Annotated in this window: 42 protein-coding genes and 1 riboswitch; of the genes, 15 read left to right on the top strand and 27 right to left on the bottom strand. The window is 72.4% G+C overall.

Translation table 11 applies throughout. The features are described from left to right. The 6 genes from IE225_RS29970 to IE225_RS29945 form a co-directional block, all read left to right on the top strand. A partial coding sequence (locus IE225_RS29970; RefSeq protein WP_506004989.1) for an ATP-binding protein occupies positions 1 to 129 on the top strand: 129 nt, incomplete at its 5' end. Positions 130 to 371: 242 nt separating this feature from the next. Further along, positions 372 to 1,031 (top strand): LuxR C-terminal-related transcriptional regulator, encoded by a 660-nt coding sequence (locus tag IE225_RS29965; protein WP_308432568.1) that lies wholly within the window; start codon positions 372 to 374, stop codon positions 1,029 to 1,031. Positions 1,032 to 1,251: 220 nt separating this feature from the next. After that, a complete protein-coding gene (locus IE225_RS29960) occupies positions 1,252 to 3,183 on the top strand; it encodes a 2-oxoacid:acceptor oxidoreductase subunit alpha (RefSeq protein WP_190060793.1) in 1,932 nt (643 codons plus the stop codon). Further along, positions 3,176 to 4,261 (top strand): 2-oxoacid:ferredoxin oxidoreductase subunit beta, encoded by a 1,086-nt coding sequence (locus IE225_RS29955; protein ID WP_190060792.1) that lies wholly within the window; start codon positions 3,176 to 3,178, stop codon positions 4,259 to 4,261. Before IE225_RS29960 ends, IE225_RS29955 begins: the two co-directional genes overlap by 8 nt. Positions 4,262 to 4,551: 290 nt before the next feature. Further along, positions 4,552 to 5,517: an EamA family transporter RarD gene (gene rarD / locus IE225_RS29950; RefSeq protein ID WP_190060791.1), complete on the top strand. Its 966-nt coding sequence runs from the start codon at positions 4,552 to 4,554 to the stop codon at positions 5,515 to 5,517. A gap of 163 nt (positions 5,518 to 5,680) precedes the next feature. Then, on the top strand, positions 5,681 to 6,163 hold the full coding sequence (locus IE225_RS29945; RefSeq protein WP_190060790.1) for a VOC family protein: 483 nt from the start codon (positions 5,681 to 5,683) through the stop codon (positions 6,161 to 6,163). Between the two features lie 114 nt (positions 6,164 to 6,277). Here IE225_RS29945 and IE225_RS29940 read toward each other — a convergent pair whose 3' ends face one another. Continuing rightward, positions 6,278 to 7,813: a tetratricopeptide repeat protein gene (locus IE225_RS29940; RefSeq protein WP_190060789.1), complete on the bottom strand. Its 1,536-nt coding sequence runs from the start codon at positions 7,811 to 7,813 to the stop codon at positions 6,278 to 6,280. Between the two features lie 215 nt (positions 7,814 to 8,028). On the opposite strand from IE225_RS29940, the gene IE225_RS29935 reads away from it, so the two are divergent. Both IE225_RS29935 and IE225_RS29930 read left to right on the top strand, forming a co-directional pair. Continuing rightward, entirely contained in the window at positions 8,029 to 8,565 is a 537-nt protein-coding gene (locus IE225_RS29935) for a DUF6668 family protein (RefSeq protein ID WP_190060788.1), read from the top strand. A 99-nt stretch (positions 8,566 to 8,664) separates the two neighbouring features. After that, complete coding sequence (locus IE225_RS29930; protein ID WP_190060787.1) at positions 8,665 to 9,255, top strand: flavodoxin family protein; 591 nt, start codon at positions 8,665 to 8,667, stop codon at positions 9,253 to 9,255. Positions 9,256 to 9,388: 133 nt separating this feature from the next. Here the strand turns inward: IE225_RS29930 and IE225_RS29925 are convergent, their stop codons facing one another. The 4 genes from IE225_RS29925 to IE225_RS29910 form a co-directional block, all read right to left on the bottom strand. Continuing rightward, positions 9,389 to 10,291: an ABC transporter permease gene (locus IE225_RS29925; protein WP_190060786.1), complete on the bottom strand. Its 903-nt coding sequence runs from the start codon at positions 10,289 to 10,291 to the stop codon at positions 9,389 to 9,391. Further along, the gene (locus tag IE225_RS29920; protein ID WP_373303289.1) at positions 10,278 to 11,438 is read right to left on the bottom strand and encodes an ABC transporter ATP-binding protein; all 1,161 of its coding nucleotides are present in this window, start codon (positions 11,436 to 11,438) and stop codon (positions 10,278 to 10,280) included. Before IE225_RS29920 ends, IE225_RS29925 begins: the two co-directional genes overlap by 14 nt. Before the next feature lie 55 nt (positions 11,439 to 11,493). Further along, a complete protein-coding gene (locus tag IE225_RS29915) occupies positions 11,494 to 12,735 on the bottom strand; it encodes a LolA family protein (RefSeq protein ID WP_190060784.1) in 1,242 nt (413 codons plus the stop codon). Between the two features lie 415 nt (positions 12,736 to 13,150). Continuing rightward, positions 13,151 to 14,161 (bottom strand): polyprenyl synthetase family protein, encoded by a 1,011-nt coding sequence (locus tag IE225_RS29910; protein WP_190060783.1) that lies wholly within the window; start codon positions 14,159 to 14,161, stop codon positions 13,151 to 13,153. Between the two features lie 535 nt (positions 14,162 to 14,696). Further along, a riboswitch (cyclic di-AMP (ydaO/yuaA leader) is annotated at positions 14,697 to 14,905 on the top strand. Between the two features lie 4 nt (positions 14,906 to 14,909). On the opposite strand from IE225_RS29910, the gene IE225_RS29905 reads away from it, so the two are divergent. Next, complete coding sequence (locus IE225_RS29905; RefSeq protein WP_190060782.1) at positions 14,910 to 15,401, top strand: transglycosylase SLT domain-containing protein; 492 nt, start codon at positions 14,910 to 14,912, stop codon at positions 15,399 to 15,401. A gap of 163 nt (positions 15,402 to 15,564) precedes the next feature. On the opposite strand, the gene IE225_RS29900 is transcribed toward IE225_RS29905, so the two are convergent. The 3 genes from IE225_RS29900 to IE225_RS29890 form a co-directional block, all read right to left on the bottom strand. Continuing rightward, positions 15,565 to 16,371, bottom strand: a complete 807-nt coding sequence (locus IE225_RS29900) for an HAD family hydrolase (protein ID WP_190060781.1) — start codon at positions 16,369 to 16,371, stop codon at positions 15,565 to 15,567. Between the two features lie 432 nt (positions 16,372 to 16,803). Beyond that, positions 16,804 to 18,006: an FAD-dependent oxidoreductase gene (locus IE225_RS29895; RefSeq protein ID WP_190060780.1), complete on the bottom strand. Its 1,203-nt coding sequence runs from the start codon at positions 18,004 to 18,006 to the stop codon at positions 16,804 to 16,806. 47 nt (positions 18,007 to 18,053) lie between these two features. After that, positions 18,054 to 19,364 carry a carboxylate--amine ligase gene (locus IE225_RS29890; protein ID WP_229880164.1) on the bottom strand — a complete coding sequence of 437 codons (1,311 nt, stop codon included), beginning with the start codon at positions 19,362 to 19,364 and terminating at the stop codon, positions 18,054 to 18,056. Between the two features lie 422 nt (positions 19,365 to 19,786). Here IE225_RS29890 and fahA point away from each other — a divergent pair, with 422 nt between their 5' ends. Both fahA and IE225_RS29880 read left to right on the top strand, forming a co-directional pair. Further along, entirely contained in the window at positions 19,787 to 21,004 is a 1,218-nt protein-coding gene (fahA, locus tag IE225_RS29885; protein ID WP_190060779.1) for a fumarylacetoacetase, read from the top strand. A gap of 394 nt (positions 21,005 to 21,398) precedes the next feature. Continuing rightward, positions 21,399 to 22,334 carry a M56 family metallopeptidase gene (locus IE225_RS29880; RefSeq protein WP_190060778.1) on the top strand — a complete coding sequence of 312 codons (936 nt, stop codon included), beginning with the start codon at positions 21,399 to 21,401 and terminating at the stop codon, positions 22,332 to 22,334. Positions 22,335 to 22,448: 114 nt separating this feature from the next. On the opposite strand, the gene recQ is transcribed toward IE225_RS29880, so the two are convergent. From recQ to IE225_RS29800, 16 genes are all read right to left on the bottom strand, one after another. Next, the gene (recQ, locus tag IE225_RS29875) at positions 22,449 to 24,605 is read right to left on the bottom strand and encodes a DNA helicase RecQ (protein ID WP_229880165.1); all 2,157 of its coding nucleotides are present in this window, start codon (positions 24,603 to 24,605) and stop codon (positions 22,449 to 22,451) included. A gap of 222 nt (positions 24,606 to 24,827) precedes the next feature. After that, on the bottom strand, positions 24,828 to 25,286 hold the full coding sequence (locus tag IE225_RS29870; RefSeq protein WP_229880163.1) for a DUF4231 domain-containing protein: 459 nt from the start codon (positions 25,284 to 25,286) through the stop codon (positions 24,828 to 24,830). Between the two features lie 350 nt (positions 25,287 to 25,636). Then, positions 25,637 to 27,286, bottom strand: a complete 1,650-nt coding sequence (gene nuoN / locus IE225_RS29865) for an NADH-quinone oxidoreductase subunit NuoN (protein WP_190060775.1) — start codon at positions 27,284 to 27,286, stop codon at positions 25,637 to 25,639. Beyond that, positions 27,283 to 28,854 (bottom strand): NADH-quinone oxidoreductase subunit M, encoded by a 1,572-nt coding sequence (locus IE225_RS29860; RefSeq protein ID WP_190060774.1) that lies wholly within the window; start codon positions 28,852 to 28,854, stop codon positions 27,283 to 27,285. Before IE225_RS29860 ends, nuoN begins: the two co-directional genes overlap by 4 nt. Positions 28,855 to 28,859: 5 nt before the next feature. Beyond that, positions 28,860 to 30,806 (bottom strand): NADH-quinone oxidoreductase subunit L, encoded by a 1,947-nt coding sequence (gene nuoL, locus IE225_RS29855; RefSeq protein WP_190060773.1) that lies wholly within the window; start codon positions 30,804 to 30,806, stop codon positions 28,860 to 28,862. A 15-nt stretch (positions 30,807 to 30,821) separates the two neighbouring features. After that, complete coding sequence (gene nuoK / locus IE225_RS29850; RefSeq protein WP_190060772.1) at positions 30,822 to 31,121, bottom strand: NADH-quinone oxidoreductase subunit NuoK; 300 nt, start codon at positions 31,119 to 31,121, stop codon at positions 30,822 to 30,824. Next, positions 31,118 to 31,993, bottom strand: a complete 876-nt coding sequence (locus IE225_RS29845; protein WP_190060771.1) for an NADH-quinone oxidoreductase subunit J — start codon at positions 31,991 to 31,993, stop codon at positions 31,118 to 31,120. The genes nuoK and IE225_RS29845 overlap by 4 nt, the downstream gene beginning before the upstream one ends. Beyond that, positions 31,990 to 32,640: an NADH-quinone oxidoreductase subunit NuoI gene (gene nuoI, locus IE225_RS29840; protein ID WP_190060770.1), complete on the bottom strand. Its 651-nt coding sequence runs from the start codon at positions 32,638 to 32,640 to the stop codon at positions 31,990 to 31,992. Before nuoI ends, IE225_RS29845 begins: the two co-directional genes overlap by 4 nt. Then, positions 32,633 to 34,042, bottom strand: coding sequence for an NADH-quinone oxidoreductase subunit NuoH (gene nuoH, locus IE225_RS29835; RefSeq protein ID WP_190060769.1), 1,410 nt, complete (start codon positions 34,040 to 34,042; stop codon positions 32,633 to 32,635). The genes nuoI and nuoH overlap by 8 nt, the downstream gene beginning before the upstream one ends. Further along, on the bottom strand, positions 34,039 to 36,543 hold the full coding sequence (locus IE225_RS29830; RefSeq protein WP_190060768.1) for an NADH-quinone oxidoreductase subunit G: 2,505 nt from the start codon (positions 36,541 to 36,543) through the stop codon (positions 34,039 to 34,041). Before IE225_RS29830 ends, nuoH begins: the two co-directional genes overlap by 4 nt. Then, complete coding sequence (nuoF, locus tag IE225_RS29825; RefSeq protein ID WP_373303288.1) at positions 36,540 to 37,886, bottom strand: NADH-quinone oxidoreductase subunit NuoF; 1,347 nt, start codon at positions 37,884 to 37,886, stop codon at positions 36,540 to 36,542. Before nuoF ends, IE225_RS29830 begins: the two co-directional genes overlap by 4 nt. Further along, the gene (nuoE, locus tag IE225_RS29820) at positions 37,886 to 38,758 is read right to left on the bottom strand and encodes an NADH-quinone oxidoreductase subunit NuoE (protein WP_190060766.1); all 873 of its coding nucleotides are present in this window, start codon (positions 38,756 to 38,758) and stop codon (positions 37,886 to 37,888) included. Before nuoE ends, nuoF begins: the two co-directional genes overlap by 1 nt. Then, entirely contained in the window at positions 38,755 to 40,086 is a 1,332-nt protein-coding gene (locus IE225_RS29815; protein WP_190060765.1) for an NADH-quinone oxidoreductase subunit D, read from the bottom strand. Before IE225_RS29815 ends, nuoE begins: the two co-directional genes overlap by 4 nt. Next, positions 40,083 to 40,847: an NADH-quinone oxidoreductase subunit C gene (locus IE225_RS29810; protein ID WP_190060764.1), complete on the bottom strand. Its 765-nt coding sequence runs from the start codon at positions 40,845 to 40,847 to the stop codon at positions 40,083 to 40,085. The genes IE225_RS29815 and IE225_RS29810 overlap by 4 nt, the downstream gene beginning before the upstream one ends. Next, positions 40,844 to 41,398 carry a NuoB/complex I 20 kDa subunit family protein gene (locus IE225_RS29805; RefSeq protein WP_190060763.1) on the bottom strand — a complete coding sequence of 185 codons (555 nt, stop codon included), beginning with the start codon at positions 41,396 to 41,398 and terminating at the stop codon, positions 40,844 to 40,846. Before IE225_RS29805 ends, IE225_RS29810 begins: the two co-directional genes overlap by 4 nt. A 15-nt stretch (positions 41,399 to 41,413) precedes the next feature. Next, on the bottom strand, positions 41,414 to 41,773 hold the full coding sequence (locus IE225_RS29800) for an NADH-quinone oxidoreductase subunit A (protein WP_007383963.1): 360 nt from the start codon (positions 41,771 to 41,773) through the stop codon (positions 41,414 to 41,416). Positions 41,774 to 42,496: 723 nt separating this feature from the next. Between IE225_RS29800 and IE225_RS29795 the strand changes: the two genes are divergently transcribed. Next, positions 42,497 to 43,315 carry a C40 family peptidase gene (locus IE225_RS29795; protein ID WP_190060762.1) on the top strand — a complete coding sequence of 273 codons (819 nt, stop codon included), beginning with the start codon at positions 42,497 to 42,499 and terminating at the stop codon, positions 43,313 to 43,315. A 171-nt stretch (positions 43,316 to 43,486) separates the two neighbouring features. Here the strand turns inward: IE225_RS29795 and IE225_RS29790 are convergent, their stop codons facing one another. Next, positions 43,487 to 44,779: a geranylgeranyl reductase family protein gene (locus IE225_RS29790; protein WP_373303287.1), complete on the bottom strand. Its 1,293-nt coding sequence runs from the start codon at positions 44,777 to 44,779 to the stop codon at positions 43,487 to 43,489. Positions 44,780 to 44,968: 189 nt separating this feature from the next. Here IE225_RS29790 and IE225_RS29785 point away from each other — a divergent pair, with 189 nt between their 5' ends. After that, on the top strand, positions 44,969 to 45,496 hold the full coding sequence (locus IE225_RS29785) for a GNAT family N-acetyltransferase (protein WP_190060761.1): 528 nt from the start codon (positions 44,969 to 44,971) through the stop codon (positions 45,494 to 45,496). An 83-nt stretch (positions 45,497 to 45,579) separates the two neighbouring features. Continuing rightward, positions 45,580 to 45,921 (top strand): PASTA domain-containing protein, encoded by a 342-nt coding sequence (locus IE225_RS29780; RefSeq protein ID WP_190060760.1) that lies wholly within the window; start codon positions 45,580 to 45,582, stop codon positions 45,919 to 45,921. 198 nt (positions 45,922 to 46,119) lie between these two features. Here the strand turns inward: IE225_RS29780 and IE225_RS29775 are convergent, their stop codons facing one another. Next, positions 46,120 to 46,815, bottom strand: a complete 696-nt coding sequence (locus IE225_RS29775; RefSeq protein WP_190060759.1) for a demethylmenaquinone methyltransferase — start codon at positions 46,813 to 46,815, stop codon at positions 46,120 to 46,122. A 258-nt stretch (positions 46,816 to 47,073) separates the two neighbouring features. On the opposite strand from IE225_RS29775, the gene IE225_RS29770 reads away from it, so the two are divergent. After that, positions 47,074 to 48,099 (top strand): chitinase, encoded by a 1,026-nt coding sequence (locus IE225_RS29770; RefSeq protein ID WP_190060758.1) that lies wholly within the window; start codon positions 47,074 to 47,076, stop codon positions 48,097 to 48,099. 152 nt (positions 48,100 to 48,251) lie between these two features. Here IE225_RS29770 and IE225_RS29765 read toward each other — a convergent pair whose 3' ends face one another. Then, entirely contained in the window at positions 48,252 to 48,857 is a 606-nt protein-coding gene (locus IE225_RS29765) for an imidazolonepropionase-like domain-containing protein (protein ID WP_190060757.1), read from the bottom strand. Between the last annotated feature and the right edge of the window lie 81 nt (positions 48,858 to 48,938).

Below are 48,938 nucleotides of genomic sequence, written 5' to 3'. Positions count from 1 at the left end.
ACCGGCCTGCGCGGCCTCGCCGAACGCCTCGACGCCGTCGACGGCGTCCTGGTGGTGGACTCCCCGGCCGGCGGCCCGACCCGCGTGACGGCCGAGCTGCCCTGGCGGGAGCGGACGGCACGGGACTGACGACCGGCCCGCCGACGGTGCCGGCGCACGCCCCGCCGACAATGCCGGCGTACGGCCCGCCGGCCGTACCGCGGGGCCGTGCGCGCCCCCGTGAACTCCCCAGTATTCCCGGCGCCCTCCCCCCACCCCCCTCCGAATACTGGAATGCTGGACCTGTTGCGCAGGGCACAGCCGGGCGGCGGGTCCGGTGGACGGACGTACGGGGTGTGGGGGCCGGAAGCGTGGAGGACGTGAAGGACAGGGTGCGGGTGGTCATCGCCGAGGACTCGGTGCTGCTCCGGGAGGGCCTGACCCGGCTGTTGACCGACCGGGGGCACGAGGTGGTCGCCGGGGTCGGCGACGGGGACGCGCTGGTCGAGACGATCACCGAGCTGGCCGGCCGGGACGCGCTGCCGGACGTCGTGGTCGCCGACGTGCGCATGCCGCCGACGCACACCGACGAGGGGGTGCGGGCGGCGGTGCGGCTGCGCCGGGCCCACCCGGACCTGGGGGTGCTGGTGCTGTCGCAGTACGTGGAGGAGCGGTACGCCACCGAGCTGCTGGCCGGCTCCAGCCGCGGCGTGGGCTACCTGCTCAAGGACCGGGTCGCCGAGGTGCGGGAGTTCGTGGACGCGGTGGTGCGGGTGGCCGGGGGCGGGACGGCCCTGGACCCGGAGGTGGTCGCGCAGCTCCTCGGCCGCAGCCGCAAGCAGGACGTGCTGGCCGGTCTCACCCCCCGCGAGCGCGAGGTGCTCGCCCTGATGGCGGAGGGCCGCACGAACTCGGCGATCGCCCGGCAGCTCGTGGTCAGCGACGGCGCGGTGGAGAAGCACGTCAGCAACATCTTCCTCAAGCTCGGCCTGTCGCCGAGCGAAGGGGATCACCGGCGTGTTCTCGCGGTTCTGACCTACCTCAACTCCTGAACGCGTGACACTGGACCACGATCGCCGAGCCGGGCACCAGCGCGAGCCGAGGGGGGAGAGGCACCGTGAGGATGCAGCAGACACAGCCGTCCCACGTCTCACCGGCACGTCCACCATGCGAACGGCACAAGGAAGGCGACCCTTACCGACGTAGGGTTGAAGAAGGAAGGTCTGCGGGAGGGCCGACCTCACCCAGCCGCCTCGAAGGAGGTCCAGTTCAGTGACCAGCCAGGTCAGTAGCCCCACCGAGCAGACCGGCGGAGCCGCCGTCGGAGAGCAGCGCAGGGCGGCCGGAACGAAGGACGTGCGCCGCCTGGACCGGGTGGTCATCCGGTTCGCGGGGGACTCGGGTGACGGCATGCAGCTCACCGGTGACCGGTTCACCTCGGAGACGGCCTCCTTCGGCAACGACCTGTCGACGCTGCCGAACTTCCCCGCCGAGATCCGGGCCCCCGCAGGCACCCTGCCGGGCGTGTCGTCCTTCCAGCTCCACTTCGCCGACCACGACATCCTCACCCCGGGCGACCGGCCCAACGTGCTGGTGGCGATGAACCCGGCGGCGCTGAAGGCGAACCTCGGCGACCTGCCGCGGGGCGCGGAGATCATCGTCAACACGGACGAGTTCGGCAAGCGGGCGCTGCAGAAGGTCGGCTACGCCGCCAACCCGCTCGAGGACGGCTCGCTGGACGGCTACCGCGTCCACCCGGTGCCGCTGACCACGCTGACGGTGGAGGCGCTGAAGGACTTCGAGCTGACCCGCAAGGAGGCCGAGCGCAGCAAGAACATGTTCGCGCTGGGCCTGCTGAGCTGGATGTACCACCGGCCCACCGAGGGCACCGAGGCGTTCCTGCGCAAGAAGTTCGCGCGCAGACCGCAGATCGCCGAGGCGAACATCGCCGCCTTCCGGGCGGGCTGGAACTTCGGCGAGACCACGGAGGACTTCGCGGTCTCCTACGAGATCGCGCCGGCCGCGAAGGCGTTCCCGCCGGGCACCTACCGCAACATCTCCGGCAACCTGGCCCTGGCCTACGGCCTGATCGCCGCCTCCCACCAGGCGGACCTGCCGCTGTTCCTCGGCTCGTACCCGATCACCCCGGCCTCCGACATCCTGCACGAGCTGAGCCGGCACAAGAACTTCGGGGTGCGCACCTTCCAGGCGGAGGACGAGATCGCGGGCATCGGCGCCGCCCTGGGCGCCGCGTTCGGCGGCTCGCTGGCGGTGACCACGACCTCCGGGCCCGGCATCGCGCTGAAGAGCGAGACGATCGGCCTGGCGGTCTCCCTGGAGCTGCCGCTGCTGGTGGTGGACATCCAGCGCGGCGGCCCGTCGACCGGCCTGCCCACCAAGACCGAGCAGGCGGACCTGCTGCAGGCGATGTACGGCCGCAACGGCGAGGCACCGGTGCCGGTGGTCGCGCCGCGCACCCCGGCCGACTGCTTCGACGCCGCCCTGGAGGCGGCCCGGATCGCGCTGACCTACCGCACCCCGGTGATGCTGCTGTCCGACGGCTACCTGGCCAACGGCTCCGAGCCGTGGCGCATCCCGGACCTGGACGAGCTGCCGGACCTCAGGGTGCGGTTCGCGCAGGGCCCCAACCACACCCTGGACGACGGCACCGAGGTGTTCTGGCCCTACAAGCGCGACCCCGAGACCCTGGCCCGCCCGTGGGCGGTGCCGGGCACGCCGGGCCTGGAGCACCGCATCGGCGGCATCGAGAAGCAGGACGGCTCCGGCAATATCTCCTACGACCCCGAGAACCACGACTTCATGGTCCGCACCCGGCAGGCCAAGGTGGACGGCATCGAGGTGCCGGACGTGGAGGTCGACGACCCGAGCGGCGAGGCACGGCTGCTGGTGCTGGGCTGGGGGTCGACGTACGGGCCGATCACCGCGGCGGTGCGGCGGCTGCGGACGGCGGGCGAGCAGGTGGCCCAGGCCCACCTGCGCCACCTCAACCCGTTCCCGCGGAATCTCGGTGCCGTGCTGAAGCGTTACCCCAAGGTGGTGATCCCCGAGATGAACCTCGGCCAGCTCGCCACCCTGATCCGTGCCAAGTACCTGATCGACGCGCAGTCCCTCACCCAGGTGCGCGGGCTGCCGTTCAAGGCCGAGCAGCTCGCCACGGCCCTCAAGGAGGCCATCGATGCCTGAGACGACCACGGCCACGGAGGGCGCCGGGACCGTCGACGCGCTCTCCCTGGTGCCCAAGGCCGAGGCCAAGCAGTCCATGAAGGACTTCAAGTCCGACCAGGAGGTGCGCTGGTGCCCCGGCTGCGGCGACTACGCGATCCTGGCGGCCGTGCAGGGCTTCATGCCGGAGCTGGGCCTGGCGCGGGAGAACATCGTCTTCGTCTCCGGCATCGGCTGCTCCTCACGCTTCCCGTACTACATGAACACCTACGGGATGCACTCCATCCACGGCCGCGCCCCCGCCATCGCCACCGGCCTGGCGACCTCCCGGCGCGATTTGAGCGTGTGGGTGGTCACCGGTGACGGCGACGCGCTGTCGATCGGCGGCAACCACCTCATCCACGCCCTGCGCCGCAACGTCAACCTGAAGATCCTGCTGTTCAACAACCGGATCTACGGCCTGACCAAGGGCCAGTACAGCCCGACCTCCGAGATCGGCAAGATCACCAAGTCGACGCCGATGGGCTCGCTGGACGCGCCGTTCAACCCGGTCTCGCTGGCGCTGGGCGCGGAGGCGTCGTTCGTGGCCCGCACGATCGACTCCGACCGCAAGCACCTCACCGAGGTGCTGCGGGCCGCCGCCCGCCACCCGGGCACGGCGCTGATCGAGATCTACCAGAACTGCAACATCTTCAACGACGGCGCCTTCGACGTCCTGAAGGACAAGCAGCAGGCCGAGGAGGCCGTGATCCGCCTGGAGCACGGCCGGCCGATCCGCTTCGGCCGCGACGGCTCCCGCGGGGTGGTCCGGGATCCGCTGACCGGCGACCTGCGGGTCGTCACGGTCACGCCGGAGAACGAGGCCGACGTCCTGGTCCACGACGCCCACGCCGCCTCCCCGACCACGGCGTTCGCGCTCTCCCGCCTGGCCGACCCGGACACGCTGCACCACACCCCGATCGGCGTGTTCCGCTCGGTGGAGCGGCCGGTGTACGACACGCAGATGGCCGACCAGCTGGACACGGCGATCGAGCAGAAGGGCAAGGGCGACCTGGCCGCGCTCCTCGCGGGCGGCGACACCTGGACGGTCGTCGGCTGACACCGGCGCCGCGCGCCGCGCACTGCGCTACGAGGCCCGGGCCGACACGGTCCGGGCCTCGTCGTGTGTCCGGCGGGTCCCGGCGTGTGTCCGGCGGATCTCGTCGTATGTCCGGCGGGATCGCCGCCGCGCTCGTGGAGCAGGCGCTCGTGGAGTGAGCGCTCGTCGTGGAGTGAGCCCCCGTGGTCCCGCCTTCCGGTCTGTCATGACCGTATGGCGATACGGACATGACAGACCGGGGGTGGCGGCGCTACCGTCGTGCGACGAGCACGACGTGAGAGGGAGGGGCCGTGGCCGCGGACTCCAGGAGAGAGCAGCGCACCGGACTGCTGAACGGTTTCGCCGCCTATGGCATGTGGGGCCTGGTCCCCCTCTTCTGGCCGCTGCTCAAGCCCGCCGGCGCCGTGGAGATCCTCGCCCACCGGATGGTGTGGTCCCTCGTCCTGGTCTCCGCCGCGCTGCTCGTCGTACGGCGCTGGGCGTGGGCCGGCGAGCTGCTGCGCCGGCCGCGCCGGCTGGCCCTCGTGGCCGCCGCGGCCACGGTCATCACCGTCAACTGGGGCGTCTACATCTGGGCGGTGAACTCCGGGCACGTCGTCGAGGCCTCGCTCGGCTACTTCATCAACCCGCTCGTCACCATCGCGCTCGGCGTGCTGGTCCTGAAGGAGCGGCTGCGGCCCGTGCAGTGGGTCGCCGTCGGCGTCGGCGCCGCCGCGGTCGTCGTACTGACCGTCGGCTACGGCCGCCCGCCGTGGATCTCCCTCACCCTCGCCTTCTCCTTCGCCACCTACGGCCTGGTGAAGAAGAAGGTCGACCTCGGCGGCATCGAGTCGCTCGCCGCGGAGACCGCCATCCAGTTCCTGCCGGCCCTCGCCTACCTGCTGTGGCTCACCGCCCACGGCGACTCCAGCTTCACCGCCGAGGGCCCCGGACACGCGGCCCTGCTCGCCTCCACCGGCGTCGTCACCGCCCTGCCCCTGGTCTGCTTCGGCGCCGCCGCGATCCGCGTCCCGCTGTCCACGCTGGGCCTGCTGCAGTACCTCGCGCCCGTCTTCCAGTTCCTGCTCGGCGTGCTGTACTTCCACGAGGCCATGCCGCCGGAGCGCTGGGCCGGGTTCGCCCTGGTGTGGCTGGCCCTGACCGTGCTGACGGCCGACGCGTGGCGCTCGGCACGGCGCACCCGGGAACGCGCGGCGGCGCTGGCCGCGGAGGCGGCGCGGCGCGAGCCGGGGGCGGTCGAGCGGGTGGAGGCATAGGACCGCGTAGGACCGCGTAGGACCGCCGCGGGCGACGCGGGGCCCTCCCGCGGGCCGGTGCGCGGGCGGCCCGCAGGCGGTCCGCAGGCGATCCGCAGGCGATCCTTCCGCGGACCGCGGGCGGTGCGCGGCCGTTGTCAGTGGTGTCGGGCACAGTGGTCGCATGACGACGACACAGCACTCCGCGTCCCCGCACCCGCCGCTGCACTGGAAGCTCGTCATCGACGCCGCCGACCCGCACGCGCAGGCCGACTTCTGGGCCGCCGCGCTCGGCTACGCGGTCGAGGACAACAGCGCCCTCGTCGAGCAGCTCCTCCAACACGGCGCACTGCCCGCCGAGGCCGCCGTCGAGTTCCACGGCCGCCCCGCCTTCCGGGACCTGATCGCCGTGCGGCACCCGGACGACCCCTACGACGAGCACAGCGGCACCGGGCTCGGCCGGCGCCTGCTGTTCCAGCGCGTGCCGGAGGCGAAGTCCGGCAAGAACCGGCTCCACCTCGACCTGCACACCGGTGCCGGCCGGCGCGAGGAGGAGGTGGAGCGACTGAAGCGGCTCGGGGCGAGCGTGCTGCGGCACGTGCGGGAGCCCGCCGGGGAGTGGGTGGTGATGGCGGATCCGGAGGGCAACGAGTTCTGCGTGCAGTAGGGCGCGACGGAGCGCGGCGGCGGCCCGGACGGGCCGGGTCCGGGCGATCGGCCGGGTTCCGGGCTCAGGCGAGGGGCCGGGTTCCGGGTCCGGGCGATCGGCCGGGTTCCGGGTTCAGGCGGTGGGCCGGGGGCCCGCCGCGCGGGCGCGGGCGGCCAGGCGGTCCATGCGGGCGCGAGCGGAGTGCAGCTGCTCCACGTCCTCGGCCGCGGGCCCCTCCTCGGCGGCGAGGTCGGACCACAGGCCGATCAGGTCGTGGCCCAGCCGCAGCCCCTGCTCCGGGTCGCGCACCGCGCGCCAGGCGGTGGCCGCGCTCTGCACGTTGCCGTACGCCGCCTCGGCGTCCCCCGTGCCGCGGCGGGCCCGGGCGAGGTCGAGGGAGAGGCGGAAGGCCCGCACCGGGTCGCCCGCCAGGTAGGCCACGTACGCGGTGAGTTCGCCCAGCCGCAGCACCTCGGGGTGATCCGGGCCGAGCGCGCCGGACGCCTCCGCCAGGGTCCGCTCCGCAAGCTGCGCCGCCGTGTCGATCCCGCCCGTCTTCACGGCCTCGTTGATCCGCGCCACCGGTTCCGCGAAGGCCGCCGCGTCCTCGCCGGCCCCGGCCGGCGGCTCGTCCCCGAGCACGGCCTCGGCGACGGCGTCGAAACCGCGGGGCGGAGTGGGTTTGGGGTCGGGCTCGGGCGGGTCGGTGAACGCGGGCTCCGACGGCTCCGACGGCTCGGGGGCCGGCGCCGGGGCGGGAGGGGTGGGGAGCGGAAGGGGGGCGGGCGCGGAGGCGGGGGTGGGCGGGGTGTCCATGACGGGCGGGGGGCCGAAGGCTCCGGTGGGCGGGGCCACCGTGCCCGGTGCGTGGTCGCGGGGGGCCTCGGCGGGTGCGTCCGGTCCGGGGCCGGGCAGCGGGCGCAGGATGAACGTCGGCGTCTCGGCGGGCGGCTGCGGCAGGGTCCGCATGCGGAACGTCGGGGCGGCGTCCGGTGTAGGCGGGTGCCGCAGGACCTGCGTGGGCGTGTCGCCGACCGGCGGGCCGGACGGGCCAGACGGGCCGGACGGGTCGGACGGGTCGGCGCCTCCGGTCCGCGGCGGCTGAGCGGTCTCCGGCGCGGGGACGCCCGCCTCCGGCGTGGGAACGCCCGCTTCCGGAGCGGGGCCGACCGCCTCCGGCGCGCCCGCCTCGCCCGGCCGGCCCGGCGCCTCCGGCCGCCCCAGGGCCTCCGGCACGTCCGGAGACTCCGGCCCGCTCACCGTTTCCGACACGCCCGTCGTCTCCGGTCCGCCCGGCACGTCCGGACGGCCCGGCCCGTCCGGCAGGCCCGGCCGACCCGGCGCCTCCGGCGTGTTCAGCGGCACCGGTTCGCCGGTGAAGCCGCTGGAGCCGTCCTCGCGTACCTGGAGCGGGACGACGTAGCCGATGCGCTCGTCGCGCACGGTGGCCAGGACGGGGTGGCCGGTGGCGAGGGCGATGCGGTGGAGGTGGTTCAGGACGGCGTGCTGGACCTCTTCGCCGGGCGCCGCCACGACGGGCACGCCGCCGACCGACGCGGTGCCGGAGCCGTCCGCCGGCACCCGGACGTCGATCGGCGTGACCGCGGGTGCCGGCACGTGCGCGGCGCGCTCGCGGTCCCGCTTCCTGTCGCGGCTGAGTCGAGACATCGGTGCTTCCTCACTCCTTCCCGCCGCCGGTGCCCTGTTCTCCCGGCGGCGGGTGGCGGCCGTACCCGTACGATCGAGTGTCCCCGCCCCGCCGCCCCGGCCGGGTCACCGCGACGTCACAGCCTCGCACCAGGAGCCCGGGGCGCCGTTACGGAACCGGGCCGGTGTCGGAACCATCGTCGGGGACCGGCGCACGGCGAGGAAGGAGCACAGGCATGCGGACAGGTGTGCGACAGGGGCCGGAGATCTGGCTCCGCGGGCCGGTCGGCACCGGCGCACCGGTCGGCACCGACGCGCCGGCATCCGGGGGACCCGGCCACCCGCCGTCCGTGACCCGCCGCCGCTTCTCCTGGGTGGCCGCCCACGGCGGGGCCGGTGCCAGCACCCTCGCCGCGGTCTACGGCGGCCACGACTGCGGACGCGACTGGCCCGGCGCCGGCGCGCCGCCGTCGGTGCTGCTCGTGGCCCGCACCCATGCCGCGGGCCTGGCCGCGGCGCTGCGCGCCCTGGAGGCGTTCCGGCGGGGTGACGCGCCGGCGGGGCTGGACCTGGACGCCGTGGTGCTGGTGGCGGACGCGCCGGGACGGCTGCCGCGGCCGCTCGCCCAGCAGGTGAAGCGGATCGAGGCGGTGATCGACGTCTACCGCGTGCCCTGGGTCGCGGCCTGGCGCCTGGGTGACCTGACCGGCCCGCCGCCCCGGGAGACGGAGGCGCTGGCGCGGCTGACGGGAGCGTCGGTGCGGGGCCGCTGAGGCGGGCGGCGGGCACCGGGCCGGTGTGGGGATTTTCCATGCGCGCGCATATGATGCATGTGCACGCAGAAGTCGTACGCCCACCGTCAGGGGGACCGAATGACCCGCCGTTTCCTGTTCCTGCTGGGCAGCAGCCGCAGCGGAGGCAACACCGAGCTGCTCGCCCGCAGGGCCGCCGAGCAGCTCCCCGCGGATGTGGAGCAGCGCTGGATCAGCCTCGCCGAGCACCCGCTGCCGGACTTCGTGGACCTGCGGCACGACGGCGACCACGTCCGGCCCACCGAGGGCAACGCGGCACTGCTGCTCGACGCCACGCTCGCGGCGACGGACATCGTGCTGGCGACGCCGCTGTACTGGTACTCGGTGTCCGCCCACACCAAGCGCTACCTCGACCACTGGTCGGCCTGGCTGCGCACCCCGGGCCTGGACTTCAAGGCGACCCTGGCCGGGCGCACCCTGTGGGGCGTCACCGCCCTCGCGCACACCGAGACCGTGGTCGCCGACCCGCTGATCGGCACCCTCAACAACTCGGCCGCCTACCTGGGCATGCGTTTCGGCGGCGTCCTGCTCGGCAACGGCAGCGGGCCCGGTGACGTCCTGAACGACGAGGCGGCGCTCGCCCGCGCGAAGACGTTCTTCGCCCGAGAGGCGCCCCTGGCCCGCTTCCCGTACGAGACGGCGGCCGCGTGACCGCCGTGCGGGCCGGGTCGGCCGGGCGGTGGCGGCCCGCCCGGCCGATCCGGTCCGCACGGCCGATCCGGTCCGCACGGCCGATCCGGTCCATATCGCCGGACGGTGAAGGTCCTTCAGGCGACGCTGCCCCTCAGGCGGTGATGTCCTTCGTCGTGAACCGGGCCCAGGCCGCCGAGCCGAACACCGCCGCGTACAACGCCTGCAGGCCGAGGTTCCTCAGCAGGTCGTCCCAGTAGACGGGGTCGCGCATCAGGTCGGCGAAGGACAGCCAGTAGTGCGGGAAGAAGTACGGCCGCACGGCGTGCAGCTGGGGGATCTGGTCGAGGATCTGCACGGTGATGACCAGGCCCACCGTGGTCGCCATGGCGGCGATGCCGCTGTTGGTCAGGGTCGACACGAACAGCCCGAGGGCCGCGACGCCGATCAGGGACGCGGCGACGACGAGCGCGATCAGCAGCGCGCGGCCGAGGCCGTCGGCGAAGGTGATGCGCGTGCCGGAGATGGTCGTCAGGTCGCCCAGCGGGAAGAGCAGGGCGCCCACGGCCAGCGCGGAGACGGCCACGACGAGGGTGGCGACCAGGCAGAAGGCCAGCGTGGTGGCGTACTTGGTGAGCAGCAGGCGGGTGCGGCCGGCCGGGGCGACCAGCAGGTAGCGCAGCGTGCCGGCGTTCGCCTCCCCGGCGACCGCGTCGCCCGCGACGACGCCGACCGCCATGGGCAGGAAGAACGGCAGGGTCGCGGCCAGCGCCGTGAACACCAGGAACAGGCCATTGTTGGTGACCTGCGCGATGAACGCCGGGCCGCCCTCTCCGCCGCCCCCGCCGCCGGCCGGGGAGCCGTCGCGCGTCTCGACGCGCACGGCCACCCCGACCAGGACGGGCACGGCGGCCAGCACCCCGAGCAGCGCGAGCGTGCGCCAGCGCCGGAACGTGGTGGTCAGTTCGTTGCGCAGCAGACCGAACGTCCACCGGCGGCGCGGCGGCCGCACGGCCGGCCCGGTGTGCGGCACGGCGGCCGGCTCAGCCCGCGACATCGAAACCCTCCCCCGTCAGCGCCACGAACGCCTCCTCCAGCGAGGCGCGTTCCACCCCGAAGCCGCGCACCCGCACCCCGGCCGCGACCAGCGCGGCGTTGAGGTCGGCCAGGTCGCGTCGGTCCGGCTCCGGCGGCTCGCCGGTCACCCGGTCCCCGGTGACGACGACGTCCCCGACGCCCTGCTCCTTCAGCACCCGGGCCGCCTCCCCCGCGTCCGGGGTGGTCACCACGAGCCGTCCCCGCAGGCCGGCCGCGAGGTCGGCGACCGGGCCCTGCGTGATGAGCCGGCCGCGCGCCATCACGGCCGCGTGCGTGCACACCTGCTCGATCTCGTCCAGGAGGTGGGAGGAGAGGAAGACGGTGGTGCCGTCGCGGGCCAGTTCCCGGACCAGGGCGCGGATCTCCCGCATGCCCTGCGGGTCCAGTCCGTTGGTCGGCTCGTCCAGGACGAGCAGTCGGCGCGGCCGCAGCAGCGCCGCCGCCAGACCCAGCCGCTGCTTCATGCCCAGCGAGTAGGCCCTGGCCTTCTTGCCCGCGGCGGCCGTGAGCCCGACCCGGTCCAGGGCGGCGGCGACGCGGGCGCGCCGGGTGCGCGGGTCGGCGGTCGGGTCGGCGGCGTCGTAGCGCATCAGGTTGTCGCGTCCGCTGAGGAAGCCGTACAGCGCGGGTCCCTCGATGAGCGCGCCCACCTCGGGCAGGACGGTGCGGGCGGCGCGCGGCATGGGCCGGCCGAGGACGCGGGCGGTGCCCGAGGTCGGCTCGATCAGACCCATCAGCATGCGGATGGTGGTGGTCTTGCCGGAGCCGTTGGGGCCGAGGAAGCCGAAGACGCTGCCCGCCGGGACGGTCAGGTCGAGGCCGTCCACGGCGAGCTGTCCGCCGCGGTAGCGCTTGGTCAGGGCACGGGTGGCGATCACCGGCTCGTCCGCCGCCACCGTGGCCGCCGGCCGGGGGTCCGCCTCGGGTGTCCGGTCGGCCTCGGGGGTCCGATCCGCCTTCGGCCTTCGGTCCGCCTCCGCTGCCCGGCCCGGCTCCGGCGTCCGGTCCGGCCCTCGCTCCTGCACCCGTCCCCGTTCCCGTCCCCGCTCCGGCTGCCGAGCCGGTCGCGGGTCCGGGTCCGGTTCCGCAGCGGACAGTTCCTCCATGGTCTCCTCGCTTCACCGCGGCCGTACGGGCGCCGCCCGCACGGGACCCACCGCGTCACCGTCCCCGGTCGGCCGCCTCCATCAGCGCCTTCTTGGTGACCGCGCCCACGTACACCTTGCCGTCGTCGGTGACCAGGGCGTTGACCAGGCGGGTGGAGAACACCGTGCCCGAGCCGAACCCGCCGCGCACCCGGTCGCCGAACGAGCCGAGCAGCCCGCCGAGGTCACCGCCGCCGGAGGCGGAGGCCCCGTCCCGGCTGCCGGTGTCGAAGGCGGCCACGGAGTTCCAGCCCTCGCCCAGCACCTTCAGCCCGTCGAAGCCCTTGGCCAGGTCCTGCTCGGACTTCTGCTCCCGCGCGCCCGCGGAGCCGTCCGCGTGGGCGTGGTCCTCGGTGACCTTGGCGCCCTTGGGCGGGGTGAAGTCGAAGGTCGACGCGGCGGGCTTGGCGTAGCTGATCCGCGTGAAGCCCACGTCCACGACGGCGGCGCCGCCGCTCGCCGGGGTCAGGGTGAACTTCAGCGGCAGCCACGTCCGGGCGTCCACGTCCACGCTGATCGACCCCACGGTGGTGGTGCCGGACTGCCTGGGCTTGATGAGCAGCTTGTAGGCGTCCCGGCCGGCCACCTGCGCGGTGCCGTCGACGGTCACGGACGTGGTGTCGTCCACGGACTTCAGGGCCTGGTCGGTGAGTTGCCGGGGCGTCACCGGCGGCTCGTCGCCGCCCCTGTCTTTCCCGTCCTTCCGGTCCTTCTGCCGGGCGTTGGCGGGCGCGGTGGCGTGGTAGACCTCGTTCGCCTTGCTGTCGTAGCCCCAGACGTCCGTGCCGTTGTGGATGAGGCTGTACTCGGCGGCGTTCTCCAGCAGGGACAGCTTCTGCCGGTCGGGGCCGTCGGCCGCGACGCGCAGGGTGTGCGTGCCGGTGGCGAGTTCGGTGAGTTTGGCGGAGGGGTCGGCGGAGGAGCCGTGGCCGTCCGGCGCGCCCGAGGCCAGAGCGCCGGAGGCGAGGCTGTTCTCCAGCCCGCCGAGGTCGGGCAGGCCCAGGTCGGTGCTGATCCGCACGGTGCCGGACAGTTGCTGCACGTCCGACTGGGCCATCTTCTCCAGGAGTTGCTGCGCGCTGATCTTCGGCAGGTCGGGGTCGCCGGAGTCGGCGAGTGCCGGGACGAGCCCGATGGTCGCCGCCGCCACCCCCATCACGGCGACCGGAACGCCGTACCGCGCGATTCCGCGCCGTCCCGCGTCCCGCTCGCCGGCCTCCGCGGCGGTCGTGCTGTCGTCGGATTCGTACGGTGCCATGTCGTGCCCTACCTCCGTTGGTCGACGGCGGCTGCGGCGGCCCACCCTCGGGCCGCCATTCTCACCCGAACCGGTGAGAAGTGGTGATGTCCGCAGAATCCATCTGACCAAATCGGCCACGCCGAAGCGTCAGCCCCCGGGACCAACCCCGCGTACCGCTGCGGTATGACACGGCGGGGGAGTTCGGCCCCCTACCCGTAGGGGACGGGCGTGACACGCGCCACACAGCCCAGGGTACGGGGTGCGGGGCACGGGCGCGGGTCGGCGGGCCACCCACGGACGCGGGCCGGCGGGCCGCCGCCGCGGGCGGGTCGGCCCGCCCGGTGCACCACCGCGGTCGGCCCGCCCGGTGCACCACCGCGGTCGGCCCGCCCGGTGCACCACCGCGGTCAGCCCGCCCGGTGCACCACCGCGGTCAGCCCGCCCGGTGCACCACCGCGTCGCACAGTTCCGTCAGCGCGACCTTGGCGTCGCACTCCGGCAGGGGGGCCAGCGTCGCCCGGGCCTCCTGGGCGTAGCGCACGGTGTCGCGGCGTGCCTGCTCCAGCGCGGGGTGGGCGCGCAGGGCGGCCAGCGCCTCGGCGTGCCGGGAGTCGTCGCTGAGGTCGGACTCCAGCAGCTCGCACAGCGCGACGTCCTCGGCGAGCCCCAGCTTCCTGGCCCGCTCGCGCAGCCGCAGCACGGGCAGGGTGGGGATGCCCTCCCGCAGGTCGGTTCCCGGGGTCTTGCCGGACTCGCGGGAGTCGGAGGCGATGTCGAGTACGTCGTCCGCGAGCTGGAAGGCGACGCCGAGGCGCTCGCCGTACTGCGTGAGCACGTCGACGACCGACTCGTCGGCGCCGGACATCATCGCCCCGAACCGGCAGGAGACCGCCACCAGCGACCCGGTCTTGCCGCCGAGCACGTCCAGGTAGTGCTCGACCGGGTCGCGCCCGTCCTGCGGCCCGGCCGTCTCCAGGATCTGGCCGGTGACCAGCCGCTCGAAGGCCAGCGCCTGCACCCGCACCGCCTCCGGGCCGAGGTCGGCGAGGATCTGCGAGGCGCGGGCGAAGAGGAAGTCACCGGTGAGGACGGCGACCGAGTTGCCCCAGCGGGCGTTGGCGCTGGGCACCCCGCGGCGCACGCCGGCCTCGTCCATGACGTCGTCGTGGTAGAGCGTGGCCAGGTGGGTCAGCTCCACGACGACGGCCGACGGCACGACCCCGGGCGCGTACGGGTCGCCGAACTGCGCGGCGAGCATCACGAGCAGCGGCCGGAAGCGCTTGCCGCCCGCCCGCACCAGGTGCTGCGCGGCCTGCGTGATGAAGGGAACCTCGCTCTTGGTGGCCTCGAGCAGCCCTTCCTCGACAGCCGCCAACCCGGCCTGGACATCGGCTTCGAGAGCCTGGCCCCGCACGCTCAGCCCGAACGGCCCGACGACGGTCACGAGGGGTCTCCTGTCTGCTGTGTCTGCTGGCGATTACACGGTTTGTCGATAGGTCGCCGCCATCACTCAAGTCAGCGTATCCGGTCACCTTTCGATCACCGACAGAGCCCGGGGGCACGGGCCGGTCCATACCGGATGACACCGGGTATGTCGTCAATCACACGGTACCAAGGGATTTGCGACGACTTGCCCCGCCGGACCTCGCCGACAGAACCACCCACTCCTTTCATTCCGACCCCCTTTACGCCCGTTTTACTCCTCTTAATGCATCAATTCCCTCTTCGCCATAAATGCCCTCCGGCCAGGTATTCAGTGAATTCGGTCACGCTGGCCGATTGTCGCCCCTCGCCGCCCGCCGGCCCGTTCCCCTTGCCAGAAGCGCCAGTTGAGCCTTGGCACCTGCAAAGGATCAAGCACCTCAGATCACCCCGAACAAGGTCAACTAGTCCGATGAGTGAATCCGGCCCTTGTTCCGGACATGTGCTCTCGCATACCTTCCCGGCCGTCGGGCGGACGCCTAATCCTGCCGCCGCCCGGAAATCCATCGACGTATTCATCCGCACACGGCAGGAGCGGGGGACCCAGGCAAGCCGCCGGACCGATGCCGCACCGCGTACGCCACCCGGCCGTACGCCGTACGCCGCACCGCACCGGCTCGGGGTGAAGCCGCGCCGTCCCCCGGCGCGGCCGGGCACCTCCCGCCCGAACCCGACAGCTCACCTCGCAGGCGTCAGGAGAGGACTTCGCCATGCCTGCCAAGGGTCAGCACCGCCGTGCCCGCACGCACCGCCTCCGCCGCACGCTCGCCGTCGCCGGCGCCGGCGCCGCCGTGATCGCCCTCCCGCTGATCGGCGCGCCCAGCGCCTCGGCCGCCACCACGGCCTCGACGCCGCCGCTCACCGCCACCTCCCTGGGCTACCCCGACAACCTCGACGGCTGGATCCGGGCCTCCCTGGTCGTCATGGCGCGGCACGGCATCCCGGGCACCTACAACGGCATCTACCGCAACGTGATGCGCGAGTCCTCGGGCAACCCCGCCGCCATCAACAACTGGGACGCCAACGCCGCCGCCGGCACCCCGTCCAAGGGCCTGCTGCAGGTGATCGACCCGACCTTCAGGGCCTACCACGTGCCCGGCACCTCCTGGGACCCCTTCGACCCGGTGGCGAACATCACGGCGGCCTGCAACTACGCCGCCGCCCGCTACGGTTCGATCGACAACGTCAACGGCCCGTACTGAGCCGCGGGTCCGGGTCTCCCCGGCCGGCTGCCGACCGGCCGGGGAGACCCGGGCGACGGAGCCCGGGCGACGGAGCACCGGTCGAGGAAACCCGGTCAAGGAAGACCGACCAGGAAGTCCCCCAGAAGGCCCCAATTAGGAAGAACCGGCCGGAAGGACCCGGTCAGGGAAACAGCCGCTCGAGGACGACGGCGATGCCGTCCTCCTCGTTCGACAGCGTGATCTCGTCGGCCACCGCCTTGAGTTCGGGATGGGCGTTGGCCATGGCCACGCCGTGGGCCGCCCAGTCGAACATCGGAATGTCGTTGGGCATGTCCCCGAAGGCGATGGCGTCCCGGGGCCCCAGGCCCAGGTACCCGGCGGCCAGCGCCAGCCCGGTGGCCTTGGTGACGCCGTGGGGCTGCAGTTCCACCGTCCCCGGGCCCGACATCGTCACCGTCGCCAGCGAGCCGACCACCGACCGCGCCACCGCCGCCAACTCGTCGTCGCACAGGGTGGGATGGCGCAGCAGCACCTTGCTGATCGGCGCGCACCACAGGTCGTCGCGCCGGTCGACGCGCACCGCGGGAAGCGTGGGGTGCGGCATCACGTACCCCGGCTCGACGAGCGTCAGCCCGTCCACGCCGTCCTGGTCCACCGCCGCGTACACCTGCCCGACCTCGGCCTCGATCTTGCCGAGCGCGGTCTCGGCGAGTTCGCGGTCGAGGGTGACCGAGAACAACAGGCGTCCGGCGGCGGCGTCGTAGACCTGCGCGCCCTGACCGCACACCGCGAGCCCCGTGCCGCCCAGGTCGTCCAGGAGCGGCCGCACCCGCGGGGCCGGCCGTCCCGTCACCACCAGATGGCGGGCGCCGGCCTCGGCGGCCCGCGCGAGTGCGGCCAGGGAGCGGTCGGAGAGGGTGTCGTCGCCTCGCAGGAGGGTTCCGTCCAGGTCAGTGGCGACGAGTGAATATGCGGTGGGAACGGCCATGATCAGAGAATACGGACCGTGCGCCCCACCGCCCCGACCTGAACCGGACGACCCCGGCCACCCCGGCCGTCCCTTCCGGCCGCGGCGTCCGCTTTCTCAACTCCCTTTCCCACCGGAAGGTTTCGGCTTCACCTAGGACATGTGAGCGTCGTGACAACTCTGTTGGGGCGGTGTCCCGCGGTGGTGACGCCGGCCGTGAGGCAGCCGGCAGCCGCGGGGCGCCTCCTGGCGGGCGGCGCGGGCGGCCTTCGGCAATGGCCTGAAGTCGTGCACCCGCACCACGCCCCCCCCTCGACCGCGCGCCCGGCGGCGACCGCCCGCCGGAGTCCGGCAGCGACCGCCCGCCGGAGTCCGGCAGTGACCGCCCGCCGGAGTCCGGCGGCGGCCGCCCGCCGGAGTTCAGTAGCGGTCGCCCGCCGGGCCCGCCGGCGGCTACCCGTGTGCCGCCACCAGGTGCTTCGCCAGCCGCGGTGAGGCGAACTCCGTGCCGCACACGAAGCGCATCACCGGACCGTAGGAGGCGGCGGCGGGCAGGCCGGTGAAGTAGAGGCCGGGTACGGAGGAGACGTAGCCCGCGCCGAGCTTCGGGGCGCCGCGGCTGACGGCGAGTTCGGTGCGCAGGGCGGGGCCGAGGAAGTCCATCGCCGCGACGTCGACGCGGTAGCCGGTCGCGGCGATGACGTGGTCGGCGGTGAGCTGCCGGGTGCGGCCGTCGAGGGTGCGCACGGTGAGGACGGGGCGATTGCCGGCGGCCTCGGCGCGCACGACGCGCTCGACCTCGTGCACCGGCACCGTGCCCTCGAAGCGCTCGCGCAGCCACCACGCGCCCAGCGGGCCGAGGACGCGGCGCACCAGGTAGTGCCGCGCCGGGGCCGGCAGGTAGCGGTAGGGGTGCGGGTAGTAGCTGAACGCCCACAGCGACCAGGCCCGTCCGAACGGCGACTCGGGGCGCAGCCGCGGCTGCCGCCAGGGCGGCGCGCCGAAGTCGACCTTGCCCCGGCCCCGGGAGACGACCCGGACCCGGGCGCCGGCCTCCGCCGCCAGCACCGCCGTCTCCAGCGCGGACTGGCCCGCGCCGACGACGATCAGCTCCTGCCCCGCGAACCGGGTCAGGTCGTGGTGCTGGGAGCTGTGCGAGACGGGCGCGGTGGGCGCGGGCCCGCCCTCGGCGGCCGCGGCCAGCTCGCGCGGCAGGTGCGCGAGGCCGGCCAGGCCCGTCGCCACGACCACCGCCCGTGCCGCGAACTGCTCGCCGGAGTCCAGCTTCAGCTCGAATCCGCCGCCCCGCCGCCGGTCGACGGAGACCACCCGCACCCGCTCCAGGCCGGGCACCAACTGCCGCTGGAACCACTCGCCGTAGGCGATGAAGGTCTCCACCGGAATGATGTCCTCGTCCGTCACCAGCCGCGGTATCCCCGCCGCGTCGCAGTAGTCGGCGAGGGTGTGGCCGCGCTGCGGCGCGTCGATGCTGGAGGCGGCCGGGGTCGACTTCAGGAGCATCCCGGCGGGCATGTGGTCGCGCCAGCTGACCATGGGCTCGCCGAAGACGCGGACCGGGAGGCCGCGCGCCCGCAGATGGGCCGCCGTCGACAGGCCGAACGGCCCGGCTCCGATGACTGCTACCGGTTGGATCACGAAGTCCCTCCCCAGGACGCGATGTGCCGCCTCCGCGGCGGCCTTGCCTACTTCGTGTGGGTGCTGGAGGTGCGGGTGCTGGAGGTACGGGTGCTGGAGGTACGGGTCCGCTTCGGGCGGATGCCGGTGCCGGTGCCGCGGCGGTGGATGCGCCACAGCTGGACGAGGTGCTTCGCCCCGGGCCGCACGAAGCGCGCGAGCATCGTGAGGAACGGCAGCGGGTCGTCACCCGCGAACCAGGCCAGCTCCGTCCCGTTCGCCCGCCGCGGCGCGTGCGGGGTGGTGTAGCCGCTGCGGCGGTAGGCGAGGAGGGCGGGCAGGTCGATGTTCTCCACGATGTAGCGGTGGCCGGACCGCTGTTCCCCCTCCGGAACGGGACGGCCGGTCAGGTCGAGGTGCAGGGCGCGTACGACGTCCACCCCGGCGTCGTTCTCGAAGAGCCGGAACTGGGCGCCCATGCGCGGGTTGAAGTCGAGGAGCTTGTACTGTCCGTCGCGCCGGTCGAAGCGCAGGTCGAGGTCGATGATCCCGGTGAAGCCGATCTGCTTGATGAAACGCGCGGCGAGGTCGGCGAGTTCCGGGTTGTCCACGACGTAGGCGTTGGCCGTCATGCCCGCGTGCGGCGGCCAGGAGCGGACCTTGACGCCGGTGAACATCGCGCGCGGCACCGAGTCCGCGTCGAAGTAGGCGTGCACGATCCAGTCCTCGGCCTCCTCCCGCGGCAGGTACTCCTGCAGGATCACCCCGGGGTCGTCGCCCCAGCCGCGGGCGAGGGCGAGCAGGCCCTCGGGCGTGGCGACGCGGGTGGTGCCGCCCACGGCCGGACGGCTGCGCCGCACGAACGCCTCCCGGTTCTTGACCACCACCGGGAAGCGCGCCTTCTCGGCGAACGCGACGATGTCGTCGTAGGACCGCGGGAAGGCGGCCGTGGGACTCGGGACGCCGTGCTCCGCGCACAGTTCGTGCAGGCCCTGCTTGCTGGCCAGGCGGCGCGGGAGCCCGGGGGCGACGCGGGGGAAGAGGAAGTGCTTCCCGAGTTCGTCCGGGTGCTCGGCGATCAGGACCGCGGCCTCCTCGTCGGTGGGGATCAGCACGGTCGGGCGGCCGATGCGCCGGCCGATCCGCAGCAGCCCCTCCACCAGGCGGCCCGGGTCCTCCGTGCCCGTCGTCGGCCAGACGAAGGCGCGGGTCAGGTACCGGGATGCGGCGGCCGGCGTGTACGGGTCCTCGGTGATCGCGTACATGGGCACGCCGAGGCGGCCCAGACTGCGGATGGCGCCCACCCCGCCGTGGTGCAGCGGGTAGTCGCCGAACTTCACGATCAAGCCCGGTACGTCGCGGTCGGCCTCGAAAGGCACACCGGACGCCCTGCCGGCCACGGGTCCCCCCACGTGTCCCCCCAACGGAACGGACCGGACCCACCCCGTCCGTGTCCCGCGAAGGACGCTAAGCCGGAAGGGAAGCCTCCGACAAGACCAAAGCGGACATTGCCAACTCTTTAGGCATGGTTGCGGCAACCCTTCGGGCCCGGCGGCGGTCGCCGGCCGACCGTTCGGCGCGCCCGCCGGGCGGGCACCGCCGCGGTCCCACGGCGGTCATCACGGTGGTCACCGTCCCGGTCTCGCGGCGGGCACCACCGCGGTCACCGCCATACCCGTCGGACAAGAACCGCCGCTCACCGTGTGGCCACTGCCGTCGCGGGCGACTCGGCCGTAACGTGTGGCGCGACCACGTATGGTCCGATCACAACGACGTGCAGGAAAGTGAGGCAGGCCACCCCATGCCCCCCTTCGACGTCCCCGAGGGCGACCCCTTCGGCCCGCACAACCTCCCCTACGGCGTCTTCACTCCCGCCGGGGCCGACCCGAGCGAGCGCAGGGTCGGCGTCCGGCTCGGCGACCAGGTGCTCGACGCGGGCGCGGCGGCCCTGGCCCTCGGCTCCCCGTACGCCTCCCTGCTCGCGCAGCCCACCCTCAACCCGCTGCTCGCGGCCGGCCGCACCGCCTGGTCGGACGTGCGCCGCGCGCTGACCGCGTGGGTCACGGTCCCCTCCCACCAGGAGGTCATCGAGCCCCTGTTCCACCCCCTGTCGTCGGTGACCCTGCACCTGCCGTTCGAGGTCGCCGACTACGTCGACTTCTACTCCTCCGAGCACCACGCCCGGAACGTCGGCAGCATCTTCCGCCCCGACGCCGCCGACTCCCTCACCCCCAACTGGAAGCATCTGCCGATCGGCTACCACGGCCGCGCCGGCACCGTCGTCGTCTCCGGCACGGACATCGTCCGGCCCTCGGGCCAGCGCAAGCCGCCGGGTGACCAGGCGCCCGTCTTCGGGCCGTCCGTCCGGCTCGACATCGAGGCCGAGGTCGGCTTCGTCGTCGGGGTGCCCTCGCCGATGGGCCGGCCGGTGCCGCTGAGCGAGTTCCGCGAGCACGTCTTCGGGCTGTGCCTGCTCAACGACTGGTCCGCGCGCGACATCCAGGCCTGGGAGTACGTCCCCCTCGGCCCGTTCCTCGGCAAGTCGTTCGCCACGTCCGTGTCGGCGTGGATCACCCCGCTGGAGGCGCTGGAGGCGGCCCGGGTGGCGCCGCCCGAGCGCACCCACCCGCTGCTGCCCTACCTCGACGACTCCGGCGAGGAGCCCGGCGGCTACGACCTGCGCATCTCCGTCGCCCTCAACGGTCACGTCATCTCCGAGCCGCCGTTCTCCACCATGTACTGGACGGCCGCGCAGCAGCTCGCCCACATGACCGTCAACGGCGCCGGTCTGCGCACCGGCGACCTGTACGGCTCCGGCACGGTCAGCGGGCCGGGCGAGCGGGAGCGCGGGTCCCTGCTGGAGCTGACCTGGAACGGGCGCGACCCCCTGGAACTCCCGGACGGCAAGCGGGCGTTCCTGGAGGACGGCGACGTGGTGACGCTGTCGGCCTGGGCTCCGGGACCGGACGGGACCCGGGTGGGGCTGGGGGAGGTGTCCGGGCGGATCGTGGCGGGGTGAGGGGACCGGCCGCGACCTCGGCTCTCGGCCGCCCCGACGGACCGGCGGCGGCCCCGCCCACCCGGGTCCCGTCCGGCTCCGGCCCCGCCCACCTCGACGGACCCGGCCGCGGCCCCGGCCCCCGGCCACCTCGACGGACCGGCGGCGACCCCGACCCGCCCGCCTCGGACCAGCATCGCCCCCGACCCCGCCCACCTCGGACCGGCCGCGGCACCGGGCCCGCACATCCGCACGGACCGCCGCATCGCGTCCGGACGCTGACCGAGCGGGCCCGGCGGCGGCATACTGGCGGCAGGCGGCGTGCGTCCACCCGCCCGCCGTCCCCCTTGACACGTCGACACGACCCCGCACCCGCCCCTCTCTTCCCCCTGACCAGGATTGGGGAGTCCGTGGCATGACCGTCTGCCTGCTCCTGCTGAGCGCCGTCGCCCTGACGGCCGCGGTGCCCGTGCCGCGCGCGCTGACCCGGGCCGCGTGGCCCGAGCGGGAACCCGTGGTCGCGCTGTGGGTGTGGCAGTGCCTGGTCGCCACCGTGCTGCTGTGCTGCCTGGCCGCCCTGCTGCTGGGTGCGGCGGCCGTCTTCCACACCGTCCGCGACCAGGTCTTCGCGCCCGCCCCGCCCTCGGTCACCGCCGCCTACGACCTGTCGGCCGCGCCGCCCTGGGCCGCGGCCCTCACCGTGCTGCTGGCCTGCGGCGCCGCCTGGACCACGGCGATGCTCGCCCGCGAGTTCGCCGAGGTGCGCCGGTGCCGCTGCCGGGCCCGGGCCCACCTGCGGGAACGCGCCCCCGACCTGCCGGTCGGCCTGCCGGCCGCGCGTGGCCCGCTGCTGGTGCTGGAGGACGAGTACCCCGACGCCTGGTGGATGCCCGGCCACCCGCCCCAGCTGATTGTCACCACCGGCGCCCTGCACCGGCTCACCGGCAGCCAGCTCGACGCCGTCCTCGCCCACGAGCGGGGGCACGCCCGCGCCCGGCACGACTGGCTGCTGCACCTGTCGGCCGCGCTGGCCGCCGGCTTCCCCCGCGTACCGCTGTTCACCCACTTCCGTGACCAGACCCACCGTCTGGTGGAACTCGCCGCCGACGACACCGCCTCGCGGCGGTACGGCCACGTGACGACGGCCCTCGCCCTGATCGAGCTCAACCAGCACCGCGGTGTCCTGTCCTGCGACTCCAGCCGCCGCCTTCTGGGCGAGCGGGTCGACCGGCTGCTGGAGCCGCCGCCCCGGCTGGACTTCCGGCAGCGGGCGCTGACCACGACGGCGGCGGCGCTGGTACCGCTGGTGCCGCTGCTGATCACGTTCGGACCGGGTCTGACGGCGCTGTAGGGACGCGCACCGCCGACCGCCGGGCGGAGGGCGGCCGGGTCCGTCCCGCGGGACGGGCGCGACGCCTCTGCGCGCCCCGCGCGACGGCCCGCACCCGCTGCTCGACGGCCGGTGTCACGTCCAGGCGTCGTCGGGCTCCGGTTCCGCCTCCGGCCCGGTCCGGTCCTCCGGCTGCGTGGGCCGGTTCGGACCGGCCGCCGGGTCCGGGCCGACCACCGAGTCCGGGCCGACCACCGAGTCCGGGCCGAAGGCCGCCGCCGAACCGGACGCCGGCGCAGCCCTGCCGTCCGCGTCAGAGGCCGTGGCGTGCGCGCCGGAAGCCGTGCCGTCCGCGCCGGAAGCCGCCTCAGAGGCCGTGGCGTCCGCGTCATCCGTGTCACCCGGCGTGCTGCCGTTCCCGTCCAGGGAGGCCAGGACCTCGAGGACGCCCTCCCCGTACGTCGCCAGCTTCTTCTCGCCGACACCGCTGACGGTGCCCAGTTCCGCCACCGTCCGGGGCCGGCGCGTCACGATCTCCCGCAGGGTGGCGTCGTGGAAGACGACGTACGCCGGGACGCCCTGTTCCCGGGCCTGTTCGGCGCGCCAGGCGCGCAGGGCCTCGAAGGCGGGCAGCAGCGACTCGGGGAGTTCGGCCGCCGCGGCCTTCGGCTTGCTCTCGCCGCGGGCGCCGGCCGACACCCGCGCGGCGGCCGGCTTCCTCGGCTCCTTGCGCAGCGGCACCTCCCGTTCGCGCCGCAGCACCGAGGCGCTGGTCTCCGTCAGCACCAGCGTGCCGTACTCGCCCTCGACCGCGAGCAGTCCCTGGGCGAGCAACTGCCGTACCACACCCCGCCATTCGCCCTCGGTGAGCTCCTGTCCGACGCCGAAGACGGAGAGCTGGTCGTGGTCGAACTGGATCACCTTGGCGGTGCGCCTGCCGAGCAGGATGTCGATGATCTGCCCCGCGCCGAACTTCTGCCCCCGCTCGCGCTGCAACCGCACCACCGTCGACAGCACCTTCTGGGCGGCGACCGTGCCGTCCCACGTCTCGGGCGGGGCGAGGCAGGTGTCGCAGTTGCCGCAGCCCGCCGGGTCGGCCTCCTGGCCGAAGTAGGCCAGCAGGTGAGCGCGCCGGCACTGGACCGTCTCGCACAGGGCGAGCATCGCGTCCAGGTGGGCCTGGGCCCGGCGCCGGTGGGCCTCGTCGCCCTCGCCGGACTGGATGAGCTTGCGCTGCTGCACGACGTCGTTCAGGCCGTACGCCATCCACGCCGTGGAGGGCAGGCCGTCGCGGCCGGCGCGGCCGGTCTCCTGGTAGTAGCCCTCGACCGACTTGGGCAGGTCCAAGTGGGCGACGAAGCGGACGTCCGGCTTGTCGATGCCCATGCCGAAGGCGATGGTGGCGACGACGACCAGGCCGTCCTCCCGCAGGAACCGGGCCTGGTGCGCCGCGCGCGTGCCCGCGTCCAGGCCCGCGTGGTACGGCACGGCCTCGATGCCGTTGCGGGTGAGGAACTCGGCGGTCTTCTCCACGGAGTTGCGGGAGAGGCAGTACACGATGCCCGCGTCGCCGGGGTGTTCCTCGCGCAGGAAGCGCAGCAGCTGGTTCTTCGGGTCCGTCTTCGGCACGATCCGGTACTGGATGTTGGGCCGGTCGAAACCGGCCACGAAGTGGCGGGCCCGGGGCAGGTTCAGCCGCTGGGTGATCTCCTGGTGGGTGGCGCGCGTCGCCGTCGCCGTCAGGGCGACGCGCGGCACGTCCGGCCAGCGCTCGCCGAGCAGGGACAGGGCGAGGTAGTCGGGGCGGAAGTCGTGGCCCCACTGGGAGACGCAGTGCGCCTCGTCGATCGCGAACAGCGCGATCTTGCCGCGGGAGAGCAGGTCCAGGGTGGACTCCAGGCGCAGCCGCTCCGGCGCCAGGTAGAGCAGGTCCAGCTCGCCGGCGAGGAACTCCGCCTCCACCGTGCGCCGCTCGTCGAAGTCCTGCGTGGAGTTGACGAACCCGGCCCGCACGCCCAGCGCGCGCAGGGCGTCCACCTGGTCCTGCATGAGTGCGATCAGCGGCGAGATCACAATGCCCGTACCGGGTCTGACCAGGGACGGGATCTGGTAGCACAGTGACTTGCCGCCGCCGGTGGGCATGAGGACGACGGCGTCGCCGCCCGCCACCACGTGCTCGATGACCGCTTCCTGCTCGCCGCGGAAGGCGTCGTATCCGAACACCCGCCGCAGCGTCTGAAGCGTCTCGTTCTCGGTCACCGGCATCTCGGCGACACCACCCGTCACACCCATCGCACCCATCGCACCCATCGTCCCGTCCCCCGTACGCCGTCCCTCGACCACTGGCTCCACGATAGGGGTCCGCACCGACAGCGCCGGAGTTGTCCACAGGTCCGTCCGCGCGGGCGACGGCCGGTGCCCCGAGGCCGTTTTCTCCCAACGCCTCATCCCGGAATCGGTCCTTGATCACGGGATGCCGGGTCGGACCAGGAGAAGGCGGCTTCGCCGACGACGCTATCGGTGCTCGGGTGCCACAGGTGTGTGCCGTTGTTCGAGCCAGCGTTCGCTCAGGTGATCCCACACTGTCTGGTAGCCGTCAAAGACCGGCTGGAGCTGGTCATGGGTCAGCTCACTGGCGGGAGTCGATGCCAGAAGGTACTCGAGTTCGTCCGCGAGACGCTCGAAGCGGTACTGCGCCTCTTCCATGAGGACCCAGCGTGATCGCCAGTTGAAGAACGGCTCGACGGCCCCCGCCAAAGTGACCAGTGCCATCAGAGCGAAGGCCAGCCCCGCCCATGCGTTCAGGTTTTGCAGACCGAGAATGATCGTCGAGGCGGCGGACAGCGAGAGCGTCAGCAGCCTGACAATCGAAGAGGCCCTGCGGAAACGCCTCTTCTTCCTCCGGGCGTATTCCTTGCCGTGCCGTACCTTCTCCAGGAGGCGGCCGGCGGCTTCCACTGGAGCCAGCCCCACACCCACGGGAGTGTCAGGTCTCATGCTTCCCCCCATCCAGTGCTTCCCTGCGGATGACGCCCGACCGTAGGGTCTCACGCCCACCGGGGGGCGCTGCCAGATGGGACCCGGCCGTCAAGGCCGCCCGCGGAAGGTCACGTCCGCGCACATAGTGGACGGCGGATTGTCGATGCCATTGCCGATCGGAGCGGTTTGAGCGTGCACGCGAGTGGCGCGGGGCACAAAGGCAGCGGCACAGCGGGACCGCAGCACAGCGGCCCGGCCCCCGTTCCCGGGACCGCAGCACAGCGGCCCGGCCCCCGTTCCCGGGACCGGGCCGCTCGTCGTGCGCGGCCGGGTGGCTCAGTGGTTCAGCGGACGAAGACCCCCGCCTGGCTCGCCAGGTCGAGGAAGTACTGCGGTGCCACGCCCAGCACCAGCGTGACCGCCACGCCGATCCCGATGGCCGCCATGGTCAGCGGGGACGGCACGGCCACCGTCGGGCCCTCGGGCCGCGGCTCGCTGAAGAACATCAGGACGATCACGCGGATGTAGAAGAACGCGGCGACGGCCGAGGAGATCACGCCGATGACGACCAGCGGCACGGCGCCGCCCTCCGCGGCCGCCTTGAACACCGCGAACTTCCCGGCGAAGCCGGACGTCAGCGGGATGCCGGCGAAGGCCAGCAGGAACACCGCGAACACGGCCGCCACCAGCGGCGAACGGCGGCCCAGCCCGGCCCACTTGGACAGGTGCGTGGCCTCGCCGCCCGCGTCCCGCACCAGGGTGACCACGGCGAACGCGCCGATCGTCACGAACGAGTACGCGGCCAGGTAGAACAGCACCGAGGAGACGCCGGACGGCGTGGTGGCGATGACACCGGCGAGGATAAAGCCGGCGTGCGCGATCGACGAGTAGGCCAGCAGGCGCTTGATGTCGGTCTGGGTGATCGCGACGATCGCGCCGCCCAGCATGGTGACGATCGCGACCGCCCACATCACCGGCCGCCAGTCCCAGCGCATGCCGGGCAGGACCACGTACAGCACCCGCAGCAGCGCGCCAAACGCGGCCACCTTGGTCGCCGCCGCCATGAACCCGGTGACCGGGGTGGGCGCGCCCTGGTAGACGTCCGGCGTCCACATGTGGAACGGCACCGCGGCCACCTTGAACAACAGGCCCATGACGAGCATCGCGGCGCCGATGAGCAGCAGCGCGTCGTTGCCCATGGTGTTGGCCAGCGCCGGGTCGATGTCGGTGACCGTGCCGTCGACGACCTGTGCGATCGTGCCGTACGACACCGAGCCGGCGTAGCCGTACAGCAGGGCGATGCCGAACAGGGTGAAGGCGGAGGCGAACGCGCCGAGCAGGAAGTACTTGACCGCCGCCTCCTGCGACATCAGCCGCTTGCGGCGGGCCAGCGCGCACAGCAGGTACAGCGGGAGGGAGAACACCTCCAGGGCGACGAACAGCGTCAGCAGGTCGTTCGCGGAGGGGAAGACCAGCATGCCGCCGACCGCGAAGAGCAGCAGCGGGAACACCTCGGTGGTGGTGAACCCGGCGCGCACGGCGGCCTTCTCGCTGTCGCTGCCCGGCACGGACGCGGCCTGCGCGGCGAAGGAGTCCACGCGGTTGCCGTGCGCCGCCGGGTCCAGGCGCCGCTCGGCGAAGGTGAACAGGGCGGCCAGCGCGCCCAGCAGGATGGTGCCCTGCAGGAAGAGGGCGGGCCCGTCGACGGCGATCGCGCCCATGGCCGCGATGCGCGCCCGGGTGGTGCCGTAGCCGTCGGCGGCGAGCGCGACGACCGCGGCGAAGGCGGCGGCGAGCGCCACGAACGACACGAACACCTGGGTGTAGTAGCGGAACCTGCGCGGGACGAACGCCTCGATCAGCACCCCGACGAGGGCGGCGCCGATGACGATGAGGGTCGGCGAGAGCTGTCCGTACTCGATCTTCGGCGCGTCGATCTTCGAGATCGGATCGGCCGCGGTTGTCCACAGGCTGTGGACGGCTGTTGCGCTCACTTGGCCGCCTCCACCTCGGGCCGGGGGTCCTTCTTGTGTACGTCGGACAGGGTCTGCTGCACCGCCGGGTTGACGATGTCCGCCACCGGCTTGGGGTAGACGCCCAGGAAGACCAGCAGCACGATCAGCGGGGCGACGACCGCCACCTCCCGCACCCTGAGGTCGGGCATCGCGGCGACCTCCGGCTTCACCGGGCCCGTCATCGTCCTCTGGTAGAGGACGAGGGTGTACAGCGCGGCGAGCACGATGCCGAAGGTGGCGACGACGCCGATCGCCGGGTGGCGCGTGAACGTGCCGACCAGGACGAGGAACTCGCTGACGAACGGCGCCAGTCCCGGCAGCGACAGGGTCGCCAGGCCGCCGATCAGGAAGGTGCCGGCGAGCACCGGGGCGACCTTCTGCACGCCGCCGTAGTCGGCGATGAGCCGCGAGCCGCGCCGGGAGATCAGGAAGCCGGCCACCAGCATCAGCGCGGCGGTGGAGATGCCGTGGTTGACCATGTACAGCGTCGCGCCGGACTGGCCCTGGCTGGTCATCGCGAAGATGCCCATGATGATGAAGCCGAAGTGGGAGATCGACGCGTACGCCACCAGCCGTTTGATGTCGCGCTGGCCGACCGCGAGCAGCGCCCCGTACAGGATGCTGATCAGGGCCAGGACCAGGATGACGGGCGTGGCCCACTTGCTGGCCCCGGGGAAGAGCTGGAGGCAGAAGCGGAGCATCGCGAAGGTGCCCACCTTGTCGACGACCGCCGTGATGAGCACGGCGACCGGCGCGGTGGCCTCCCCCATGGCGTTGGGCAGCCAGGTGTGCAGCGGCCACAGCGGCGCCTTCACCGCGAAGGCGAAGAAGAAGCCGAGGAACAGCCAGCGTTCGGTGCCGGTGGCCATGTGCAGCGAGCCGTCGGCCCGGGCCTGCGCGATCTCCTGCAGGGAGAAGTTCCCGGCCACCACGTACAGGCCGATCACCGCGGCCAGCATGATCAGGCCGCCGACCAGGTTGTAGAGCAGGAACTTCACCGCCGCGTACGACCGCTGCGTGGACGCCGTCTCCTCGCCGTGCGCGTGGGCGCGGTCCCCGAAGCCGCCGATGAGGAAGTACATCGGGATCAGCATGGCTTCGAAGAAGATGTAGAAGAGGAAGACGTCGGTGGCCTCGAAGGAGAGGATCACCATCGCCTCGACGGCCAGGATCAGGGCGAAGAAGCCCTGCGTGGGCCGCCAGCGGCGGTTGCCGGTCTCCAGGGGATCGGCGTCGTGCCAGCCGGCGAGGACGATGAACGGGATCAGGACGGCGGTCAGCGCGATCAGCGCCACGGCGATGCCGTCCACGCCGAGTTCGTAGCGGACCCCGAAGTCCTTGATCCAGGCGTGGGACTCGGTGAGCTGGTAGCGAGCGCCGCCCGGGTCGAAGCGGATCGCGACCGTGACGGCCAGGGCCAGCGTGGCGAGGGAGAACAGCAGCGCCAGCCACTTGGCGGCGGTGCGCCGCGCGGCCGGTACGGCGGCCGTGGCGATCGCCCCGACGGCCGGGAGCGCCGCCGTCGCTGTCAGCAGGGGAAAGGACATCGGTATCAGACCGCCCTCATCAGCAGGGTCGCGGCGACCAGGACCGCCGCACCGCCGAACATCGAGACCGCGTACGACCGCGCGAAGCCGTTCTGCAGCCGGCGCAGCCGTCCGGACAGGCCGCCGACCGAGGCCGCCGTGCCGTTGACGACGCCGTCGACCAGGCTGTGGTCGAGGTAGACCAGGGTGCGCGTGAGGTGCTCGCCGCCGCGGACCAGGACGACGTGGTTGAAGTCGTCCTGCAGCAGGTCGCGCCGGGCGGCGCGGGTGAGCAGCGATCCGCGCGGGGCGACGGCCGGGACCGGGCGGCGGCCGTACTGCGCCCAGGCGAGACCGGCGCCGAGGACCAGGCACACCAGGGTGGCCGCGGTGACCGTCCAGGCGCTGACCGGCGGGTGGCCCTCCTGGTGCCCGGTGACCGGCTCCAGCCAGTGCAGGAAGCGGTCGCCGAGGCTGAAGAACGCGCCGCCGAACACCGACCCGACGGCCAGCACGATCATGGGGATCGTCATGACCTTGGGCGACTCGTGCGGGTGCGGCTCGGCGTGCTCGCCGCGCTCCTCGGCGGCCGGTTCCACGCTGGGCTCGGCCGGGGAGGGGGTGGGCCGGTTGCGCCAGCGCTCCTCGCCGAAGAACGTCATCAGCATCACGCGGGTCATGTAGAACGCGGTGATGGCCGCGCCCAACAGGGCCGCGCCGCCGAGGATCCAGCCCTCGGTGCCGCCCTTGGCGAACGCCGCCTCGATGATCTTGTCCTTGGAGAAGAAGCCGGACAGGCCCGGGAAGCCGATGATGGCGAGGTAGCCGAGGCCGAAGGTGACGAAGGTGACCGGCATGTACTTCCGCAGGCCGCCGTACTTGCGCATGTCGACCTCGTCGTTCATGGCGTGCATGACCGAGCCGGCGCCCAGGAACAGCCCGGCCTTGAAGAAGCCGTGCGTGACCAGGTGCATGATCGCGAAGACGTAGCCGACGGGGCCGAGGCCCGCGGCGAGCACCATGTAGCCGATCTGCGACATGGTCGAGCCGGCCAGCGCCTTCTTGATGTCGTCCTTGGCGCAACCGACGATCGCACCGAACAGGAGCGTGACCGCGCCGACGACGGTGACCGCGAGCTGTGCGTCCGGCGCGGCGTTGAAGAGGGCGCCGGAGCGGACGATCAGGTACACGCCGGCGGTCACCATGGTGGCCGCGTGGATGAGGGCGGAGACCGGGGTCGGGCCCTCCATGGCGTCCCCGAGCCAGGACTGCAGCGGCACCTGGGCGGACTTGCCGCACGCGGCGAGCAGCAGCATCAGGCCGATCGCGGTGAGTCTGCCCTCGCTCGTGTCGCCGACGTGGCCGAGGACCGGGCCGAAGGCGAAGGTGCCGAACGTCGTGAACATCAGCATGATCGCAATGGACAGGCCCATGTCGCCGACGCGGTTGACCAGGAACGCCTTTTTCGCGGCCGTCGCCGCGCTCGGCTTGTGCTGCCAGAAGCCGATCAGCAGGTAGGAGGCGAGGCCGACGCCCTCCCAGCCGACGTACAGCAGCAGGTAGTTGTCGGCGAGGACGAGCAGCAGCATCGCCGCGAGGAACAGGTTCAGGTAGCCGAAGAAGCGGCGGCGCCGTTCGTCGTGCTCCATGTACCCGACGGAGTAGAGGTGGATCAGCGAGCCGACGCCGGTGATCAGCAGGACGAAGGTCATGGACAGCTGGTCGAGGCGGAAGGTGACGTCCGCCTGGAAGCCGGCCACCGGGATCCAGCTGAACAGGTGCTGGGTCAGGGTCCGGTCCTCGGTGCCCCTGCCGAGCAGGCCGGCGAAGAGGACCAGGCCGACCACGAAGGAGGCGGCCGCGAGGAGGGTGCCGATCCAGTGGCCCACGGCGTCCAGGCGCCGGCCGCCGACGAGGAGGACGGCCGCTCCGAGCAGGGGCGCCGCGATCAGCAGCGCGATGAGGTTCTCCACGATTCTTCCGACCCCTTACAGCTTCATCAGGCTGGCGTCGTCGACCGAGGCCGAGTGGCGGGTGCGGAACAGCGACACGATGATCGCGAGCCCGACCACCACCTCCGCGGCGGCGACGACCATCGTGAAGAAGGCGATGATCTGGCCGTCGAGGTTGCCGTGCATCCGGGAGAAGGCGACGAACGCGAGGTTGCAGGCGTTCAGCATCAGCTCGATGCACATGAAGACCACGATGGCGTTGCGCCGGACCAGTACGCCGGTGGCGCCGATCGTGAACAGCAAGGCGGCGAGATACAGGTAGTTGACCGGGTTCACTTCGACGCCTCCTCGGCCCGCTTGAAGTCGGCCCGTTTGAAGCCGGCCCGCTTGAAGTGCGGCGGTTCGATCGCCTTGCGCTCCAGCCGCTCCACCGCCCGCTGCTCCAGCGCGCGCAGGTCGTTGAGGGCCTCGCGGGAGACGTCCCGGATCTGGCCCCGCCGGCGCAGCGTCTTGCTGACCGACAGCTCGGACGGGGTGCCGTCGGGCAGCAGGGCGGCGATGTCGACGGCGTTGTGCCGCGCGTACACGCCGGGCGCCGGCAGCGGCGGGATGTACGTCCCCTCCCGGATGCGCTGCTCGGCGAGCTCGCGCTGGGTGCGGGCGCGTTCGGTGCGCTCGCGGTGGGTGAGCACCATGGCGCCGACGGCCGCCGTGATCAGCAGCGCGCCGGTGACCTCGAAGGCGAAGACGTACCGGGTGAAGAGGAGGGACGCCAGGCCCTCCACGTTCCCGCCCGCATTGGCCTGGGCGAGGCCGTCGAACTCCTTGAGGGAGGCGTTGCCGATGCCCCCCAGCAGCAGGACGCCGAAGCCGAGCCCGCACAGCAGGGCCAGCCAACGCTGGCCCTTGATGGTCTCCTTCAGGGAGTCCGCCGCGGTGACGCCGACGAGCATCACCACGAACAGGAACAGCATCATGATCGCGCCGGTGTAGACGACGATCTGCACGATGCCGAGGAAGTAGGCGCCGTTGGCGAGGTAGAACACCGCCAGGACGATCATGGTGCCGGCCAGGCACAGCGCGCTGTGCACGGCCCTTTTGAGGAAGACGGTGCCCAGGGCGCCGAGCACAGCGACCGTGGCGAGGATCCAGAACTGGACGGCCTCTCCGGTGGAGGTGGAGTAGGCGGCGAGGTGCTGTGCGGTCATCGGCCGATCACCTTCTTGGACGCCGGCTCCTGCTCGCCGAAGGTGGAGGCGGCCTCCTGCACGCCCTCGCCCCGGGAACGGGCCGGCTGCCGGACCGTGCCGGGGGCGGCCTCGGTGACCAGGCCCCGGTAGTAGTCCTCCTCGGTCGTCCCCGGGTACATGACGTGCGGCGGCTCCACCATGCCCTCCTCCAGGCCGGCCAGGAGCTGTTCCTTGGTGTAGATGAGGTTGGCGCGGCTGGAGTCGGCCAGCTCGTACTCGTTGGTCATCGTCAGCGCGCGCGTGGGGCACGCCTCGATGCACAGGCCGCACAGGATGCAGCGGGCGTAGTTGATCTGGTAGACGCGGCCGTAGCGCTCGCCCGGCGAGTAGCGTTCCTCGTCGGTGTTGTCCGCGCCCTCGACGTAGATCGCGTCGGCGGGGCAGGCCCAGGCGCACAGTTCGCAGCCGACGCACTTCTCCAGGCCGTCCGGATGGCGGTTGAGCTGGTGCCGTCCGTGGAAGCGCGGCGCCGTGGGCTTCTTCTGCTCCGGGTACTGCTCCGTGAGCCGCTTCTTGAACATGGCCTTGAAGGTCACGCCGAAGCCGGCCACCGGGTTCAGGAAGCCGGGCTTCGTCTGCCCGGCCTCCTTGGGCTCCTCAGCCATCGGACGCCTCCTTTCCCTCCAGAGATCCGTCACTGGCGCCGGGGGTTCGGGGGTGTTCCCCGGAATCGGCACCGCCCGGTCCGCCACTGGCAATGAGCTCCCGTTCCCGCCGCGGGCGGCGCCGCGGCACCGGGGGAAGCTGCTGTCCCGGCAGCGGCGGTACGGGGAAGCCGCCAGCCATCGGGTCGAACGCGGCCGGCGCCTCGGCCGATGCCGCGGCCGGCGCCTCGGCCCGCCTGGCCTTCTCGCGGAACATGTCGGCGATGAAGGACAGCAGCAGGACGGCGAGGACGCCGCCGCCGACGTAGAGGAGGATGTCGCCGAAGTCGTAGTTCTCGTTGCGCAGGGCCCTGACGGTGGCCACGAGCATCAGCCACGTCACCGACACCGGGATGAGGACCTTCCAGCCGAGCTTCATGAGCTGGTCGTAGCGCACCCGCGGGAGCGTGCCGCGCAGCCAGATGAAGAAGAACAGCAGCAGCTGGACCTTGACGACGAACCACAGCAGCGGCCACCAGCCGTGGTTGGCGCCCTCCCAGAAGGCGCTGACCGGCCAGGGGGCGCGCCAGCCGCCCAGGAAGAGGGTGGTCGCCACCGCCGAGACGGTCACCATGTTGACGTACTCGGCGAGCATGAACATCGCGAACTTGATGGACGAGTACTCGGTGTTGAAGCCGCCCACCAGGTCGCCCTCGGACTCCGGCATGTCGAAGGGGGCGCGGTTGGTCTCGCCGACCATCGTGACGATGTAGAGGATGAAGGAGACCGGCAGCAGAAGGATGTACCAGCGGTCGTGCTGCTGCTCGACGATCGTCGACGTCGACATCGACCCGGAGTAGAGGAACACCGAGGCGAACGCGGCGCCCATGGCGATCTCGTACGAGATCATCTGCGCGCAGGAGCGCAGGCCGCCCAGGAGCGGGTACGTCGACCCCGAGCTCCAGCCGGCCAGGACGATGCCGTAGATGCCGACCGAGGCCACCGCGAGGATGTACAGCATCGCGATGGGCAGGTCGGTGAGCTGCAGGGCGGTGCGGTGGCCGAAGACCGAGACCTCGTTCCCGGCCGGGCCGAAGGGGATCACCGCGATCGCCATGAAGGCGGGGACGGCGGAGACGATCGGCGCGAGGACGTAGACCACCTTGTCCGCGCGGCGGACGACGATGTCCTCCTTCAGCATCAGCTTCACGCCGTCGGCGAGGGACTGCAGCATGCCCCAGGGGCCGTGCCGGTTGGGGCCGATGCGCAGCTGCATCCAGGCGACGACCTTGCGCTCCCAGACGATGGAGAACAGCACGGTCACCATCAGGAAGGCGAAGCAGAACACCGCCTTGAGGACGACCAGCCACCAGGGGTCGTGGCCGAACACCGACAGGTTCTCGGCGGCGAGGGACGGGCTCATGCCTCCACCTCCTCGGGGGCGCCGGCGGTGGCGGCCGCCGGGCCGATGCGGACGAGGGAACCGGGCAGGGCGCCCGTGTCGGAGGCGACGCCCCCGCCCACGGAGTTCAGCGGCAGCCACACCACCCGGTCGGGCATCTCGGTGATCTGGAGCGGGAGTTCGACCGTGCCCCGGGGTCCGGTGACGGCGAGGAGGCCGCCGTCGCCGACGCCGGCCTCGGCGGCCGTGGCGGCCGACAGGCGCACGCGGGCCGCGTGCCGGGTGGCGGCGAGCGCCTCGTCGCCCTCCTGCAGCACGCCCTGGTCGAGCAGCAGCCGGTGCCCGGCGAGCACGGCCTCCCCGGCGGCGGGCCGGGGCGTCGCGCCCGCGTCCTGCCGCGGCCGGCCGGCCCGGGGGCCGTCCCAGGTGCCGAGCCGGTCGATCTCCGCGTGCACGGTGCGCAGGTCCGGCAGGCCCAGGTGGACGTCCATGGCGTCGGCGAGCAGGTGCAGCACGCGCGCGTCGGTGGGCATCACCGGGCGGGTCATCTGGTCCGGTTTGAGCGCGGCCTCGAAGAACCGCACCCGGCCCTCCCAGTTGAGGAAGGCGCCGGCCTTCTCGGCGACGGCCGCCACCGGCAGGACGACGTCGGCGTGCTCGGTGACCTCGCTGGGCCGCAGCTCCAGCGAGACGACGAAGCCGGCCGCGGCGAGCGCCTCGCGCGCGCGGGCCGGGTCCGGCAGGTCGGCGATCTCGACCCCGGCCACGAGCAGGGCGCGCAGGTCGCCGCCCGCGGCGGCCTCAAGGATCTGGCCGGTGTCCCGTCCGTAGCGGTGCGGCAGGTCGGCGACGCCCCACAGGGCGGCGACCTCCTCCCGCGCGCGGGGGTCGGTGGCCGGGCGGCCGCCCGGCAGCAGCGAGGGCAGCGCGCCGGCCTCGACCGCGCCGCGCTCACCGGCCCGGCGGGGGATCCACACCAGGTGCGCCCCGGTGGCGGACGCGGCCCGCACGGCGGCGGTGAACCCGCCGGCGACACCGGCCAGCCGCTCCCCGACGACGATCACGGCGCCCTCGGTGCGCAGCGCCTCGGCGGCCGCCGTGCCGTCGCCCTCCAGGCCGACGCCGCCCGCGAGGGCGTCGAGCCACTCGGGCTCGGTGCCGGGCGCGGCCGGCAGCAGCGTGCCGCCCGCCTTCTCCAGACCCCGGGTGGCGTGCGTGGCCAGGGCGAACACCCGCTGTCCGCGCTTGCGCCAGGCCTTGCGCAGCCGCAGGAAGACGCCGGGCGCCTCCTCCTCGGACTCGAAGCCGACGAGCAGGACGGCGGGCGCCTGCTCCAGCAGAGTGTACGTCACGCCCGTACCGTCGAGGTCACGGCCGCGGCCGGCGACGTGCGAGGCGAGGAAGTCGGCCTCCTCGCCGCTGTGCACGCGCGCGCGGAAATCGATGTCGTTGGTGCCCAGCGCCACACGCGCGAACTTGCTGTAGGCGTAGGCGTCCTCGATGGTGAGACGGCCGCCGGTGAGGACGCCGGCCCGGCCGCGGGCGGCGAGCAGGCCCTCGGCGGCGGCCTGCAGCGCGTCCGGCCAGGACACCGGCTCCAGCACGCCGTCGGCGTTGCGCACCAGCGGCTTGTCGAGGCGGTCCTTGAGCTGCGCGTAGCGGAACGCGAAGCGTCCCTTGTCGCAGATCCACTCCTCGTTGACCTCGGGGTCGTAGCCGGCCAGGCGCCGCATGACCTTGCCGCGCCGGTGGTCGGTGCGGGTGGCGCAGCCGCCGGCGCAGTGCTCGCACACCGACGGGGAGGAGACCAGGTCGAAGGGGCGGGAGCGGAAGCGGTAGGCGGCCGAGGTGAGGGCGCCGACCGGGCAGATCTGGATGGTGTTGCCGGAGAAGTACGACTCGAACGGGTCGCCTTCTCCGGTGCCGACCTGCTGCAGCGCCCCGCGCTCGACCAGCTCGATCATCGGGTCGCCGGCGATCTGGTTCGAGAAGCGGGTGCAGCGCGCGCACAGCACGCACCGCTCGCGGTCGAGCAGCACCTGCGCGGAGATCGGCACCGGCTTCTCGTAGGTGCGCTTCCTGCCCTCGAAGCGGGACTCGGCGTTGCCGTGCGACAGCGCCTGGTTCTGCAGCGGGCACTCGCCGCCCTTGTCGCACACCGGGCAGTCCAGCGGGTGGTTGATGAGCAGCAGCTCCATCACACCCTTCTGGGCCTTCTCCGCGACCGGCGAGGTGAGGTGGGTCTTGACGACCATCCCGTCGGTGCAGGTGATGGTGCACGAGGCCATGGGCTTGCGCTGGCCCTCGACCTCGACGATGCACTGGCGGCAGGCGCCGGCCGGGTCGAGCAGAGGGTGGTCGCAGAACCGGGGGATCTCGATGCCGAGCTGCTCGGCGGCGCGGATGACGAGGGTGCCCTTGGGCACGCTGGTCTCGATGCCGTCGATCGTCAGCGTGACGAGATCCTCCGGCGGGACCGCCGCCTCTCCCCCGCCCGAGGGAGCGTTGGTGGTCACGGTCATGCGTTCACCTCCGGTCGGTCGGCCCAGGCCGTGGACTTGGCCGGGTCGAAGGGGCAGCCCCGCCCCGTGATGTGCTGCTCGTACTCCTCGCGGAAGTACTTCAGGGAGGAGAAGATCGGCGAGGCCGCGCCGTCACCGAGGGCGCAGAACGACTTGCCGTTGATGTTGTCGGCGATGTCGGCGAGCTTGTCGAGGTCGCTCATCGCGCCCTTGCCGGCCTCGATGTCGCGCAGCAGCTGCACCAGCCAGTACGTGCCCTCGCGGCAGGGCGTGCACTTGCCGCAGGACTCGTGGGCGTAGAACTCGGTCCACCGGGTGACGGCCCGCACCACGCAGGTCGTCTCGTCGAAGCACTGCAGGGCCTTGGTGCCGAGCATGGAGCCGGCGGCGCCCACCCCTTCGTAGTCGAGGGGGACGTCGAGGTGCTCGTCGGTGAACATGGGCGTCGAGGAGCCGCCCGGCGTCCAGAACTTCAGCCGGTGGCCCGGCCGCATCCCGCCGCTCATGTCGAGCAGTTGGCGCAGGGTGATGCCGAGCGGGGCCTCGTACTGGCCGGGGTTGGCGACGTGGCCGGAGAGCGAGTAGAGCGTGAAGCCCGGGGACTTCTCGCTGCCCATCGACCGGAACCATTCCTTGCCGTTCTTCAGGATGGCGGGAACCGACGCGATGGACTCGACGTTGTTCACGACAGTCGGGCACGCGTAGAGGCCCGCCACGGCGGGGAAGGGGGGACGCAGTCGCGGTTGGCCACGGCGGCCTTCGAGCGAGTCGAGCAGTGCGGTCTCCTCGCCGCAGATGTACGCGCCGGCGCCGGCGTGCACGGTGACGGTGACGTCCAGGCCGCTGCCGAGGATGTTCTCGCCGAGGTAGCCGGCCGCGTGTGCCTCGGCCACGGCCGACTGCAACCGCCGCAGGACGGGGACGACTTCACCGCGCAGGTAGATGAAGGCGTGCGAGGACCTGATCGCGTAGCAGGCGATCACGATGCCCTCGATGAGGCTGTGCGGGTTGGCGAAGAGGAGCGGGATGTCCTTGCACGTCCCGGGCTCCGACTCGTCGGCGTTGACCACCAGGTAGTGCGGTTTTCCGTCCCCCTGGGGAATGAACTGCCACTTCATTCCGGTGGGGAATCCCGCGCCGCCGCGCCCGCGCAGACCGGAGTCCTTGACGTAGGCGATCACCTCGTCCGGCGACATGGCGAGCGCCTTGCGCAGTCCCTCGTACCCCTCGTGCCGTTCGTAGACGTCCAGGGTCCAGGACCGGTCCTGGTCCCAGAAGGCCGACAGCACGGGTGCGAGCAGCTTCTCGGGGCTGGTCTCGTTCAGCTCGGTCGTCACGGTCATCACTCCCCCTCCTCTGCGACAGGCCCGGCCGGGTGGGCGGGGTCGGAGGCCGATGTGTCCTGGGGCGCGTCGTGCGAGCTCAGGTGCTCCGTCGGCGACGGCTGGTGCACGGGGCCGTCGTGGGGTTCGCCGTGCGGACCGCCCTCCCGCGGGTGGACCACGCGCGCGGGCGCGGCCTCTCCCTTCGCCAGGCGCAGGCCCACCAGCGACGCGGGTCCCGCGCTGCCGCCCGCCTCGACGGCCCCGGGCCGCTCGTCGGGGAAGCCGGCCAGGATCCGCGCGGTCTCGCGGAAGGTGCACAGCGGCGCCCCGCGCGTGGGTGTGACCGGGCGTCCCGCGCGCAGGTCGTCGACGAGGCGCTTGGCGTCGGCGGGGGTCTGGTTGTCGAAGAACTCCCAGTTGACCATCACGACCGGCGCGTAGTCGCAGGCCGCGTTGCACTCGATGTGCTCCAGGGTGACCTTGCCGTCGTCGGTGGTCTCGCCGTTGCCGACGCCGAGGTGCTCCTGGAGCGCCTCGAAGATGGCGTCGCCGCCCATCACCGCGCACAGGGTGTTGGTGCACACGCCCACCTGGTAGTCGCCGCCGGGCCGGCGCCGGTACATGGTGTAGAAGGTGGCGACCGCGGTCACCTCGGCCGTGGTCAGGCCGAGCATCTCGGCGCAGAACCGCATGCCGGTGCGGGAGACGTAGCCCTCCTCCGACTGCACCAGGTGCAGCAGCGGCAGCAGGGCGGAGCGGGAGTCGGGGTAGCGGGCGATGATCTCGCGCGCGTCCCGTTCCAGGCGGCGGCGGACGTCGGCCGGGTAGTCGGGAGCGGGCGGTTGGGGCATGCCCAGGCTGACACCCCGCTCCGAGGAACTGGTGGTCACCGGTCGACGCCTCCCATCACGGGGTCGATGGACGCGACGGCGACGATGACGTCGGCGACCTGGCCGCCCTCGCACATCGCCGCCATGGCCTGCAGGTTGGTGAAGGACGGGTCGCGGAAGTGGACCCGGTAGGGGCGGGTGCCGCCGTCGGAGACGACATGCGCGCCGAGTTCGCCCTTGGGGGACTCGACTGCCACGTAGGCCTGTCCCGGTGGGACCCGGAAGCCCTCGGTGACCAGCTTGAAGTGGTGGATCAGGGCCTCCATGGAGGTGCCCATGATCTTCTTGATGTGGTCGAGGGAGTTGCCCAGGCCGTCCGGTCCCAGGGCGAGCTGGGCGGGCCAGGCGATCTTCTTGTCGGCGACCATGACCGGGCCGGGCTTCAGCCGGTCCAGGCACTGCTCGACGATCCGCAGCGACTGGTGCATCTCCTCCAGCCGGATGAGGAAGCGGCCGTAGGCGTCGCAGGTGTCGGCGGTCGGGATGTCGAAGTCGTACGTCTCGTAGCCGCAGTAGGGCTGGGCCTTGCGCAGGTCGTGCGGCAGGCCGGTGGAGCGCAGGATCGGGCCGGTGGCGCCGAGGGCCATGCAGCCGGCCAGGTCGAGGTAGCCGACGTTTTGCATGCGGCCCTTGAAGATGGGGTTCCCGGTGGCGAGCTTGTCGTACTCCGGGAGGTTCTTCTTCATCTTCTTGACGAACTCGCGGATCTGGTCGACCGCGCCGGGCGGCAGGTCCTGGGCGAGTCCGCCGGGGCGGATGTAGGCGTGGTTCATCCGCAGGCCCGTGATGAGCTCGTAGAGGTCGAGGATCATCTCCCGGTCGCGGAACCCGTAGATCATGATCGTGGTGGCGCCGAGTTCCATGCCGCCGGTGGCGATGCACACCAGGTGGGAGGAGAGCCGGTTCAGCTCCATCAGGAGCACCCGGATGATCTGGGCGCGCTCGGGCACCTGGTCCTCGATGCCGAGCAGTTTTTCGACGGCGAGGCAGTAGGCGGTCTCGTTGAAGAAGGACGTGAGGTAGTCCATGCGCGTCACGAAGGTGGTGCCCTGCGTCCACGTGCGGTATTCGAGGTTCTTCTCGATGCCGGTGTGCAGGTAGCCGATGCCGCAGCGGGCCTCGGTGACCGTCTCCCCCTCGATCTCCAGGATCAGGCGCAGCACGCCGTGTGTGGAGGGGTGCTGGGGGCCCATGTTGACGACGATGCGCTCGTCGTCGGCGCGGGCCGCGGACTGGACGACCTCGTCCCAGTCGCCCCCGGTGACCGTGTAGACGGTGCCCTCGGTGGTCTCGCGCGCGGACGCGGAAGAGGGGGTCTGCGTGCTCATGAGTACGACCTCCGCTGGTCGGGAGCCGGGATCTGGGCGCCCTTGTACTCGACGGGGATGCCGCCGAGGGGGTAGTCCTTGCGCTGCGGATGGCCCTGCCAGTCGTCCGGCATCATGATCCGCGTCAGCGCCGGGTGGCCGTCGAAGACGATGCCGAAGAAGTCGTACGTCTCGCGCTCGTGCCAGTCGTTGGTCGGGTAGACCGCGAAGAGCGACGGGATGTGCGGGTCGGCGTCGGGGCAGCTGACCTCCAGGCGGATCAGCCGGTTGTGGGTGATCGAGCGCAGGTGGTACACGGCGTGCAGCTCGCGGCCCTTGTCGTGCGGATAGTGGACGCCGCTGACGCCGGTGCACAGCTCGAAGCGCAGGGCGGGGTCGTCGCGCAGGGTGCGGGCGACCTGGACGAGGTGGTCGCGCGCGATGTGGAAGGTGATCTCGCCGCGGTCGACGACCGTCTTCTCGATCGCGTGGCCGGGCGGCAGGCCCTGCTCCTCCAGGGCGCCCTCGAGTTCGTCGGCGACCTCGTCGAACCAGCCGCCGTACGGCCTGCTCGCCGGTCCCGGGAGCCGGACCGAGCGGACCAGGCCGCCGTAGCCGGAGGTGTCGCCGCCGTTGTGGGCGCCGAACATGCCGCGCTGGACGCGGATCTCCTCGCCCGCGTCGCCGCGCCGGCCGGGGAGGTTGGCGGCGGAGAGGTCCTTTTCGGGGTTGACCCCGTTCGCGGGACCGCCCGCGCCGTGGGTGCCGTTCGCGTCGCTCACCGCAGCAGCCCCTTCATCTCGATCGTGGGCAGGGCCTTGAGCGCCGCCTCCTCCGCCTCGCGGGCGGCCTCCTCGGCGTGCACGCCGAGCTTGGAGTGCTGGATCTTGTCGTGGAGCTTGAGGATCGCGTCCATCAGCATCTCGGGGCGGGGCGGGCAGCCGGGCAGGTAGATGTCGACCGGGACGATGTGGTCGACGCCCTGGACGATCGCGTAGTTGTTGAACATGCCGCCCGAGGAGGCGCACACGCCCATCGAGATCACCCACTTGGGGTTGGGCATCTGGTCGTAGACCTGCCGCAGGACGGGCGCCATCTTCTGGCTGACCCGGCCGGCGACGATCATCAGGTCGGCCTGGCGCGGTGAGCCGCGGAAGACCTCCATGCCGAAGCGGGCCAGGTCGTAGCGGCCGGCGCCGGTGGTCATCATCTCGATGGCGCAGCAGGCGAGACCGAACGTGGCGGGGAAGACGGACGCCTTGCGCACCCAGCCCGCGGCCTGCTCGACGGTGGTCAGCAGGAAGCCGCTCGGCAGTTTTTCTTCGAGTCCCATGTCGTTAAAGGCCCCTCAGTCCCATTCCAGGCCGCCGCGCCGCCAGACGTACGCGTACGCGACGAAGACGGTGAGCACGAAGAGCAGCATCTCCACGAGCCCGAAAACACCCAGGGCGTCGAAGGTCACGGCCCACGGGTAGAGGAAGACGATCTCGATGTCGAAGACGATGAAGAGCATCGCCGTCAGGTAGTACTTGATGGGGAAGCGCCCGCCTCCGGCCGGCGTGGGGGTCGGCTCGATGCCGCACTCGTAGGCTTCGAGCTTGGCCCGGTTGTACCGCTTCGGGCCGATCAACGTGGCCATGACCACGGAGAAGATCGCAAAGCCTGCCCCGAGGGCTCCCAGTACGAGGATGGGCGCATACGCGTTCACCGCTCCTCGCTCCTCTCAGTCGGCACTGACTGCTGGCGGTTGCATCAGGACCCGCAGCCACCCCACCTGTCGCACGAACCCGCTCGTCCCACGGGAGATCGCGGACATGTGAAGCAGGTCACAAGCCCAACTGCCTCGCATCTTATGCCCGCGACTCTGTGATCTGCGACACGGGGTATTGCACAAGCTTTGTGATCTCTACCACCTGACGAAGGATCATGAAGTCGGATGAGCGGCGATCTTCACACGCGAAGCGTCCGAGTGATCACGAGAAGTGATGTTTCCGCTCGTCACGGCCGTTTCGAGGGCGCCGTCCGATACCAGGCGATCCCGATCGCAGGCAAATTGGCGGTGGACGCGATCACCTGATAGTGGGCTCCATTCACACCTCGAAGGGAAACCGGGGAGGGGTGTGGACGCGTGCACGCGTTCACGAGCGGCCGGAGAAGATCCACACGGTGACTTTTTCGTGACCTCCGCCACATGCGCAACAGGCGCGCGAGAAGCGGGCTTGGCCAATCAAGCCAACTCGTGGTAGGTGGCGGGCAATTCGGGCGTAATCACGAAAACCCATGATCACAGCCCTGGTGAGCGACGTCCGCAATGTCCGTTACGACGTCAATGTGGAGCCGCCCAAACAACTTTCGGGGCTTCGATTGAGCAACTGTGGCGCACCACACGTTCCTTGAAGATATGAAGGAGCCCCTGGTACCGGTTGTTCCCATGTCCCACACCGCTCACATACGCAGCCACCGGAAACCCCGCCGCAGCACCTCCAAGATCGCGATGCGGGCCGGTGTCGCCGGTGGTGTCCTCAGCACTCTGGCAGTGGCCGGCGCCTCGGCTTCCTCGGCCAACGCCGCGGAGCCGGTGACGCAGACCATCGAACTGCCCACCCTGACGGCCGACCTGGCCGCTCAGGTCGCCCAGTCCGCGCAGGCCACCCAGCTGGCCGCCGTGGACTACGAGCTGCAGGCGGAGCGTGATGCGGCTGCCGCCAAGGCCGCACAGCAGGCCAAGGCGGACCTGGCCGAGGCGAAGAAGAAGGCCGCCGAGGCCAGGAAGAAGGCGGCGGAGGACGCCCGCCGGGCCGCCGCGGAGCGTGCCTCGCGCAGCACCGAGCGCACCACCCTCGCCGCCGCGGCGACCGCCTCCGCCGACACCTCCACGAGCACCTCCACGGCGACGGGTTCGGCCGCCGCGGTGGTCTCCTTCGTCAAGGCGCAGGTCGGCAAGGCGTACGTCTCCGGCGCCACCGGCCCGTCCGCCTACGACTGCTCGGGCCTGGTGCAGACCGCCTTCAAGCAGGTGGGCATCAGCCTGCCGCGCGTCTCCCAGGACCAGTCGACCGCGGGCACCCAGGTCTCCCTGAGCAACCTGCAGCCCGGCGACATCCTCTACTGGGGCAGCGCGGGCAGCGCCTACCACGTGGCGGTGTACGTCGGCGACGGCATGTTCGTCGGCGCGCAGAACCCCTCCACGGGCGTCGTGGAGCGGCCGCTGTCCTACGACCCGCCGACCGGCGCGGTGCGCGTGCTCTGAGCACCCTCAGCGCACCTTCAGCGCACCTTCAGCGCACCCTCAGCCGTATGGAAGGGCCGCAGCCGCTCGGGGGCAGCGGCCCTTCAGGCGTTCGCGGCGGCGGCCTTTTCGGCGTTCGCGGCCCCGGCCGCCGGGGGTCGGGTACCCCCGGCGGCCGGGCACCCCCGGTCCTCACGCCTTCGGCGCCACCTTGCTCAGGCCGTTGATGATGCGGTCCATGGCGTCGCCGCCCGTGGGGTCGGTGAGGTTGGCCAGGAGCTTGAGGGTGAACTTCATCAGCAGGGGGTGGGTCAGGCCGCGCTGGGTGGCGATCTGCATGACCTTCGGGTTGCTGATGAGCTTCACGAAGGCGCGGCCGAGGGTGTAGTAGCCGCCGTAGGTGTCCTTCAGGACGCGCGGGTAGCGCTGCAGGGCGAGTTCGCGCTGGCTCCGCGTGGCGCGGGCGTGGGCCTGGACGATGACGTCGGCGGCGAGCTGGCCGGACTCCATGGCGTAGGCGATGCCCTCGCCGTTGAAGGGGTTCACCAGGCCGCCGGCGTCGCCGACCAGGAGCAGGCCGCGCGTGTAGTGGGGCTGGCGGTTGAACGCCATCGGCAGGGCGGCGCCGCGGATGGGGCCGGTCATGTTCTCCGGGGTGTAGCCCCAGTCCTCCGGCATGGAGGCGCACCAGGCCTTCAGCACCTCGCGCCAGTCCAGCTCCTTGAAGGACGCGGAGGTGTTGAGGACGCCGAGGCCGACGTTGGACGTGCCGTCGCCCATGCCGAAGATCCAGCCGTAGCCGGGCAGGAGGCGGTCCTGGGGGCCGCGGCGGTCCCAGAGTTCCAGCCAGGACTCCAGGTAGTCGTCGTCGTGCCGCGGCGAGGTGAAGTACGTGCGCACGGCGACGCCCATCGGGCGGTCCTCGCGGCGGTGCAGGCCCATGGCGAGGGACAGGCGGCTGGAGTTGCCGTCGGCGGCCACGACCAGCGGGGCGTGGAAGGTGACCGCGCGCTTGTCCTCGCCGAGCTTGGCGTGGACGCCGGTGATACGGCCGGTGCGGTCGTCGACGATCGGGGCGCCGACGTTGCAGCGCTCCAGCAGGCGGGCGCCGGCCTTCTGCGCCTGGCGGGCGAGCTGCTCGTCGAAGTCGTCGCGCTTGCGCACCAGGCCGTAGTCGGGGAAGGAGGCGAGGTCGGGCCAGTCCAGTTGGAGGCGGACGCCGCCGCCGATGATGCGCAGCCCCTTGTTGCGCAGCCAGCCGGCCTCCTCCGAGATGTCGATGCCCATGGCCACGAGCTGCTTGACGGCGCGCGGGGTGAGGCCGTCGCCGCACACCTTCTCGCGCGGGAACGCGGTCTTCTCCAGCAGCAGGACGTCGAGCCCGGCCCGGGCCAGGTGGTACGCGGTGGTGGAGCCGGCCGGCCCCGCGCCCACGACGATCACGTCGGCGGTGTTCTCGGAGAGGGGCTCGGTCACGACGGTCACGGCGGGATCTCCCCAAGTTCGAAATCTGTGTGCCGACCGGCACTGGACATGGGCAGTCTATTCAGCACCATTGATCGCCAACCGATCCCCCACCGATCATCCACCGACCACCCAGACGACCACCCAGACGACCACCCACCGACCACCCAGACGATCGCCCAGACGATCACCGGCTGAAGGGCTGCCTCCGTGAACCGAGTTCTCCCCGACGTGAGCCTGCGCGTTCCCACCCACGAGGACGCCGTCGCCTGGCACCGGGTCTTCGCCGACCCGGAGGTCATGGAGTTCCACGGCGGCCGGCCCGCGGAGCTGTCGGTCTACGAGGAGCTCACCGCCCGGCAGCGCCGGCACGACGCCGAGCTCGGCTTCTGCCTGTGGACGGTGCTGGACGCCTCGGGCGAGGTGCTCGGCTTCACCGGCGCCCAGCCGTGGGAGCGGGACTGGGGACCGCGGGGCGAGATCGAGATCGGCTGGCGGCTGGGCCGCGCGCACTGGGGCAGGGGGTACGTCACGGCGGCGGCGCGGCTGACGCTGGAGCGGCTGCGGGCGGCGGGCGTGCCGGGCGTGGTGGCGATGGTCGACGCCCGCAACGAGCGGTCCATCGCGGTGACCCGGCGGCTGGGCATGCACCTCGCCGAGACCTACACGACACCGGTGTCGCGACGCGAGGGGCACTGCTACCGGCTGCACCTCACCGAGGGTCGTCACGCTGCGTAATCGACTGTCACAGACAGACAGCTGATGCTTCCGGGCGGCACGGCACGGGAGTTACCCTTCCTGTACCGCTGGGGGTGACATCTGTGCGTATACCACCCGAAACACCCGAAGTCCGTGTGCCCCGCCTGGTGGGCCTGATGGGCATGGACGCCCGCCAGGAGGCCGAGGCGCGCGGTCTGTTCCTCAACGCGCCCGACCGGCCCGACCTCCACCGCCGGCCCCTCGTCGACTACGTCGTCCGGCAGTACCCGCAGCCCGGCGCCGAGGTGCCGCAGTCCTCCGTGGTCTACGTGTGGTTCGACTTCGGCGAGGGAGAGGGCGAGGGCGGCGCGGGCGTGCGCGAGCCGCGCCGGCCGATTCCGCCGCCGGGCGGGATGCGGCGCGAGCTCGGCGAACCGGACGACGCGGTGGGGGTGGCCGGCTGATCAAGGCACGGCCGGTATCGGCTGCGGGCGCCGCAGGCTCCGAGCGGCAACAGGACCTGGCCCGCAACAGGCCCCGGTCGGCACAGGCTGGGGCCGGCCGCGCCTCTGTCCCCCCTGCTCCTTCCTGCTCCTGCTCCGCAGGCGGGTTGTTCTTCCCTGCTCCGCAGGCGGGCTGTTCCTCCCTCTCCGAAGGCGGGCTCAGCCCTCCTTGAAGCCCCGGTGCAGCGCCACCACGCCGCCCGTCAGGTTCCGCCACGCCACCCGCGACCAGCCGGCCGCGCGCAGCCGCTCGGCGAGGGCGGGCTGGTCGGGCCAGGCGCGGATGGACTCGGCGAGGTAGACGTACGCGTCCGGGTTGGAGGACACCGCGCGGGCGACCGGCGGCAGGGCGCGCATCAGGTACTCGGTGTAGACGGTGCGGAAGGGCGCCCACGTCGGCTGGGAGAACTCGCAGATCACCACCCGCCCGCCGGGCCGGGTCACCCGGTGCATCTCGCGCAGGGCCGCGTCGGTGTCCTGCACGTTGCGCAGCCCGAAGGAGATGGTGACGGCGTCGAACACGCCGTCCCGGAACGGCAGCCGGGTGGCGTCGCCCGCGGTGAACGGCAGCCAGGCGTGCCGGCGCTTGCCGACCCGGAGCATGCCGAGGGAGAAGTCGCAGGGGACGACGTAGGCGCCGGTGCGGGTGAAGGGCAGCGAGGAGGTCGCCGTCCCCGCGGCGAGGTCCAGGACCTTTTGCGCGGGGCGCGCGTCGACCGCCCTGGCGACCTCCCGGCGCCACAGCCGGGTCTGGCCGAGCGACAGCACGTCGTTGGTGAGGTCGTACCGTTCCGCCACGCCGTCGAACATCGAGGCGACTTCGTGCGGCTGCTTGTCCAGGGATGCGCGGGTCACGGGCTCATTGTGGCAGCAGCGGCACGACGCCACGGCAGCGGTCCCCGTCGCGTTCGTCCCGGTTCGGCGCCCGCTGCGGCCGCTTGCCCGCGGTTGCCCTCGACTTTCCGGGCGTTGTTGTGCACCGACCGCGCGGTCCGTGCCTAGGGTGAGGCGAGAGATTTCCCCACCGGGCACGGATTCCGTTCCGACCCCCAGGCGGAAAGCGCGGGATCGGCAGGGGCGACAGAAGAGCGACAAGAGAGCGGGTGCGTGCGGATGAGGAGACCCCTGGCTGCGGTGGCCGGGCTGGCCTGCGGGTTCGCCCTGACCGTCAGCGGGTGCTCCGCGGGCTCCGGCGGCGGCTCCGGCGGCGGCTCCGACGCGGCGCCCGCGTCCTCGTCGTCCCGGGCCGTGGCGTCCGGCGGCACCTCCTACGCCCCCTACGTCAGCGCCACCGAGGCCGTCGGCACCGACACGGCGGGCTCCCCCACGACGTACAACCTCGCCTTCGTCATCGCCAAAGGCTCCGCCTGCACCCCCGCCTGGGACGGCACCCACGCCGTCGACGATCCGGCCGTCGCCTCGCGCATCGCGCGGTTGAAGAAGCCGGGCGGCTCGGTGCGCGTCTCCTTCGGCGGCGAGTCCGGCAAGGAGCTGGCCGCCACCTGCACCGGCGCCTCCGCGCTCGCCCGGGCCTACGGGGAGGCCCTGGACGCGGCCGGCACCGACCAGGCCGACTTCGACATCGAGGGCGACGAGCTGACCGACTCCGCCTCCGTCGCGCTGCGTTCGCGGGCGATCGCGCTGCTGCAGCGGCAACGGCCGCGGCTGAAGGTGACGTTCACGCTGCCGGTGATGCCGTCCGGTCTGGACTCCGACGGTCTGAGGCTGCTGGAGTCCGCCAACACCCACGACGTGCAGGTCTCCAGCGTCAACATCATGACGATGAACTACGGCGAGTCCTACACCGGCGACATGGGCGACTACGCCGAGACGTCCGCCAAGGCCGCGCACACCCAGGTGAAGAAGGTGTTCGCACTGTCGGACGCGGCCGCCTGGGAGGGCATGGCGCTCACCTCGATGATCGGCGTCAACGACGTCGACGGGGAGACCTTCTCACTGGCGGACGCGGCGCAGGTGCGGTCGTTCGCCGAGGACCGGCACATCGGGTGGGTGTCGATGTGGTCCACCTTCCGCGACCGGCCGTGTCGGCCCGGCACACCGGACCAAAGCGACGCGCTGACCAACTGCAGCGGCGTGAAGCAGAGTCCGGGGGCGTTCGCGAAGGCGTTCTCCGGCTGACGGCCGACGCGCGGCCGTGAGCGCGCTGGCCGTACACGTACGCGGACCGTGCACGTACGCAGGCCGTACATAAGCGGGTTGTACGTACGCGGGCCGTACGTATACGGGCCGGGTCCGTACGCGGGTCGTACGCGCGGCCCGCGTACGGGTGTTCAGCGGCGCCGGTGCACCAGTCGTCCCGCCACCACCGTCGCCACGCACGTTCCGGCTCCCCGTTCGGCCAGCTCCGCCTCGTCGCGGACGTCGAACACCGCGAAGCGGGCGGCGCAGCCGCGCTCCCGGGCGGGCGGGACCTCGGGCGGCAGGCCGGAGGCGAGGGGGTCGAGGGACGGGACACCGCCGGGGTGCCCCAGCCGGCCCACGATCTCCAGCCCGCTGCGGCGCACGGCGTCCTGTACCGCGCGGTTGCGCAGCCGTTCGCAGGCCACGGCGACCGTGCCGTGCGCCAGCATGCGCTGCACCCCGCGCCGGGCGCTCGCGCCCCAGCGGGCGTCGTCGAGCGCGAGCGCGGTGAGCGCGTCGCCGGTCAGCGGCTCGGTGCCCAGCTCGTCGGCCTCGCGCGGGTCCGGGTGGTACGTCTGCTCCAGCAGCTCGTCGCCGTGGAGGTTGACGAATCCGGGCGTGAGGATGCCGGGCCAGGTGCGCACGCGGGCGTGCGGATGCGCGGCGACCAGCTCCCGCAGGGGGCCGGCGTCCGCGATCCACTCCCCCTCGACGGCGACCGCGTGGTCCCGGGAGTCGGCGTGAATCGTCAGCACGGCAGGCCCGGTCGCTCAGTTGGTGGCGATGAGTTTCAGGTCGGGGTGGGCGGTGCCGGCCTCGAGGGCGGTGGAGGAGAT

It is taken from the genome of Streptomyces echinoruber (assembly GCF_014651135.1).
Taxonomy (GTDB): domain Bacteria; phylum Actinomycetota; class Actinomycetes; order Streptomycetales; family Streptomycetaceae; genus Streptomyces; species Streptomyces echinoruber.
The sequence above is the reverse complement of the archived record's forward strand: the minus strand, read 5'-3'. Positions and strand labels throughout refer to the sequence as shown.

Coding starts and splice junctions, on each gene's coding strand:
- nuoI (WP_190060770.1), bottom strand. CDS start 32,640: ATGGCTGAGGAGCCCAAGGAGGCCGGGCAGACGAAGCCCGGCTTCCTG.
- nuoF (WP_373303288.1), bottom strand. CDS start 37,886: ATGACCGTGACGACCGAGCTGAACGAGACCAGCCCCGAGAAGCTGCTC.
- nuoH (WP_190060769.1), bottom strand. CDS start 34,042: ATGAGCCCGTCCCTCGCCGCCGAGAACCTGTCGGTGTTCGGCCACGAC.
- IE225_RS29815 (WP_190060765.1), bottom strand. CDS start 40,086: ATGAGCACGCAGACCCCCTCTTCCGCGTCCGCGCGCGAGACCACCGAG.
- IE225_RS29945 (WP_190060790.1), top strand. CDS start 5,681: ATGACGACGACACAGCACTCCGCGTCCCCGCACCCGCCGCTGCACTGG.
- IE225_RS29925 (WP_190060786.1), bottom strand. CDS start 10,291: ATGTCGCGGGCTGAGCCGGCCGCCGTGCCGCACACCGGGCCGGCCGTG.
- IE225_RS29795 (WP_190060762.1), top strand. CDS start 42,497: ATGTCCCACACCGCTCACATACGCAGCCACCGGAAACCCCGCCGCAGC.
- IE225_RS29920 (WP_373303289.1), bottom strand. CDS start 11,438: ATGGAGGAACTGTCCGCTGCGGAACCGGACCCGGACCCGCGACCGGCT.
- IE225_RS29830 (WP_190060768.1), bottom strand. CDS start 36,543: ATGACCGTGACCACCAACGCTCCCTCGGGCGGGGGAGAGGCGGCGGTC.
- IE225_RS29845 (WP_190060771.1), bottom strand. CDS start 31,993: ATGACCGCACAGCACCTCGCCGCCTACTCCACCTCCACCGGAGAGGCC.
- IE225_RS29955 (WP_190060792.1), top strand. CDS start 3,176: ATGCCTGAGACGACCACGGCCACGGAGGGCGCCGGGACCGTCGACGCG.
- IE225_RS29770 (WP_190060758.1), top strand. CDS start 47,074: ATGAGGAGACCCCTGGCTGCGGTGGCCGGGCTGGCCTGCGGGTTCGCC.
- IE225_RS29935 (WP_190060788.1), top strand. CDS start 8,029: ATGCGGACAGGTGTGCGACAGGGGCCGGAGATCTGGCTCCGCGGGCCG.
- IE225_RS29900 (WP_190060781.1), bottom strand. CDS start 16,371: ATGGCCGTTCCCACCGCATATTCACTCGTCGCCACTGACCTGGACGGA.
- fahA (WP_190060779.1), top strand. CDS start 19,787: ATGCCCCCCTTCGACGTCCCCGAGGGCGACCCCTTCGGCCCGCACAAC.
- IE225_RS29860 (WP_190060774.1), bottom strand. CDS start 28,854: ATGTCCTTTCCCCTGCTGACAGCGACGGCGGCGCTCCCGGCCGTCGGG.
- IE225_RS29805 (WP_190060763.1), bottom strand. CDS start 41,398: ATGGGACTCGAAGAAAAACTGCCGAGCGGCTTCCTGCTGACCACCGTC.
- IE225_RS29930 (WP_190060787.1), top strand. CDS start 8,665: ATGACCCGCCGTTTCCTGTTCCTGCTGGGCAGCAGCCGCAGCGGAGGC.
- IE225_RS29915 (WP_190060784.1), bottom strand. CDS start 12,735: ATGGCACCGTACGAATCCGACGACAGCACGACCGCCGCGGAGGCCGGC.
- IE225_RS29905 (WP_190060782.1), top strand. CDS start 14,910: ATGCCTGCCAAGGGTCAGCACCGCCGTGCCCGCACGCACCGCCTCCGC.
- IE225_RS29880 (WP_190060778.1), top strand. CDS start 21,399: ATGACCGTCTGCCTGCTCCTGCTGAGCGCCGTCGCCCTGACGGCCGCG.
- IE225_RS29940 (WP_190060789.1), bottom strand. CDS start 7,813: ATGTCTCGACTCAGCCGCGACAGGAAGCGGGACCGCGAGCGCGCCGCG.
- recQ (WP_229880165.1), bottom strand. CDS start 24,605: ATGGGTGTGACGGGTGGTGTCGCCGAGATGCCGGTGACCGAGAACGAG.